The organism is Psychrobacter immobilis (genome assembly GCF_904846185.1).
Taxonomy (GTDB): Bacteria; Pseudomonadota; Gammaproteobacteria; order Pseudomonadales; family Moraxellaceae; genus Psychrobacter; species Psychrobacter immobilis_B.
This window is the reverse complement of record NZ_CAJGZQ010000002.1, coordinates 115,344-173,014: the sequence shown is the minus strand read 5'-3', so window position 1 is coordinate 173,014 and position 57,671 is coordinate 115,344. Positions and strand designations below refer to the sequence as shown.

General features: G+C 43.7%; 54 protein-coding genes and 3 tRNA genes (1 of these 57 only partly in view). 33 read left to right on the top strand and 24 right to left on the bottom strand.

What is annotated here, in order from left to right; translation table 11 throughout:
* The 12 genes from narH to modA all read left to right on the top strand — a co-directional run.
* On the top strand, nt 1-1,185 hold the 3' portion of the coding sequence (gene narH, locus JMW94_RS01710) for a nitrate reductase subunit beta (protein WP_055125087.1). The gene continues 354 nt to the left of window position 1, outside the view; only the last 1,185 of its 1,539 coding nucleotides appear in the window; its start codon lies beyond the left edge, outside the window; its stop codon occupies nt 1,183-1,185.
* Between the two features lie 70 nt (nt 1,186-1,255).
* Nucleotides 1,256-2,053, top strand: coding sequence for a nitrate reductase molybdenum cofactor assembly chaperone (gene narJ / locus JMW94_RS01705; RefSeq protein WP_201600356.1), 798 nt, complete (start codon nt 1,256-1,258; stop codon nt 2,051-2,053).
* A gap of 14 nt (nt 2,054-2,067) precedes the next feature.
* Nucleotides 2,068-2,793 carry a respiratory nitrate reductase subunit gamma gene (narI, locus tag JMW94_RS01700; RefSeq protein WP_045447153.1) on the top strand — a complete coding sequence of 242 codons (726 nt, stop codon included), beginning with the start codon at nt 2,068-2,070 and terminating at the stop codon, nt 2,791-2,793.
* A 296-nt stretch (nt 2,794-3,089) separates the two neighbouring features.
* Complete coding sequence (locus tag JMW94_RS01695) at nt 3,090-3,989, top strand: peptidylprolyl isomerase (protein WP_413786177.1); 900 nt, start codon at nt 3,090-3,092, stop codon at nt 3,987-3,989.
* A 144-nt stretch (nt 3,990-4,133) separates the two neighbouring features.
* The gene (glp, locus tag JMW94_RS01690) at nt 4,134-5,429 is read left to right on the top strand and encodes a gephyrin-like molybdotransferase Glp (RefSeq protein ID WP_201600197.1); all 1,296 of its coding nucleotides are present in this window, start codon (nt 4,134-4,136) and stop codon (nt 5,427-5,429) included.
* 312 nt (nt 5,430-5,741) lie between these two features.
* Entirely contained in the window at nt 5,742-6,857 is a 1,116-nt protein-coding gene (gene moaA, locus JMW94_RS01685) for a GTP 3',8-cyclase MoaA (RefSeq protein WP_201600194.1), read from the top strand.
* A gap of 66 nt (nt 6,858-6,923) precedes the next feature.
* The gene (gene moaB, locus JMW94_RS01680; RefSeq protein WP_201600191.1) at nt 6,924-7,454 is read left to right on the top strand and encodes a molybdenum cofactor biosynthesis protein B; all 531 of its coding nucleotides are present in this window, start codon (nt 6,924-6,926) and stop codon (nt 7,452-7,454) included.
* A 3-nt stretch (nt 7,455-7,457) separates the two neighbouring features.
* Complete coding sequence (locus JMW94_RS01675; RefSeq protein ID WP_060491601.1) at nt 7,458-8,216, top strand: molybdenum cofactor guanylyltransferase; 759 nt, start codon at nt 7,458-7,460, stop codon at nt 8,214-8,216.
* A gap of 58 nt (nt 8,217-8,274) precedes the next feature.
* Nucleotides 8,275-8,808, top strand: a complete 534-nt coding sequence (moaC, locus tag JMW94_RS01670) for a cyclic pyranopterin monophosphate synthase MoaC (RefSeq protein ID WP_087945632.1) — start codon at nt 8,275-8,277, stop codon at nt 8,806-8,808.
* Between the two features lie 63 nt (nt 8,809-8,871).
* Complete coding sequence (locus JMW94_RS01665) at nt 8,872-9,162, top strand: MoaD/ThiS family protein (RefSeq protein WP_201600188.1); 291 nt, start codon at nt 8,872-8,874, stop codon at nt 9,160-9,162.
* Nucleotides 9,163-9,221: 59 nt separating this feature from the next.
* The gene (locus JMW94_RS01660) at nt 9,222-9,713 is read left to right on the top strand and encodes a molybdenum cofactor biosynthesis protein MoaE (protein ID WP_201600185.1); all 492 of its coding nucleotides are present in this window, start codon (nt 9,222-9,224) and stop codon (nt 9,711-9,713) included.
* A 94-nt stretch (nt 9,714-9,807) separates the two neighbouring features.
* Entirely contained in the window at nt 9,808-10,653 is an 846-nt protein-coding gene (gene modA / locus JMW94_RS01655; protein WP_201600182.1) for a molybdate ABC transporter substrate-binding protein, read from the top strand.
* A 24-nt stretch (nt 10,654-10,677) separates the two neighbouring features.
* Here modA and JMW94_RS01650 read toward each other — a convergent pair whose 3' ends face one another.
* Complete coding sequence (locus JMW94_RS01650) at nt 10,678-11,157, bottom strand: hemerythrin domain-containing protein (RefSeq protein ID WP_201600179.1); 480 nt, start codon at nt 11,155-11,157, stop codon at nt 10,678-10,680.
* A gap of 63 nt (nt 11,158-11,220) precedes the next feature.
* Here JMW94_RS01650 and JMW94_RS01645 point away from each other — a divergent pair, with 63 nt between their 5' ends.
* The 7 genes from JMW94_RS01645 to JMW94_RS01615 all read left to right on the top strand — a co-directional run bounded on the left by JMW94_RS01645 (nt 11,221) and on the right by JMW94_RS01615 (nt 17,849).
* A complete protein-coding gene (locus JMW94_RS01645; protein ID WP_201600176.1) occupies nt 11,221-11,661 on the top strand; it encodes a CopD family protein in 441 nt (146 codons plus the stop codon).
* Between the two features lie 131 nt (nt 11,662-11,792).
* Nucleotides 11,793-13,493, top strand: a complete 1,701-nt coding sequence (locus JMW94_RS01640; protein WP_201600173.1) for a phosphoethanolamine transferase — start codon at nt 11,793-11,795, stop codon at nt 13,491-13,493.
* Between the two features lie 52 nt (nt 13,494-13,545).
* Nucleotides 13,546-14,232, top strand: a complete 687-nt coding sequence (locus JMW94_RS01635; RefSeq protein ID WP_045447165.1) for a response regulator transcription factor — start codon at nt 13,546-13,548, stop codon at nt 14,230-14,232.
* A gap of 72 nt (nt 14,233-14,304) precedes the next feature.
* Complete coding sequence (locus JMW94_RS01630; RefSeq protein ID WP_201600170.1) at nt 14,305-15,651, top strand: sensor histidine kinase; 1,347 nt, start codon at nt 14,305-14,307, stop codon at nt 15,649-15,651.
* Between the two features lie 141 nt (nt 15,652-15,792).
* On the top strand, nt 15,793-16,266 hold the full coding sequence (locus JMW94_RS01625; protein ID WP_201600167.1) for a diacylglycerol kinase: 474 nt from the start codon (nt 15,793-15,795) through the stop codon (nt 16,264-16,266).
* A gap of 41 nt (nt 16,267-16,307) precedes the next feature.
* The gene (locus JMW94_RS01620) at nt 16,308-17,054 is read left to right on the top strand and encodes a PAP2 family lipid A phosphatase (RefSeq protein WP_413786174.1); all 747 of its coding nucleotides are present in this window, start codon (nt 16,308-16,310) and stop codon (nt 17,052-17,054) included.
* Between the two features lie 174 nt (nt 17,055-17,228).
* On the top strand, nt 17,229-17,849 hold the full coding sequence (locus JMW94_RS01615) for a YceI family protein (RefSeq protein WP_201600164.1): 621 nt from the start codon (nt 17,229-17,231) through the stop codon (nt 17,847-17,849).
* 91 nt (nt 17,850-17,940) lie between these two features.
* Here JMW94_RS01615 and JMW94_RS01610 read toward each other — a convergent pair whose 3' ends face one another.
* From JMW94_RS01610 to JMW94_RS01545, 14 genes are all read right to left on the bottom strand, one after another.
* Nucleotides 17,941-18,354, bottom strand: a complete 414-nt coding sequence (locus JMW94_RS01610) for a PaaI family thioesterase (protein ID WP_045447171.1) — start codon at nt 18,352-18,354, stop codon at nt 17,941-17,943.
* 29 nt (nt 18,355-18,383) lie between these two features.
* Complete coding sequence (locus JMW94_RS01605) at nt 18,384-18,926, bottom strand: DUF3124 domain-containing protein (RefSeq protein ID WP_201600161.1); 543 nt, start codon at nt 18,924-18,926, stop codon at nt 18,384-18,386.
* A gap of 43 nt (nt 18,927-18,969) precedes the next feature.
* On the bottom strand, nt 18,970-19,671 hold the full coding sequence (locus JMW94_RS01600) for a potassium channel family protein (RefSeq protein ID WP_201600154.1): 702 nt from the start codon (nt 19,669-19,671) through the stop codon (nt 18,970-18,972).
* Between the two features lie 57 nt (nt 19,672-19,728).
* Complete coding sequence (locus JMW94_RS01595) at nt 19,729-21,489, bottom strand: TrkH family potassium uptake protein (RefSeq protein ID WP_201600152.1); 1,761 nt, start codon at nt 21,487-21,489, stop codon at nt 19,729-19,731.
* A 390-nt stretch (nt 21,490-21,879) separates the two neighbouring features.
* Nucleotides 21,880-22,821: a DMT family transporter gene (locus JMW94_RS01590; protein WP_201600149.1), complete on the bottom strand. Its 942-nt coding sequence runs from the start codon at nt 22,819-22,821 to the stop codon at nt 21,880-21,882.
* Nucleotides 22,814-24,010 carry a flavin monoamine oxidase family protein gene (locus tag JMW94_RS01585; RefSeq protein WP_201600140.1) on the bottom strand — a complete coding sequence of 399 codons (1,197 nt, stop codon included), beginning with the start codon at nt 24,008-24,010 and terminating at the stop codon, nt 22,814-22,816. Before JMW94_RS01585 ends, JMW94_RS01590 begins: the two co-directional genes overlap by 8 nt.
* 50 nt (nt 24,011-24,060) lie before the next feature.
* Nucleotides 24,061-24,483 (bottom strand): hypothetical protein, encoded by a 423-nt coding sequence (locus JMW94_RS01580; protein WP_055125108.1) that lies wholly within the window; start codon nt 24,481-24,483, stop codon nt 24,061-24,063.
* Nucleotides 24,484-24,683: 200 nt separating this feature from the next.
* On the bottom strand, nt 24,684-25,172 hold the full coding sequence (locus JMW94_RS01575; protein ID WP_201600123.1) for a hypothetical protein: 489 nt from the start codon (nt 25,170-25,172) through the stop codon (nt 24,684-24,686).
* 160 nt (nt 25,173-25,332) lie between these two features.
* Complete coding sequence (locus JMW94_RS01570) at nt 25,333-25,824, bottom strand: M48 family metallopeptidase (protein WP_045455132.1); 492 nt, start codon at nt 25,822-25,824, stop codon at nt 25,333-25,335.
* Between the two features lie 190 nt (nt 25,825-26,014).
* A complete protein-coding gene (gene betT / locus JMW94_RS01565; protein WP_201600120.1) occupies nt 26,015-28,060 on the bottom strand; it encodes a choline BCCT transporter BetT in 2,046 nt (681 codons plus the stop codon).
* Nucleotides 28,061-28,317: 257 nt separating this feature from the next.
* Nucleotides 28,318-30,018, bottom strand: coding sequence for a choline dehydrogenase (betA, locus tag JMW94_RS01560; RefSeq protein ID WP_201600117.1), 1,701 nt, complete (start codon nt 30,016-30,018; stop codon nt 28,318-28,320).
* A 117-nt stretch (nt 30,019-30,135) separates the two neighbouring features.
* The gene (gene betB / locus JMW94_RS01555) at nt 30,136-31,611 is read right to left on the bottom strand and encodes a betaine-aldehyde dehydrogenase (RefSeq protein ID WP_265088297.1); all 1,476 of its coding nucleotides are present in this window, start codon (nt 31,609-31,611) and stop codon (nt 30,136-30,138) included.
* A gap of 213 nt (nt 31,612-31,824) precedes the next feature.
* Entirely contained in the window at nt 31,825-32,397 is a 573-nt protein-coding gene (locus tag JMW94_RS01550) for a TetR/AcrR family transcriptional regulator (protein WP_109589373.1), read from the bottom strand.
* 1 nt (nt 32,398) lies between these two features.
* Complete coding sequence (locus JMW94_RS01545) at nt 32,399-32,743, bottom strand: DMT family transporter (RefSeq protein ID WP_201600102.1); 345 nt, start codon at nt 32,741-32,743, stop codon at nt 32,399-32,401.
* 498 nt (nt 32,744-33,241) lie between these two features.
* Between JMW94_RS01545 and JMW94_RS01540 the strand changes: the two genes are divergently transcribed.
* The 3 genes from JMW94_RS01540 (at nt 33,242) to JMW94_RS01530 (ending at nt 34,998) form a co-directional block, all read left to right on the top strand.
* A tRNA-Asn gene (locus tag JMW94_RS01540) sits at nt 33,242-33,317 on the top strand.
* A 374-nt stretch (nt 33,318-33,691) separates the two neighbouring features.
* Nucleotides 33,692-34,033: a hypothetical protein gene (locus JMW94_RS01535; protein WP_045447190.1), complete on the top strand. Its 342-nt coding sequence runs from the start codon at nt 33,692-33,694 to the stop codon at nt 34,031-34,033.
* A 230-nt stretch (nt 34,034-34,263) separates the two neighbouring features.
* On the top strand, nt 34,264-34,998 hold the full coding sequence (locus JMW94_RS01530) for a hypothetical protein (protein WP_201600099.1): 735 nt from the start codon (nt 34,264-34,266) through the stop codon (nt 34,996-34,998).
* A gap of 91 nt (nt 34,999-35,089) precedes the next feature.
* Here the strand turns inward: JMW94_RS01530 and JMW94_RS01525 are convergent.
* From JMW94_RS01525 to JMW94_RS01510, 4 genes are all read right to left on the bottom strand, one after another.
* A tRNA-Ser gene (locus tag JMW94_RS01525) sits at nt 35,090-35,180 on the bottom strand.
* Between the two features lie 83 nt (nt 35,181-35,263).
* A tRNA-Ser gene (locus JMW94_RS01520) sits at nt 35,264-35,354 on the bottom strand.
* Nucleotides 35,355-35,516: 162 nt separating this feature from the next.
* Entirely contained in the window at nt 35,517-36,707 is a 1,191-nt protein-coding gene (locus tag JMW94_RS01515) for a type I glyceraldehyde-3-phosphate dehydrogenase (RefSeq protein ID WP_201600096.1), read from the bottom strand.
* A gap of 176 nt (nt 36,708-36,883) precedes the next feature.
* Entirely contained in the window at nt 36,884-38,809 is a 1,926-nt protein-coding gene (locus JMW94_RS01510; protein WP_201600094.1) for an AAA family ATPase, read from the bottom strand.
* A gap of 290 nt (nt 38,810-39,099) precedes the next feature.
* Between JMW94_RS01510 and JMW94_RS01505 the strand changes: the two genes are divergently transcribed.
* The 10 genes from JMW94_RS01505 to JMW94_RS01460 all read left to right on the top strand — a co-directional run bounded on the left by JMW94_RS01505 (nt 39,100) and on the right by JMW94_RS01460 (nt 51,508).
* Nucleotides 39,100-40,626 carry an aldehyde dehydrogenase family protein gene (locus JMW94_RS01505; RefSeq protein ID WP_201600092.1) on the top strand — a complete coding sequence of 509 codons (1,527 nt, stop codon included), beginning with the start codon at nt 39,100-39,102 and terminating at the stop codon, nt 40,624-40,626.
* Between the two features lie 97 nt (nt 40,627-40,723).
* Nucleotides 40,724-41,752: an alcohol dehydrogenase AdhP gene (gene adhP / locus JMW94_RS01500; protein ID WP_201600090.1), complete on the top strand. Its 1,029-nt coding sequence runs from the start codon at nt 40,724-40,726 to the stop codon at nt 41,750-41,752.
* A gap of 206 nt (nt 41,753-41,958) precedes the next feature.
* Nucleotides 41,959-42,285, top strand: a complete 327-nt coding sequence (locus JMW94_RS01495) for a DUF779 domain-containing protein (protein ID WP_060491624.1) — start codon at nt 41,959-41,961, stop codon at nt 42,283-42,285.
* Between the two features lie 196 nt (nt 42,286-42,481).
* Nucleotides 42,482-44,113, top strand: coding sequence for a GMC family oxidoreductase (locus JMW94_RS01490; RefSeq protein ID WP_201600075.1), 1,632 nt, complete (start codon nt 42,482-42,484; stop codon nt 44,111-44,113).
* Between the two features lie 470 nt (nt 44,114-44,583).
* Nucleotides 44,584-46,224 carry an ABC transporter substrate-binding protein gene (locus tag JMW94_RS01485; protein ID WP_201600072.1) on the top strand — a complete coding sequence of 547 codons (1,641 nt, stop codon included), beginning with the start codon at nt 44,584-44,586 and terminating at the stop codon, nt 46,222-46,224.
* A 195-nt stretch (nt 46,225-46,419) separates the two neighbouring features.
* Entirely contained in the window at nt 46,420-47,436 is a 1,017-nt protein-coding gene (locus JMW94_RS01480) for an ABC transporter permease (protein WP_201600069.1), read from the top strand.
* Nucleotides 47,437-47,577: 141 nt separating this feature from the next.
* Nucleotides 47,578-48,492, top strand: a complete 915-nt coding sequence (locus JMW94_RS01475; protein ID WP_087814459.1) for an ABC transporter permease — start codon at nt 47,578-47,580, stop codon at nt 48,490-48,492.
* A gap of 1 nt (nt 48,493) precedes the next feature.
* Complete coding sequence (locus JMW94_RS01470; protein ID WP_265088295.1) at nt 48,494-49,576, top strand: ABC transporter ATP-binding protein; 1,083 nt, start codon at nt 48,494-48,496, stop codon at nt 49,574-49,576.
* Nucleotides 49,573-50,544 carry a peptide ABC transporter ATP-binding protein gene (locus tag JMW94_RS01465; RefSeq protein ID WP_201600067.1) on the top strand — a complete coding sequence of 324 codons (972 nt, stop codon included), beginning with the start codon at nt 49,573-49,575 and terminating at the stop codon, nt 50,542-50,544. Before JMW94_RS01470 ends, JMW94_RS01465 begins: the two co-directional genes overlap by 4 nt.
* Nucleotides 50,537-51,508, top strand: a complete 972-nt coding sequence (locus JMW94_RS01460) for a DUF4424 family protein (protein ID WP_201600064.1) — start codon at nt 50,537-50,539, stop codon at nt 51,506-51,508. Before JMW94_RS01465 ends, JMW94_RS01460 begins: the two co-directional genes overlap by 8 nt.
* 100 nt (nt 51,509-51,608) lie before the next feature.
* Here the strand turns inward: JMW94_RS01460 and JMW94_RS01455 are convergent, their stop codons facing one another.
* Both JMW94_RS01455 and JMW94_RS01450 read right to left on the bottom strand, forming a co-directional pair.
* The gene (locus tag JMW94_RS01455; protein ID WP_045453341.1) at nt 51,609-51,836 is read right to left on the bottom strand and encodes a DUF2798 domain-containing protein; all 228 of its coding nucleotides are present in this window, start codon (nt 51,834-51,836) and stop codon (nt 51,609-51,611) included.
* A 45-nt stretch (nt 51,837-51,881) separates the two neighbouring features.
* On the bottom strand, nt 51,882-52,301 hold the full coding sequence (locus JMW94_RS01450; protein ID WP_201600062.1) for a nuclear transport factor 2 family protein: 420 nt from the start codon (nt 52,299-52,301) through the stop codon (nt 51,882-51,884).
* Between the two features lie 143 nt (nt 52,302-52,444).
* Between JMW94_RS01450 and JMW94_RS01445 the strand changes: the two genes are divergently transcribed.
* Nucleotides 52,445-53,383, top strand: a complete 939-nt coding sequence (locus tag JMW94_RS01445) for a LysR family transcriptional regulator (protein WP_201600059.1) — start codon at nt 52,445-52,447, stop codon at nt 53,381-53,383.
* A 56-nt stretch (nt 53,384-53,439) separates the two neighbouring features.
* Here JMW94_RS01445 and JMW94_RS01440 read toward each other — a convergent pair whose 3' ends face one another.
* The 3 genes from JMW94_RS01440 to tkt form a co-directional block, all read right to left on the bottom strand.
* A complete protein-coding gene (locus JMW94_RS01440; RefSeq protein ID WP_201600057.1) occupies nt 53,440-54,552 on the bottom strand; it encodes a nuclease-related domain-containing protein in 1,113 nt (370 codons plus the stop codon).
* Nucleotides 54,553-54,627: 75 nt separating this feature from the next.
* Complete coding sequence (locus JMW94_RS01435) at nt 54,628-55,284, bottom strand: LysE family translocator (protein ID WP_055125127.1); 657 nt, start codon at nt 55,282-55,284, stop codon at nt 54,628-54,630.
* A gap of 133 nt (nt 55,285-55,417) precedes the next feature.
* Nucleotides 55,418-57,415, bottom strand: coding sequence for a transketolase (gene tkt / locus JMW94_RS01430; protein ID WP_201600055.1), 1,998 nt, complete (start codon nt 57,413-57,415; stop codon nt 55,418-55,420).
* Between the last annotated feature and the right edge of the window lie 256 nt (nt 57,416-57,671).

Below are 57,671 nucleotides of genomic sequence, written 5' to 3'. Positions count from 1 at the left end.
CATCAACCTATCGCCCGCCCGCGCTCAGCCATCACTGGCAAGCGTATGCAAAAGATTGAATGGGGTCCTAACTGGGAAGAAATCCTCGGCTCAGAGTTTGAAAAACGTCGCAAAGATAAGAACTTTGACAACATTCAAGCGGAAATTTATGGCGAGTACGAAAACACCTTTATGATGTATTTGCCACGTCTGTGCGAGCATTGCTTGAACCCAACTTGCGTCGCATCATGCCCAAGTGGCGCGATTTATAAGCGTGAAGAAGACGGCATTGTCTTGATTGACCAAGAAAAATGTCGCGGCTGGCGCATGTGTATCTCAGGCTGCCCGTATAAAAAGATTTACTACAACTGGAAGTCGGGGAAATCTGAAAAATGCATCTTCTGTTATCCCCGTATTGAAGCCGGCTTGCCGACCGTTTGTTCAGAAACCTGTGTTGGTCGTATCCGCTACTTGGGTGTACTGCTTTATGACGCGGACAAAATCGCTGAAGCAGCAAGCACACCTAACGAGCAAGACCTTTACCAAGCACAGTTAGACGTATTTTTAGATCCAAATGACCCTGCTGTTATCGCCCAAGCATTAAAAGACGGTGTACCGCAATCGGTCATTGATTCAGCCCAGCGCTCACCAGTTTATAAGCTAGCGATGGATTGGAAGCTTGCGCTACCACTACATCCTGAATACCGCACGCTGCCGATGGTTTGGTATGTACCGCCATTATCACCGATTCAAAATGCTGCTGAAGCAGGCAAAGTCGGTATGGATGGTCTCATTCCAGATGTCGACAGTTTACGTATTCCTTTGCGCTATTTAGCAAACATGCTTACCGCAGGCGATGAAGAGCCAGTTCGTCTAGCATTGAAGCGCCTACTTGCTATGCGTAGCTACAAGCGTATGCAATTGGTTGAAAAACAAGAAGTCCAAAGTATTTTGGATGATGTTGGTTTGACCAAGCTGCAAGTGGAAGAGATGTACCGCTACTTGGCTATTGCTAACTACGAAGATCGCTTTGTGATTCCAACGGCGCATCGTGAAGAAGCATTGAGTGATGCATTCGCTGAGCGTAATGGTTGCGGATTCACCTTTGGCGAAGGCTGTTCAGGACATTCGGACAATAGCATGTTTGGACAACGCAAAACCAATCGCCGCGATTTCATCGATACTGTCCAAAAGTGGGAGTCATAAGATGCAAACTACTCAACTCAATAACAGCACTTCAGTGCATGAGCCAATTAATTCAGCGATTGAGTCGCCGATGATTGGCGCTTCAGACTTAAAGCTACTCAAGGTACTCAGCCTACTTATCGACTATCCAAGTAATGAGCTGTTTTTAGGCGATACGCTTGCTGATTGCACAGAGATTGTTGCCAGATCAACGCTGATTAGCCCAGAAGTACGGATGCAAATCATCGACTTGATCGAAGATTTAATCGATACCGGCTCTCTTGAGGCGCAAGCGCGTTATGACGGTTTGTTTGAGCGCGGTCGTTCTTTATCACTATGGTTGTTTGAGCATGTACATGGCGAATCGCGCGACCGTGGTCAAGCGATGGTCGATTTGATGGGTCAATATCAAGAAGCGGGCTTTGAGATTAGCGTCAAAGAGCTGCCTGATTATCTGCCTTTATATCTCGAATTTTTAGCGTATCAAGCAACCATTATTGAAGACGACATTCAAATTCGTATGGATATCGCTGATGTGAGCCATATCCTCGCTTTGCTTGCCGCCAGATTAGAGGGTCGCGGTAGCTTGTATAAAGGCTGCTTCAATGCGCTATTGCAAATCGCTGGTAAACCGCTCGATATCGTTGAAGAGTATCAAGAAAAAATCAGCAAAGAGAAGCGTGATGACAGCTTTGAGGCATTAGACAAAGAATGGGAAGAAGAAGTGGTGACGTTTTTAGATGCGCAACAAGAAGAGCGTTGCCCGTCACAAACAAGTACCCAAAATCTTGCAGCAAAAGCTGGTATAAAAAATGCCTCTGCTGCTAATGCAGTCGATGCTCCAGTGCACTGGGTAGATTTTAAAACCAACCAGCCGGTTAAATCATAATAAGGAGAAAGGACATGAATATCGCAGATCCTAGTGTGCAGTCTTTAGCCAACCTAAACTGGCTACAAATTTTCCTTTTTGGCGTTTATCCGTATGTGGCATTGACCATCGCTATTATTGGTACTTGGGTACGTTTTGATTTATCTCAGTATTCATGGAAGACAGGCTCGACGCAAATGCTCAGAAGCAAAAACATGCGCCTTGCCAGCAACTTATTCCACGTCGGTATCATTGTGGTGCTCCTCGGTCATTTATTTGGCATGTTGACACCGCATTTTCTTTATGACAGATTTATCAGCGCCGGACATAAGCAGATATTAGCGGTGGTCGTTGGGGGTATCGCAGGGGTGTTTTGTTGGTTCGGTTTGGTCATGCTCATGTGGCGACGCTTTACCGATGACCGTATCTCAAACACCTCATCGTTCTCAGACAAACTGGTACTGGTGCTGTTATTTATCCAGCTGAACTTAGGTCTGCTGTCCATCTTTACGTCAGTGAAGCATTTAGATGGCTATACCATGATGAATTTGGCAGGCTGGGCACAGGACATCACAATTTTAAGACCTTTGCAGGCAGCGGCGCGCATTGAGCAAACTGACTTAATTTATCAGCTGCATATGGCGCTCGGCATCACCCTGATTGCGATATTTCCGTTTACACGGCTTATTCATATCATTAGCGCGCCAATTTGGTATTTCGGCCGTCGCTATCAAATTGTCAGACAAAAGAACTCTCAGTAAGGCTGTAGAGCAGTATCTAAATGGAATGGCATTTTTAACCCTATCCTCACCTAGATACTGCTCTTTACCCTACCTTTAACGATGAATCAACACGCCCTATATTTTAGAATTTCTATTACCAGAATCCTTAGTGGAGCAAAGCCATGACTGTCAGTACCTACAATCCAGCCAACCATGCGACCAACCAAAACGCTCATGTGCACAGTGGTAATCATCACAGCCATGGTAATGATAATCACAGTCACAGTCATGCCGATCACACTCCTACTGGTCACGGTGATGATATTCTTAGAGTAATGCCAACCTTGTCTGATTTGCAAAAACCGCATTCTGACCAAGAGTTCATCGAAAAAGCGATGGCGGAAGAGCGCAGCAACCATAAAAACCTGATTGCCTCTAGCCGTGATGAGCTGCCTTCAGTGACAGTCAATGGGGTGATGATAGATAGAACCAATATCGCCCAAGAGCTGCAATATCATCCAGCAGAAAACAAAGAAGACGCCGTCTTTTTAGCGACGCAAGCGCTGGTTGTGCGCGAATTACTGAGATTGGCGGTTTTAGATGAGCCAAGCCTTGGTGAAGCGGCGTGGGAAAACGACGAAGAGCAAGCCATTTCTACTTTAATAGACAAAAACGTTCAAGCAACGATGCCAGATATGGCAACCTGTGAGCGCTATTATAAGCAGAATATGACTGACTTTAAGACTGATCCCATCATGACTGTACGCCATATTTTATTGGCATGCCCGCCTGAAGATGGTGATGAGCGCTTAAAGCTTAAAAAGACCGCTTACGAGTTTATCGAACAAATCAAAAATAACGCCAATCCTGATGCAGAATTTATTCTGTTAGCACGCCAGCATTCGGCTTGCCCTTCAAAAGAGCAAGGTGGCGAACTGGGTGTGATTAGCAAAGGTCAAACCGTACCAGAATTTGAAGGTGTATTGTTTAAGCTAGATAAAGGACTTGCGCCAAGCCCTATCGAAAGCCGTTACGGTTTTCACATCGTTGAGGTGCTCAATAAAGAACCTGGCATACAGATGACTTATGAGCAAGTCAGTCCTGCAATCCATAATAAACTGAGCCAACAAGCCTTTCACCAATCATTATGCGACTACTTGTTTACCTTAGCGCATGAAGCTGATATCCAAGGTATCGAGATGACACTTGAGCAAGAGAATATCTTCCGCGGCTAAGCAGTCCGCTGTCGGTCACTTAATTCTTATGTTATAAAGTAGCTGCTATGGTATAAAGGTTCTTGTGATACAACACCCTTTTTATGCTATGTGTCGTTCAATATCAATAACACAGTTCAATATTAATAAAATGAGTAGACGTTTATGATTACGGTTGCAGGACTTATCTCTGAAATACAGCAGCGCATAGAAACTTACAATACTAACGATTATCCGCTACACAAAAGAGTGGTCGAAAGCTACGATTTATTAGACAGCCGTCATCATATATTGGCAGAAGATATTGTCTCGCCTTTTGCCATACCAAGACAAAATCTATCGGCGATGGATGGTTATGCGATCGCTAAAGACAGCCTACTCTCAGCAGACAGCACGATTGATATCGTGGGTGAATCACAAGCGGGCAGTCCTTATAGTGGCGACATTTCAGCAGGACAAGGGGTGCGTATCTTTACCGGTGCGGTCGTTCCTGATAGCTGTGATACGGTCATCATGCAAGAAAATACCAACTTTGCCGCCATAAAAGACCGCATTGATAAATCGCAGCTTTATACTATTACCCTCAGTCAAGACGCTAAGCATGATGACAATATCCGTAAACAAGGCGAAGAAATTGAAGTTGGCGAAGCGGTTCTATTAAAGGGTAAACGCCTAAATCCTGCTGATATTAGCTTATTGGCTAATTTGGGCTTTGGTCAAGTGACGGTATATCAGCCTTTAACCGTTGGTGTACTCGCAACAGGTGATGAGCTAGTTGCCATTGGCAATGAGCTGACCAGTTTGGCGCAAATCTATAACTCGAACACGCCTACCCTAAAAAGCTTACTCGCTGATTTACCCATTACTATTCGTGATTATGGCATTATCCCAGATGATTTAGATAAAACCATCGCCGCCGTAACCCAAGCCATACAAGAGTGCGACGTCCTTATCTCCACGGCTGGGGTATCGGTTGGCGACTATGATTTTTTAACCACGGTTATTGAGCAGCTTGGGCAGATTAACCACTATAAAGTCGCGATGAAACCCGGTAAGCCATTTGTCTTTGGCGAGCTGACTAAAAATCTTGCCAAGCCAGTGCTATATTTTGGCTTGCCCGGCAATCCGCTATCGACCATCGTTGGTAGTCTACAATTTGTGATCCCAGCCTTGTGGCAAATGGTAGGCGCTGCGCCACAAGAGCGACCTATGCAGTTAAGTCTCACTGCAACGCTTAAAAATGATATCAAAAAATCAGCGGGACGGATGGATTTTCAAAGAGGCATATTGTCCCAAAACGAACTTGGCGATTTTCAAGTTGAAAGCTTTACCAAGCAACAATCGCACCGTATCAAACAACTGAGCCACGCCAATTGCTTCATTGTACTAGCACAAGATTCTGGCAATATAGCCGCTGGTAAAACCGTAAAAGTGCAGCCTTTCCCTTGGTTGCATCGCTAAATAATTGAATCATTAATAACGGTATAGCTAAAAAGCTGCATGGCTAATCAATGGTATAAAGCGTTACACAGTTAATCATTCTTTATACTGTTGATTAGCCATGAATCATGAGAAACTGCTTGGGGCGTATGTTGATTTTAAAAATCATAACTAAGTAGCATCTACTACTTTAGTGGTAGTTTTTGGGTCACTTACGGTGAATGGTTATTTGCGTGTAAACTGTCATAATCGTGTTTAAATAGAACTTCCCACTCACAACCTGAGGCAACGCCTAAAAGTACACACCATACTTAATATTAATGGTAATCATCTATGAACCATCTTGCCCCTACCCTAGGTAATGCGCAATTGTATTCGCCTGCCGCTGCACCCGTTATTTTTGATGGTGACTCATCATCGAACGTTGCATCGAAAACTGCTATCACGACGACGTATTCTCCGGTCACGCTCTCTCAACCATTAACCGATGGTTTCGCACGACGTCTCACCTATTTGCGTCTATCGATTACTGATTTCTGTAATTTCCGCTGTGAATATTGCCTGCCAGATGGATATCAAGGCAAACCACCACAAAACGAGCTTAGCGTCACTGAAATTGCCACGTTAATCCGCGGATTTGCCCAAGTTGGTACTAAAAAAGTCAGGATTACGGGCGGTGAACCCTCTATACGCCGTGATGTGGTAGACATTATTAAAACCATCAAAAACACCGAAGGCATTGAAACGGTTGCCATGACCAGTAATGGGTATAAGCTTGGTAAGCACTTAGCTAACTGGCAAGCCGCTGGACTGAATCAGCTTAATATCAGTATGGACAGCTTTGATGCCGCGACCTTCCATAAAATGACTGGCTTTGATATGTTGCCGCAGCTGTTGGCGGACATGGATACTTTGCTTGCGACCACAGATATTAAGCTAAAAATAAACAGTATTTTAATGGCTGAAACCGCCTTTGAAAATCTAATGAATGCCATTGAATACATCAAAAACAGAGCGGTCACTTATCGCTTTATTGAATTTATGCAGACCAGTGATAATAGCGATTTATTTTTTGCGCAGCATGCACAGTCCGATATTATTACCAATTACTTATTAAAAAATGGCTGGCAAACTCACATACGTGGCAGCAACGATGGACCAGCGATAGAATACAGCCATCCAGATTATCAAGGGCGTATCGGTATGATTGCCCCTTACGCTGCTCATTTTTGTGATAGCTGCAATCGCTTACGGGTTAGCAGTCAAGGCAAAGTACATTTATGCCTATTTGACCAAGGTAATTACGATATTCGTCAGCATCTAGCACAGGATGATGTCGCAGGACTTGTTAATACCCTCCATAGCTTTATGCCAATCAAACCTGAACATCATCATCTTCACGAATCAAACAGCGGCATGATGAATAATTTGTCGATGATTGGTGGATAAAATCAATAATGTATCAATAATAAAAACTTTTATTTCCATAACAAGCGTATTTATTAAGGAATATCCATGAGTAAGCTGCAAGCACCCTTTACCCCGCTTAATATCGCCATCTTAACGGTTTCTGACAGTCGTACTCTTGCAGAAGATACTTCAGGGCAGTATTTGGTTGACCAACTGACCACAGCAGGACACCAACTTGCCGATCGTCAGCTGATTATTGATGATATTTATAAAATCAGAGCCGTCATCAGCGGTTGGATTGCCGACCCTAATGTACACGCTATTATCACCACGGGCGGTACTGGCTTTTATATTCGCGACAGTATGCCAGAAGCAGTCGGCGTATTATTTGATAAGTCGGTTGATGGTTTTGGTGAGATGTTCCGCTTAATCTCAAAAGACGATATCGGCATGTCTACCATCCAATCTCGCGCTGTGGCTGGTATGGCAAATGGCACGGGTATTTTTTGCCTACCCGGTTCATCAGGTGCTTGCCGCACTGCGTGGGAAGGTATCTTACAAGAGCAGCTCGATAGCCGCACACGCCCCTGTAATTTTGTGCCACACTTAATGCGCACCAATCCAGGTCACGATTGATTCATGGTCGATGTTGCAGATAGATTAATCGAAGTAGATAAATGCAATCTCTTAGCAGGTATCGTTATTTTGGCGGGCGGCGCATCCAAACGTATGGGATCGCCAAAAGCTGAGTTGATACTCCCGACAGGTGAGCGTTTACTTGATTATCATGTCAGACAAGCGCTTGAATTGAGTGCTGCGATGATAAGCAATATACCTATTATGATTGCGGATAATGGACGCGGCTTTAGCATCAATCCAGATTTGCTTAAGAATTCGCCATCGCCAGTCTTTCATATTACTGATTATCTATCTGCTAACGATCTTTCTAACAATATTCTGTCAAGCAATGATGATAAGCCGATTGAAACAGGCGGCGCGTTGGTAGCGATTGAGTCAGCACTGCAATCTGTAACAAGCTCAATAGAATTAACGACAGACACAAGCCCACATATATCTTGGTTAACGGTTATCAGCTGTGACAGCTTAATTCCTGTCACAGATTTATGGCAAAAACTGCAACCTTATATGACGAACAATTCTGATAAAACTGTTATTTGCCTAACAGATGACAGTAATTTATATCCATTGTTAGGTTTATATCGTTTAAGTATTGAACCTAATTTGAAGGATTATATTGACGATGGACAGCGGCAAGTGATGAAGTTTATTCAGCCAATTGTGCAGCCCGTCCCTTTCGCAAAAAACTGGCAGTATCTAACCAATTTTAATACGCCTAAAGATTTTGAGCATGCCTGTTTAGCTTTAAACGACTTATAAAAAGGTTTATTGAGAGAAACTAGCTTTCAGAAAAACTGACCATTTAAGAGAAATGAAAATGAATAGCAACAGTCAAAAAAACAGTAAGCAAGCAACCAAGCAACCAAGCAACCAATCTGGCTTATCCCATTTAGACAGCGACGGTGATATCACCATGGTCGATGTGAGTGGCAAAACGGCTAGCACTAGAGAAGCACATGCAAGCGGACAAGTAGTTTTTCCCGCAGACATTTATACGCAAATCAAAGCCGCCGACGGTATGACCAAAAAAGGTAGCATCACTCAGACTGCTCATATTGCCGGTATCATGGCAGCCAAACGCACCCACGACTTGATTCCACTTTGCCATCCTTTGCCCTTAGATAAAATCAGCTTAAGCTTTGCATACGATGATGCAAACCATAGCATTACTGTGACTGCCACGGTTAAAGTTACTCATAAAACTGGGGTAGAAATGGAAGCATTAACCGCCGTCAGTGTCGCTTGCTTGACCATTTACGATATGACCAAAGCTATCTCGCATGACATTGTGATTGATAATATTCATTTAATGAAAAAAACGGGCGGTAAGTCCGACTATCAACATGCGTAAAATGAATACAATTAATATGAAAGCTAGCAAGCGAATAAGCCGCTAAAAATCAGGACTATTTCTATGAACAATTTATTAGAGAATGATGCAAATATAGATGTCGATACTACAATGAATATTAATATTTTATATTTTGCCAGCTTAGCCGATGAAGCTAACTGTCATGAAGAAAAAATCACGGTGTCACAGTCGACTTCATTGACCGAGCTGTATGAACAGCTGAGCCAAAAGCATCGCTTTAGTCGTCCGCAGTCGGAGCTACGCGTGGCGGTCAATGACTATTTTGCCAAATGGACAGATGAGATTTATGAGGGCGATAGTGTGGTTTTTATCACCCCAGTGGCTGGTGGTTAAAACTATTTACCTATCATTTGTATCACTAAGAATCTTAAAAACAATAAGAGAAAATGGTTATGACAGACAATGTACACGGTCAATCGATGAGCATTAAACGTACCATTGATGAGGCGTACCTCATCGCTGAACGTGATGGTTTTGCGCTGTTAGATACCGATATTGATGAAAGTCGGCTTAAAAGTACCCTTGATGATGACAGCTGCGGCGCGTTTGTCTGCTTTGAAGGGCGGGTACGCAATCATAATAATGCCAGTAGCGTCAATCGTTTGACTTATTATGGTTATGAAGACCTTGCCATCAATCAAGGTCGCGCCATTATTGAAGAAGCCAAAAAGCGCTTTGAGATTACCCATGCCATTGCCATCCATCGTATCGGTGCATTAGAAATTGGTGATGTCGCTATTTGGGTTGGCGTCGTCTCAGCGCATCGCTATCCTGCCTTTGATGCTTGTCGCTGGATATTGGATACTATTAAAGCCGACATTCCAGTTTGGAAGCAAGAATATTACCAAGACGATTCATCTAAGTGGCTTAGTAATAATGGGTAATAATGCGCTTCAAATGACTACTCAAAGCGATAGCTAACCTTTAGCAATAACAGTGAGCGACACTGGCAAGCAATAATAAGAAGGTTTTATAATAATGATTAAACTAATAACCATATCATCAGCTTGCTTAGCGTTAACGCTAACCGCTTGTAGCAAAGAGCAAACCGCTGAGCTTGTTCAATCGGACGCCGACAACGCCACTGAGCAGAGTCAAACACTGCGCATCGCAGCGGCTGCCAACTTATCAGATGTATTGCCTGAAATTATTGCTGCTTATCAAGCGGATAAAACTCCGCCTGCACAAGCGATTGACGTGACTTACGCCTCTTCAGGTAAGTTATATGCGCAGATTACCTCTGGCGCACCTTATGATATATTTTTATCCGCCAATCAAGAATTTCCTGCCAAGCTTGCCAAAGAAAAACTAGATAACGCAAAATCTGCTGACGAAGCAACCCACGAGCCCTTTACTTATACCCAAGGTCAGCTGGCACTTTATAGTGTTAACAAATCGTTTAAAGGACTAAACTCTACTACTTTAAATGCATTATTGATGTCGGAGTCTGATAGCAAAATCACCATTGCCAATCCAGAACTCGCTCCTTATGGCAAGTCGGCACAAGCGTACCTGCAATCACAAAATATCTTTGACACGCTCACTGAGCAAAGTCGCATTATTCAAGCTGAAAATATCGGGCAAGCGTTTCAATATGCGCACACTGGTAATGTCGATTATGGCTTTGTCGCTCAATCACAACTGACAGCGATTAAAGCCACGCCTGAGCAGTTCTATACGTTAGCACCAGACGCTTATCCCCCTATTTTGCAAGACGGGTTGGTGATTAGGGAGACTACTACCGCGACCGATTTTTCAAACTATCTGCGCTCACCTACTGGGCAACAGTATTTTTCTGACGCAGGTTATCTTGCTATAGAGTAAGACAACTTTGATAAAAAATGCGCTCTAGCGGTTCTCATCGGAGCGTTTAATACTGTCTGGACTGGCATCATAAATAGCCTCTAATTCTTCTGTTGTCAGATAGCGCTCAACGATAGGAAACAATTCTCGTTCTTCAAAACGAATATGATCGTATAGCAAGGTGGCGAGTTTTTTGACTTGTCCAACGGTGACGTGATTGCTTTGAGAGTGCGGCAAACCTTGAACCTCTGCCATGAGTGCATGCAGGGACTTGTGCTGCGCATCAAGTGTATTCAGTACCGATGCCACCTCAGGTTTGGAGCTGCGATGAGGCTGTAAGGCATGAGCCATTAGATTGTCTTCAATCTGAAAATGCTGTTGCATCTCGTTAATATAAGACGTGATATTTAGCCAATGTTCGGCAATTGCGTTAGGTTCATCAGCACACTCTTTAGCATGGCGAGATAGATTTAGACCTAGATGATGTTGACGAGATAATGGTTGTAATTGTGCGGCGCGTTTCATGATTAAGTACCTCAGTTAATCGACATAAAGCCCTATGTCAGTGGCATTTAAGGATTGTTATCTATGCTTAACTATATACTCATACTACACTTGTTAGGCGCTACTGTCTGGACAGGTGGCCATCTGATTTTGACCTTGGTGGTATTACCAAAAGCGCTATCATCCCGAAATATTGATGGTCTGATGCAATTTGAGCAGCTATTTGAGAGGGTTGGGATGCCAGCTTTGGTGCTGCAAATAATCACTGGACTTTGGATGGTCTACCAGCTATTACCCAACATTGCTGCATGGTTTAAACTTGATAATGATTTTAGTATTCTTATTAGTCTCAAATTACTATTATTGCTAATGACTGTTTTGGTTGCCCTGCACGCTCGTTTTTATCGAATACCCAGATTGTCTATTCACACCCTGAAAGGATTTTCAATCAATATCATATTGGTCACTTTGTTTTCTGTCGCCTTTGTTGTCGTTGGCACGCTCTTTCGCACAGGTTTAAATTAGGACGTGTCATCGTTTAGGTTATTGATATGTCCTAATATCTTATTGAATTCAACTACCTTAACATCTTCTTAACAGTGTACTTGTTACTGTAAGGCATTACACTCCTTACCATCCTGTTGAGAAGTACTTGTATGTCAATATCTCAAGCCGCCAAAATCAATGCGCCCAAAGCTAATAGAAAAAGCCGCTCCCTAAGCAAGCTCTATGATCGTGAGATCAATCTCAATCATTTGATCATAGTCGTGGCTCTGTATTTAGTAGCGACGGCGAATATTGGCTTTTTTGAGCAGGTACTCAGCGTTTATCCATTGAGCACAAACACGGGCTTTATTTTTTCCATCACAGGCTTATTGTTTGGGCTGATATGGTTGGTGTTGTCACTGCTGTGTCATCGCTCAACGGCAAAAGTAGTGCTCATCATAATGGTGCTGATTGCAGCCATCTGTGGTTACTTTACCGACGCCTACGGGACGATATTTAATCGTGATATGCTCATTAACGGCTTACAAACCGATCAAGCAGAAGCCATGGGATTAATGGCACCCAGTCTATTTATTCGCCTGTTTTTACTAGGTATAGTGCCTGCTTTCATGATTGGTAACATTCGTCTAAAGCGATTGTCTTGGCAACAAGCAACCCTTCAAAAATCAGTCACCCTATTACTATCTATCGTATTGATAGCGGTGTGTCTGGTGCCATTTGGTGACCAATACGCCAGCTTTTTTCGCCAGCACAAAATAGTCCGTAGTTATGTCAATCCTATTACTCCTGTTTATTCTGTCATCAAACTGGGTACTGATTATATCGCTGAGCGCCGTCGTCCCGATACGCTAATCCCTCATGCCACAGATGCAAAACGCAGCATTATTGTTAACACTAGCAACCGCGCTGTAAAACCTAAGTTGATGGTATTTGTAGTAGGAGAAACCGTTCGTGCTGACCATATTGGCTTAAACGGTTATGCGCGCAACACCACGCCTTTGCTTTCAAAACAATCAGACATCTACAGCTTTAAAGACGCCTCGTCATGCGGCACATCCACCGCCTATTCAGTACCCTGCATGTTTAGCTACGCCAATAGAAAAAATTATGACCCTGATAGCGCTAGCTATAATGAAAACGTGCTCGATACACTACACAAGCAAGGCGTCAAGGTCGTTTGGCGAGACAATAACTCTAGCGCCAAAGGGGTGGCTGACCGCGTAACTTTTGAGGATTATAAAACAGCCGCGCTCAATCCAGACTGTGATATTGAGTGTCGAGACATAGGTATGCTTGATGGTTTTGATAAACTGGTTAAGTCAGGCAGCTCACAGAAAGAGACATCTAAAGACACACTTATTTTGCTGCATCAAATGGGCAATCATGGACCCGCCTATTTTAAGCGTTACCCTAAAGATTTTGCAGAATATCAGCCCGTCTGTATGACCAATGAGCTATCAAAATGCGACAACCAATCGGTTATCAATGGTTATGACAATGCCATTCGTTATACAGATTATTTTTTAAATAGCGTGATCGAAACCTTAAAACCTTATGAGCAAGATTATGAGGTGGTGATGGTATATATTAGTGATCATGGAGAAAGTTTGGGCGAAAACAATATTTACTTGCATGGTCTGCCATACGCTATTGCGCCAAATGCACAAAAACACGTGCCAGTGATTATTTGGTCACCGAATGGCAACGGCATTGATAGCAGCACTATGGCTAAGAGTAGCCTAGCTAACATGATTGATCAGCCTGTATCACATGATTTTATTACGCCAACCTTGCTTCAGTTTTTTGGTATCACCACTGACGAAACCAAAGCAGCACCCACCTTTTTTTAAGTGGCTAATTGAATTCTTTATCATCGCTCCGCCTTTTTAGGTAATAATACTCATGTACAAGATACTCATCATTGAAGACAATCCCGATATCGTCGCCAATATTTATGCTTTTTTTGAGCCGAAAGGCTTTGAGCTAGACAATGCCCATAATGGCATTAGTGGCTTAACGCTCGCATCAAATAATCGATATGACGTCATCTTGTTAGATGTCATGCTGCCGGGTATGGATGGCACTAAACTGTGCAAAAAGCTCAGGGAAGAGCTGCATGACAAAACGCCAGTATTGATGCTGACAGCTCGCGATACGATTTTAGATAAAGTGGCAGGATTCGATAGTGGCGCTGACGATTATCTGGTTAAGCCTTTCTCATTGGTGGAATTAGAATCTCGTATTAAGGCTCTCATACGCCGACATAAAGACGATCATTTTGAGCATGGTTTAACCGTTGGCACATTGTCTTTAAATCATAGTGAGCATACGATTACACGTGAAGGTAAGTCGCTAAAACTCACACCCACAGGCTTCAAAATACTACATACCTTGATGAGTGCGGCGCCGCGCGTGGTTAGCAAAACCGAGCTGGAAGAAAAGGTGTGGGGCGAAGACATACCAAGCAGTGATGCACTGCGCACTCACATGCATGGGGTCCGTGCGCAGGTAGATAAGCCGTTCGATAAAATCATGATAGTCACGTTGCCCGGTGTCGGTTACCAGATTATCGATCCAGATAAAGCCTAAAAAATCATCGTCTGATGTCCTTATTTGACTCTCACTGTCTTTCATATCGTCTTTCACAACGAAGTAAATACCATGTTTAATATCGACTCCATCGCCAATAAGTTTCGACTCTCCTACTTGTTATTTGCCCTATTACTGTGTGCCACTTTCGTCAGTATTTTCATGTATGCCGAAGTCAGAATGGAGCAACAGCTGGTCAAAGCTCGCTTATTGCAACAGTTAGAGCTTAGCCAAGAAAAAGAAGGCGATCAGCCTATTTATAGCGCTGAACCGGGTATTAAAATTTATCGCTTCGATAACGCACCGAGCAATCTACAAAAACTGGCCACCCAAACCGTACAAGAGATGCCCGTCACTGTCACCACTGAAAATGGTCAATCGACAACAGAGTTACATTTCTTTAATTATAAAAAAGACAAAGAAAACTACATTTTAACCTACTTAGAAAACACTGAAATGGTGATGGGGAATTACCCTGTTCTGGCCATATTTGAGCATTTAGAAGACATATTTGCCAACGCCCTAAAAGTAGCGGTCATTTTGAGCTTATTGATTGCAGTGATATTTTCATCGCTGTCCTCCAAGCAAATCATTAAACCTTTATTAGACTTAAAGCAAGCCGTAGAAACAGATCATCGCAACTTGACGGAATTGACGCATCTGCCCTCCGAGGTTGGCGTGTTAGCACGCGCAGTCGATGAAAAAAACCACAAACTTGAGCAGTACCTCAAACGCGAGCAGCTATTTACTGGTGATGTCAGTCACGAGCTGCGCACGCCTTTGACGATTATCATGGGGGCATCAGAAGTATTGTCCTCACAACTAGAAAACGACCCTCACTTGAGCGCATTTGCCACTCGTATCAGTACGACCGCCAAAGAAACCTCGGAGATTATCAGCGCCTTATTATTGCTGTCTCGTGCTCCTGAAAAACTGGATGCACCAGCAACGTCTATCAATGACATCGCGTTAAATGAAGTACAGCGCTTAAATTACTTGCTTCGCCATAAGTCAGTCACTTGTAACATAGTCGCAGAACAGCTGTATGTCGCACACGTACGACCTGAACTACTAAAAATGGCACTGGGTAATTTGATAAAAAATGCGTTTCAGTACACCGATGAGGGTGAGGTCATCATCACTATCGATGCTGAAAAAATCACCGTCACTGATACTGGTCTAGGTATTCCTGAGGTGATGATGCCGCTGCTATACGAGAGATTTGAACGTCTAGAGCAGCAGTATAAAGATATCTCATTGGATACAGAATCGTCATCGGCAGCTGACGCCCATTATCCAGTAGAAGGCACAGGCTTAGGGCTCAGTATCGTACAGCGCATCATGACACATATGGGCTGGCAGCTTACCCATCAAGTCAATCCGTTAGGTGGCAGTACCTTTATCATCAATTATCATTAGAGAAGATCTCTATTTTAAAAAAGCTTAACATTTTCTTAATGCCTGCCCGCTTATACTTAGGGCATGTTGAACATTCGACCATGGTTAAATAATTAAAATTTATCGCATACCTTGATATTAATAGACTGTGAAGCATTTGATATGAATAAAGCAAATCCTATTAATCTTGAAAACCAGTCGACGAGTCGTGGGGGTTTAAGCTCAATAGCAGGTAAAAAACAACTGCTACCCCATAGCTATGCCAGTGAGGTCAAGGGTAAAACAGGATTTTATCGCATTATAAAAGCCGCTGGTTACTCTCTGGATGGCTTCAAAGCAGCTTACAAATTTGAGGCGGCTTTTCGACAAGTATTTTGGCTCAATCTCATATTATTCATGGCGATTATATTGTGCCCTTTCACTGTCAGCGTCAAAATGCTGCTGGTCGTCGCTTCTTTCTTATCGTTAATTGTCGAACTCATTAATACTGGAATCGAAGCCAGTGTCGATCACACATCGACCGCCAAGCATCCACTGGCAAAGATAGCCAAAGATGTTGGCTCTGCGGCACAATTTTTGGCATTAATGCTGCTATTTATCTTGTGGATGATGGCATTATTGAGTGTTGTATTTTGAAGACATATTCAGCCAATGGAGTCTGGCTTAAACTCCTATGCTTGACCATCATAGCCACACTGTTGTTTGAGCACAGCCAATTAGACATTCATATTAGTGAGCTTTTTTACACTAATGGACACTGGCTACTAGAAAAAGGCACACAACCTTTTGCCTTTATTTTTTATGATTTGCCTAAATTGCTACTCATCTTGCTTGGCATTTATCTCATAGCCGTTCTAATTCTGAGACATAAACAGGATTCAGATATCAATCTGGCAATAAAAAATGCTAAGTACAATAAAAGGCTCACGCCTTTATCCACGCGTGAAATAAGTTATCTACTGCTTGTTTTAATTGCCGTTCCCAGTATGATTGCGCCACTCAAAGGTGTGACTCATGTCAGTTGCCCCAATCATTTAATACTGTTTGGTGGCGACTTGCCTTATCTAAATATTTGGCAAAATATAGTCGCTAACACGTCTGCCAAGTGCTTCCCAGCAGCTCATGCCAGTGCCGGATTTTCTCTATATGGCTTGGCATTTTTACCCACTCTACATCAGTATCGCTATAGAATATTTGAAATAGTCACGGTCATAGGATGGACGATGGGACTGTATAAGATGCTATTTGGTGATCACTTTTTTAGTCATACATTAGTATCGATGCTACTGTCATTGACCATAACCTGCGCGCTTGCAACGCTATTTTTTAAATACCCAGTAGCGAATAAAGCCAACAGTATCAATGCTAATGGCAAAAAACCTGATGCGGCAAGCTTTCAAAAATCGTCGAAAACCCAATCTTAGCTGTTGAATAATAGCCAAATTAATAATGATATTGTCATAAAAATAAAGCTACTAAGCATTTGATAAATAATGTATAAATAGTTATTGCTGCCTAACTTAACATTGAGTAACAGCATGGATTGCGCTCATCGACGACGTTCTTTATTTATCAATAGCCCGCAAAGGAATGTAGCTATGAGCATCCTATCTTTTATTCTACAAAAATCACCTATCTACCCTTTACTGACATTGACACTGCCATTATTAATAATAAGCGCTGCACATAGCAGCCATGCCGCCAGTTATACCATCAATCCTGCTGGCACCCATGTGCGCTTTGCCATTGAACGCTTCCAATCCCCTGCCACTGCGGGCGGCTTTTATAATGTCCAAGGTCAACTGCAATATGACTCAAGTTTAAAAACTGGCAATATCTCCTTGGTCATTCCGATCAGCTCTCTAAATACGGGAAATAAAGCATTTAACCAGACTTTGATAGGCCCTAGCTTCTTTGATATGCAGCGCTTTCCGTTGGCACGTTTTGATTCTAACAAATGGTATCTTAGCCAAGGCAAATCACGCCCAATGGTCACAAAAGTAGACGGTCATCTAACACTGCATGGCAAAACCCACCCTATTAGCTTAACAGCGACTAAGTTTGACTGTTATCTACATCCCACGCTCAAAAAAGATATTTGTGGTGGGGATTTTACGGCGATGATTGATCGCACCAAATGGAATATCGATAAATATGCGTGGTTTGGCGTTACTAAAAACCTTCACTTAAACATTCAGGTTGAGGCAACCAAACAGTAGCAGTCCATATCAGCGTGAATTTTATGACATTAATTTTTATAGAACTGCTTTTTTAGAGCCTATCCTCATTTTAAAAATGGGCTAAAAATAGCTAAACGTGCTGAGGCGGTACGGAATAGGTGCCAACTACGTGAGCCACCATGTCGCGAGAGCCTTCAGAATAAAGCGCAACCTCGCCAACGATTAGCGTGCGACCTACTTTCATCAATGTACACTCAGCGATAATACGTGCTTCTGCTGAGGGTTTGCGCAGGAAGTTAATGGTCAAACTCGTCGTCACCGTTAATGGCACAATACCTATTTTACCAAGTATCGCCACATAGAGAGCCACATCAGCGATGCTCATCAATACTGGTCCAGAGACCGTACCACCGGGACGCAATTCATTGATACCAATATCGTGTGATAAGGTCGAGCGATTGTCACCGACTGCCTCGATGACACATTTAGTTTGTGGAAATTCCAACGCCATAAAGGCGACAATTTCTTCTTTGGTTGCAGACATATCCCTTCCTTGGATTTTATTATCCTTAATCAATGCACCACTGGCGTACCTTCTGTACTAAATGCAAAGCCTTTATTGCTAAAATTACCGATCATCACCGCCTCAATGACGGGCTTGACCGTCTCGTCTATCCCTTCGACTTCAATGATAAAGTTGGCGCCCGATCCGCCTTTATCCTCTTCTTTTTCGACGATATAATTGAGCGTGGCCATTGCTGGAAGCTCAATCGGTTTGTTTAAATAGGATTTTATAAAGGTTCCATCAGTGCCATAGTAGTCAATTTTATTGATATACAGTGATTTTTTTAGCGTGGTATTGCGTACACTCAAAGTCGCTGATAGCAAGACTTTACGATTGTCGCTATCGGTATAAATGTCAGAATAAATGGGCACATAAAAGGTTTGTTTATAGGCAAACTGGCTACGATCAACCGCTGTTGTCATCTCCAGCTCTTGAATGGGGTCTTGATGTTTTTCTGAATACAACACGTTCGGGTCTTGCGGCGTCTGGTCACAGCCTGACAACAATGCCATCGTCGCAAGCAACAAGACGGATATAGTGCGCTTACTCATAAGTTTCCCCTTTGCCTTTTCATGTCACGGCTGTTGCAAATGTTTATTTGATTTTTACACCGACACTACGCAGAAACTCGTTGATATGCTTGTTAGCACCGTAGATGACCAATACGTCTTTATCTTGCAATACTTGCTCAGGCGCCGCCAAACCTTTAATACTAGGCTTACTTTGCGTACGACCAAAGCTGTCTTCATAATACTCATAGCGCAGGGTACTAAGCAATCGAATATTGAACTTTTGCTCAAATTGCAAGTCATCAACAGTCTGACCAATCAACGACTTGGGAATGCTAATCTCTACCATACTGAAATGATCACTCAGCTCAAACGAGTCGACGAAATAACGTAGCGACAGCCGTTTGGCCCAGCGATTGGCCGCCTCTTTTTCAGGGTGAATAAGGTCGTCCACACCGATAGCTTGCAACACTTTTTCGTGCAGTGGATTGATACTGCGACTGATCAAACGTTTTGCTTTTAGGGTTTTAAATAATGCCGTCGCCATGACGTTTGCGCCTTGGTCTTCACCGATTGCAACAATAACGATATCGGTGTCGACAATCGGTAAACCATTGACGGTATATTCATCCGTGGCATCCATACAGATGGTATGAGAGATGACTTCCTTATATGCCTCAACCTTTTGCATGCTACTGTCAATGGCAATCACTTCGTGCCCCTGACGGGTCAACGCCATGCCTAGCGATGAGCCAAAGTTCCCTAACCCTACGATGATATATTTCATAACCTTATTAACCTTTTTCAGTATTTTTTAATGATGAAATGGCTTATTTACGACCATTTAATTGATCGTGATTTCTTCAGTTGGATAGCGATAATTGCGCTGGCGTCTATTTTTAAGTAGGGCAATAAAGATGGTCAACATGCTGACGCGCCCAACAAACATAATGACTGACACCACCATTTTGCTAAAATCTGATAACTCTGTCGTCAAATTCAAACTTAATCCCACCGTGCTGTAAGCTGAAAAACACTCAAAAACCACCTTGATTAAATCAAGCTCTGGTTGATCATAGCTGATGAGCGTTACCCCCATACCGATGACCAACAAAGACAGCCACATAATAGAAAATGCACGGCGAATCGAGATGTCGGCAATCTGGCGCTTAAATACCTCAACATTGGTCTGACCACGTGCCAAACTCAAAGTGTTTAACAGGGCAATCGCAAACGTACTGGTTTTGATACCACCGCCCGTCGAGTTTGGCGAGGCACCAATCCACATCAAAAATATCGTCAACATAATCGTGGGAAACGCGAGTTCCCCCATGTCGATGGTATTAAATCCTGCGGTTCGCGGCGTGGCAGCAGTAAACAGCCCTGTGACAAGCTTACCGAAAAAACTGCGATGGTCTGCCAGCACATTGTTATATTCAAATATCATCACACCGATGAGACCTACCAACAATAAAGCGCCCGTCGTAATCAAGGTTATGCGGCTATTAATATTGAGCAACCATGGTCGATAAATATAACGCTGATCATGGCGATATATCAGGCGCTCGGCACGATCACGTAAATAACGCAGCACATTGACCACAATGACAAAACCCATGCCGCCAAAGATAAAAGTAGTGGCGATAATAAGTTGTAATGGGTAATTAAAACGTAGCGAGTCATCATACATGCCAGCGCTAAATGTAGAAAATCCAGCATTACAGAACGCAGAAATCGCATGGAAAACAGAGAAGAATAATTGCTCAGACCAATCCATATCTGGTATGTCATAAATACTGATATAAATGAGTGCCGCAGCCACTGCCTCAACGGCAAATGTCACATATAGGATGGACTTGAGGGTCGATACCACATCACCCATGCCACGCATGTAAGACATCTCACTGATGCTCGCCTGCGTCTCATAACTGACACCGCCCTTAAAGAAATAACTAAAATACGTCACAAAAGTCAAAATACCCAAGCCGCCGATCTGTATCAGCCCCATGATAATGACTTGCCCAAAAGTTGTGAAATAAGTCGCCGTATCTACCACGATGAGACCAGTCACACAGACAGCACTGGTCGCGGTAAAGAGCGCATCAATGAAAGACAGCGGCTGCGTCGTTGCATTGGGCATCATCAGTAGCAATGCACCGACCAATACCAATGACAGGAAGCTTAAGATAAAAAACTGCGCAGGGTTTAAAAAGGTACGATTGAGATTAAAATCGTGGTCAGATATTTCACGAATAAAGGTCACAAAGACAGCAATTTTGATGGCAACGAAGCCATCAACAGCGACCGACATCCCAGAGCGCACCAAATCAGTGAAATGCGCTACCAGTAAGATGATAATCGCAATACTGGTCAGTAAGTCAAAGACGGCGACTTTATTTAGGGTCAGCGGCTTTTTGCTATAGAGGTAACGCCCTGCTGTCACAACAAAGCCTAAAAAAATAATCGCCAGATAAAAAATATGGAAAACCTGTTGTAGCCACATCGGCAGCGTGAAACCACTGTCTAATAAAGCAATGGCTACGCCGATAATACTAATGACAATCGTGACATTATTTAACAATCGATAACGCTTGGCTGCATGCATCGCCCTAATCCATGATAGGAATAACCACGATATTTATACTCCTTTTTTGTGTTACTCACAAAAACTGATTTGAGATAATCGTAACCAATTATGATGCTCTGTTGAACACTCATACCTAGCCATGCTGATTGCTAAAATGGCTGTAGATAAATTATAGATTGGCAGTGACGGTAATATTTACGTTCTAACGAGGTTTTGTGAGGTTGGATTAGATAAAAAAATGAGTATTGTGAGGGTTGCATAGTGGCATTTTTAAATAGTAGCATTTCTATATAGTGACATTTTTCCATGGCTACACTTTTGGATAGTTGCAGTGCAAACATATGCTCTAGTAGGGTCATTAGTCTATAGGTTAGCGTATTTATGAGCGCTATATCATGACGGTCATCTTTACATACTTTCTGTCGATGTGGTCGCCATTTTCACCCCGCCCCATGTTACCAAACCAACGCCTAGTGCGATCAATGAAGCACCCAAAAACAACCCTTCTGGCGGCATCTCACCCTGCAAAAAAATAGCCACCGGCACACCGACAACTGCACCGACCGAGCCTAATAAGCTTAATAAAACAGGACCGCCGGTTTTTTGTAGTAAAAACAACAATAAGAATTGACCCGCAAATACGGCGGCTTGTATGCCAATCAAACCTAGCGGCACCCAGTCTAGCGGCATTTTGACTGAAAAATTAGGCAATACACTAAATGACAGCAGCAATAGCGACGCCGCGATTAACATACCTGGCGCGAGTGCACTAGGTGATGCCTTATCAGGCCAGCGTAAAGTACGATATATATTACCGATAGCCAGTAGCACTGGCCCACAAAGCGCGATCAAAATCCAAAAAGTACTGGCGTCTGGCGTCGAAAACTTACGCGCTGCCAATACTCCTGCGCCAAGAAGCGCCGCGGCCACACCCAAAGCGCGGACGATATTAAATCGCTCCATCCGCAGTGCCAATGCGCCAAGATAAGTCAGCAATGGTGGAAGCGAGATAATGAGCGCGACGAAACCTGCACCCACATGTGGAATAGCCGAAAATAGTAGTAAATTAGAACCTGCAACGCTGATGAGCGCCGCCACAAAATAGTATTCAAAGCTACGCGCATTTAAGGGAGGTAATTCGTGCCGTATTAATGCAACGATCAATAAAATAGCAGCAGCGCCCGTGATGGACCAAAAGAGAAATGACAGTGGTGTAATACCTATCTCACCAGCATATTTTGCCAAATTGGTAGAAATACCAATCAGACCTCCTCCGCCTAACAAGCAAGCAAAAGGGATGAGCCATGTGCTGGTGTTGCGAGAAGCTTGCTGCTCTAAAGACTCACTCATCAACTATCCTATTGGATGGTAACTCTGATGACGATAGCTCATCAGACAAACCTAAATCTAAACCTTGTACTGCCTTATTTGCTGCGTCGATAGCACCAGCAATATAACCAGGAAACGCCTCTGACCATTCGCTTGCGCTACCCGTTAGGCATTCTTGCCATACCCCTGTATTCGGCTTAGCGGTAGGTGCTACGGCATGTTGACCTGCGCCACTGGCATCAGCAGGCGTCGCGGTCAATGAATCTTGCGCCCAGTCTTTCAGATACTCAGCCGTTGGCGTCTCTGCCTGTGCGCCAAATAAACGTACCAACTGCGCGCGGCAATGGGCTTTTAGCTCTGACTCCGGGACGCTTTGACGGACGTGAGCAGGAACCCCAAAAAAGCCAAACAATGCACCTTTGCCCTCTACCAAGGACGCATCATGAATCTCAGTAAGTGGCCCTACTGCACTTCTCGCTGAACCCGATAGTCCTTGATTGCGCCAAAATGGCGAATCATAAACCGCCACATATTTGGCATGTGGCGCCATCCATGTCGCGGTCTCTTGCCACTCTGTTATCAACGCCTGTGGTAAAGCAGGTTCAAACTTGATGTTACTCGCCGCCAAACGAGGTGGTAGCGCAAGGAGCACATGTTGCGCTTGATAAGTAGTTATTTGACCAGCTGTCATCTGTTCAGAGCTGCATTCGCTCTCTATGTCGATATAGTGATCAGTCTTGATTACACACTTTACGATTTGCCCCGTGATAATGCGCGTAGGATTTAAGCGCGCATACAGAGCATCAATGAGCGCTGCCATACCACCGACGAGGCGCATAGACGGTGGCGAGCTTTGATAGCCTTGGGTACGGATAGGCAGCTCATTGGCAGCACGTTCAATCATCATGTCGCCGTCTTCGAATTGCGCAAAACGTGGTAAACCTAATGCCTCGATAAGACTACTCAACTGCGGCTGATACTCTGGCCAAAACCACGATGGCCCTAAATCAAAGCCATCGTTTGATTTTTCATTATCGACACTTTGTCTACTAGCATTCTGATCTACTGATGATTTCGCAACAGCGATGCGCCCGCCCAATCTATCACGCGCCTCAAGCAATATATAATCGATACCTTGTTGCTCTAACAAAAACGCTGCATATAAGCCACTCAAGCCACCACCGATAATTGCAATAGGTAGGTTTTGCATAACAAATCATTCCTGCTTAGTTGAAGATTTTTCAGTACTCAGTATCGAAGTTACTCAGCCAACAACTTGGTAAGCAGCTCGTCTATCTCAACCTTAAATTCTTTATCTTCAATCTTATTAGCCGTAATTTTGGCATTTTGTAGACTTTGAATAGCCGCTTCTTTGTTACCTGTCTCAAGCTGTAACACTGCCATAGAAAAAGCAATCGACGACAAATGATCTTTTGAATTAATCGCAGTCGCTTTGGCTAAGGCCTTGTCATAAATAACTAAGGCTTCGTCTAAATCTTCGGTAAAGTCAGCCAATGTTTCCCACTGTTCTGGATGGTCTTTATCGGTATTTTCATTATCGTTACAAATGGCTTCTAATTCAGCATAAAACCCATCAAATGCTGCTTGATTACCTATACGATCAGCTTCCAATAACTCTTCAGCTAAGGTATAAATTGCTTTATAAATTTTGGTATTAATCATTGCTCATAACCTTTTATGAATTAGGATCTATGGTACTTGTTTTTCAGCCAATAGTACTTGGCGAATATTACTTGGTAAACAGTGCTTAGCTGGGATTATAACGCAATTCCACTAGCCAAAATGACTGACACAAAAAAAGGATGCGATAGTCGATATCACACCCTTTTTATTCCTCAAACTACTAATTATTTTTTATCTGCCTAAAAGCTCATTATCTTAGTGGTTTGATCGACCATTAACGTCCCGATGTCAGCAGGATCAGCAGCACTCACGCCGTCAATCAGTGCCGACTGGTCAATACCCTTACCCGGTAGATAAAGCGCACAAACCTCAACCTTGGTATTGGTATTCTTCATGACCATTTGCATCAAACCCTGTGGGCTCATATTTTTAGGCGGTTGTGCTGTGGTCACACTTTTGGGTGCGTCACGGAGCGCCATATCACCGGCTGGACCGCAGAGCAATACTCGAGTATTGGCACCTTGCTGCGCGGATTGCATAGTTAGCACCATCGACATCAGCTGCACTTGAGCATCCTCTGATGTTACATTAATCAACACCGATGGCGTCGGTTTTTTATTCTCTGGAATGACTTCACTCTTTTGTGACATGGCATTGGTCGCTGTACAGCCAACCATCAGTGAGGCGGCGCTTATAGCAAGTGCAGTAGCAACTATCCGTTTCATCATCTTCTCCATTTATCAACAACCATTAAAATCATACACTAAAATATATTAATAAAAAGTATAATATTATTTATGATAAGAAAGTTATGATAAGAAAATTATGATAAGAAATACAATCTGTGGCGTGTCCTCATTTTGAGAAGAAAAGAATACAGCACTGCGATCACCTCAGTTCGCGCCAGTGCAACCACAATCGCGTATCAAGCTCAAACTGATGATACTCAGGCTCCATATGACAGCATAATTGATAAAAAGCTTTGTTGTGTTCATGCTCTTTAAAATGCGCCAATTCATGCACGACAATCATGCGCAAAAACTCAGGCGGCGCTTCTTGAAATAAGCTGGCCACGGTGATGCTGTTGTGGGATTTTAGCTTACTGCCCTGTATGCGAGACTGGGTGGTATGAATACCTAGCGCATGTTTGAGGACCGTTAATTTACTGCTATAGCTGACATTCGATAACTGTCCCACTTTGCGCATATATTGGTTTTTTATCTCATTGATATACTGATAAAGCGCCTTATCACTTTTTATTTGGTGCTGAGTGGGATACTTTTTTTCTAGATATGCGCCCAATGTACCATCGCTAATCAGCAATGCCGCTTGGGTTTGAACTTGCTCAGAATAATGAGCGATGTACTTTAATGTGGTCACAAACTTATCCTTTGCTAATATTTCGAAACTGATAATCCGAAACGTATCTTTATATATTTTACCCTATATCTACTGATTTTATTTTTCATAAAACAACCCCATAAGCTGCATTCAACTTATGGGGTTGTTTGTTACGATGTTTTTACTTAAGTGTTTTTACTTCAATATTCAGGACGTGTTGATAAATCAATTAACGCTCTAAATGTAGATACTGCAAATGGCGCTCGTACTGATTTAAGATATCGACCAACACTTGCTCTTTGGAGTAACCAACCAAGTCATACTCTTGTGAGCCTTCACTTAAGAACACTTCCGCACGGTAATAGTACTCTGCATTCTTAGTTGAGGTGCTCAATGTAAAGTTAGGACGCTCAGCTTTGATTAGATTAACTTCATACACAAAGTCATCTTCATCGCCATGACCGACACGCAGTTTTACGCCATCTATCTGACCCTCATCTTGACCCTTACCAGCATCTATACTTTCACTGATATTATCAAGATTACGAATATCTAGAGAAGTGTTAAGACCGCCTGCTTTCAGCTCTTTTTCAACCTCGGTCATCGCTGGCATGACAGTATTTTGCAAGAACCTTTCAACTTGTGCATGTCCAGGGAAGCTGACAATACGTTGCAGACGCGCTTTCCAGCTCTTACCGCTATCGAGCACGTTTGCAGTGCCAAGGGTGCTGGCTTTACGTTTATTACCCTCTTCTTTTAGCGACTTCCACATCGACATCATGTAAAGGACTAAAATAAGCGAGAACGGCAAACCGGCAATCACAGAAACTGACTGTAATGATGCAAAGCCACCTGCGAACAGCAAGCCTAGAGTAATCAAACCCGTTGCCGCCGCCCAAAACAAACGCAGCCATACAGGAGCGTCAGTATCATTGGTCATGCCTCTTGAGCTTAGGTTCGCGAGTACCAAAGCGCCTGAGTCAGCTGAGGTCACAAAGAATACAAGCCCGATAACTACACCAGCGAATGACAAAATATCACTGTAAGGGAAGTACTCAAACAAGGCAAACATACCCATCGCTGCATCATTAACAGCGATTTCGCCAAGCTCTGTTGCCCCATTGGCGACCAAATCTATCGCTGAATTACCAAAGATAGAGAACCATGCAAAGATGAAACCAAGTGGTATAAACATCACACCAAACACAAACTCACGCAAGGTACGGCCACGGCTAATACGCGCAATAAACAAACCGACAAATGGTGCCCAAGCAACCCACCATGCCCAGAAAAATATCGTCCATCCTGATTTCCAATCGGCACCAGCAGTACCGTCATAAGCATAGACATCGAATGTTTTGAAAACGATGGTTTGGAAGTATTGACCGATACTTTGGGTAAAGGTGTTGAGCAAATAAATCGTATTACCCAGCACTAATATGGCAATCAATAGCAAAATTGACGCCAGCATATTAAATTCAGATAGACGGCGCACCCCTCTTTCTACGCCCGTCATGGCAGAGATAGCCGCAGCAGCGACCACGCCCAAGATAATCAGGCTCTGCACCATTTTGCTAGACTCGATACCGAAAACATGCGTTAAGCCTGCATTGGCCTGCAATACCCCAATACCTAAGCTGGTCGCAATACCCATCAGCGTACAGACGACGCCAAAGGTATCAATACCATCACCCAGCCAGCCCTTGATTAAACGCTCGCCAAAGATAGGGGTTAGCGGTGAACGTAGTGCCAATGGCATGTTTTTACGATAAGCAAAGTACGCCAATGCCATACCAATTAGTGCATAAATGCCCCAACCATGTAGACCCCAATGCAAAAAGGTCTGCGAAAGTGCCTCACGCATGGCCGCCTCACTGCCAGGCTCAAGCCCTGTATGCGGCGTCAAATAATGCATCAACGGCTCAGACGCACCAAAGAACAATAAATCAATACCGATACCAGCAGAGAACAGCATTGCCGCCCATGCTAAAAAGGGAAACTGGGCTTTTTCGTGGTCTTGCCCAAGCTTGATATCGCCATATTTAGAGAAGCCAACAAACAAGGCAAAAATACTATAAGCGGCTACCACCAGCATGTAGTACCAGCCAAAACTCTCTGATACCCATGCCATGCCAGCGCTTAATAATGTCTCGCTATAATCTGGAAACATGATCGTCCAGATAATTAATAAAATAGAAATAATAGCTGAACCTAAAAAAACCGTCTTGTTTAGAGTCAGGGGTTTCGTCGCATCTTTTGATGGCGAGCTGTACATAAAAGACCTCAATAGGTAAATTAAACAGGGTCTGATATTGATTTGTCCGTCATAACTTGATGACTGTATGACGCACAAAGCAGTACCAATAAATAAAAATTGCTATGTAAATAAAAATTTAAATGACAATCAAAGGCAGCCACAACAGTATTAAAAATACTTAATACGTTAGCGCTGATGAAAAAGACCTTTGCGTGGAAAGGTCTTTTTCATGAGATTCTCTTATATGATTATTGAATAAATAGTTCATCAGTCGCTTAGACAGCAGAGCCATATGCGCGCATCGGCTCAGTTCTAAGCGGTGCACCATTGGCAACGTAATAATCTACGGTCGAGCGTGGTAGCTGCTTGCCACGCATCTTATCGACGATTTTTTCTGCCAGCATAATGGTGGTAGCGTTTAGATTACCACTGATGATATTTGGCATAATCGACGCATCAACGACGCGCAAGCCATCGATGCCGTGTACGAGTCCTTCGCCATTGACGACCGAATCATTACCTTCACCCATCGCACAAGTACACGACGGATGATAAGCTGTTTCGCTATGATTACGAACATATTCGTCTAGCTGCGCATCGGTCACCAAATCATCGGTTGGCGCAATCGAGCGACCACGATAAGGGTCGAGCGCTGGCTGATGCATAATCTCACGAGTGATGCGCATTGCCGCACGGAACTCGTGCCAGTCTTGGTCGTGAGACATATAGTTAAACAAAATGCTCGGATGCGCGCTTGGGTCTTTTGAGGTCAGCTTGACGCGACCACGACTTGGCGAGCGCAATGAGCCTACGTGCGCTTGGAAACTGTGCGACTTCACGGCACTACGACCATCGTAGCGCACTGCTAATGGCAAGAAGTGGTACTGGATATTAGGATGGGTAAACTTCTCATCGGTACGAATAAAACCGCCACCTTCGAACTGATTTGACGCGCCAAGTCCTGTGCCATTGAACAACCACTCGGCACCGATGGCAGGCTTATTCCACCATTTATTGGCAGGCGCAATCGACACTGGCAACTTACATTCGTACTGCATATACAGCTCTAAATGGTCTTGTAGATTATTACCAACACCCGGTAAATCTAAAATCTCATTGACACCCAAATCTTTGAGCCATTGACCAGGACCAATACCAGAGCGCTGCAATAATTGCGGCGACGCAATCGCACCTGATGAAACAATCACTTCACGAGACGCGTAAAAATTCTTGGTTTGACCTTGATGGGCGACTTTAACGCCGACAGCACGTTTGCCATCGAACAAAATCACGTCAGTCAATGCACACGTCAAAATGGTGATATTGCTACGCGGTTTGGCGCGGTCAAGATAACCGCGAGCTGTTGATGCGCGGCGACCATTAGGCGTCACAAAGCGATCCATCGGCCCAAAGCCTTCTTGTTGATAGCCGTTTAAATCATCCGTGCTTGGATAGCCTGCTTGCACGCCTGCTTCGATCATCGCTTGGAACAGCGGATTGACTCCTGGCTTTGAAGTGGTCATCTCGACGGGACCACCGACGCCATGATAGTCGTTCTCGCCAGCGTCGCGATTTTCTAACTTTTTGAAATACGGCAAGCAGTCCAAATAGGTCCAATCTTCTAAACCTTTGATTTGAGACCAATCGTCAAAATCCAAGGCATTACCACGGATATAACACATCCCATTAATCAGAGACGAGCCACCTAACCCTTTACCGCGACCACAATCCATGACGCGGTTATTCATATAAGGCTCAGGATCGGTTTTGTAGCCCCAGTTATAGGTCGTTCCTTGCAACGGCATAGCGAGCGCTGCTGGCATCTGCGTACGAAAGTCTAAGCGATGGTCTGGACGACCTGCTTCTAACAGCAACACCTTAATGTTGGCATCTTCGGTCAAGCGGGTGGCCAGCACATTGCCTGCTGAGCCTGCGCCGACGATGATGTAGTCATATTCAGGTGTGGTTGATGTCATAAAACGCTCCATAATATTAAAAAATCCATCATTTCATATCAGTAAGGCGGTGCCAAAAGGACAAATTAGTCCTAATAATTCAGCCTTACCGTTTTAAAAATTTCACAGCAAAAGTGATTAAAATACCGATTCAAACTTACCAAGCTCTACTTGGATAGACTTGGTCTGCATATAATGCTCAAGGGCTTCAATGCCGTTTTCGCGGCCGATACCTGAGTGCTTATAACCGCCCACTGGCATTTGTGCAGCCGACTCGCCCCACGTATTTAACCAGCAAATACCCGCTTCAATTTGAGCGATGACTCGATGCGCTCGGGTCAAGTCAGCAGTCACGACCCCAGCTGCCAAACCATACTCGGTATCATTGGCACGGCGAATCACTTCTTCTTCAGTCTCATAAGTCAATATTGACATCACTGGACCAAAGATTTCTTCGCGCACGATAGTCATTTCGTCGCTACAATCGGTAAATACAGTTGGTGCGACAAAGGCGCCATTTGCAAGCCCTTCAGTCGTAACACGGTCGCCGCCTGTTAGCAGTCGTGCACCACTCGCTTTACCTTGCTCGATATAGCCAAGTACTCTTTCCATATGCGGGAAGCTGACCAATGGACCCATATTAATATTTTCGTCCATCGGATCGCCAAGCTTAATACGCTCGACACGCAATAATATGGCTTCTTCAAACTTGGCTTGTAAGGCTTTAGGGATAAACACGCGCGTGCCATTGGTACAGACTTGACCACTGCTATAGAAATTCGCCATCATCGCAATATCAGCGGCGGTATCGATGTCCGCATCATCAAATACAATCAAGGGCGACTTACCGCCAAGCTCCAAGGTTACGTCTTTGAGCGACGAAGATGCGGCACTTGCCATCACTTTTTTACCAGTGGGTACGCCGCCCGTAAATGAGACTTTAGCGATATCAGGATGCTGAGTTAACGCTTCGCCGACTTTATAATCCCCTTGCACGACGTTGAACACGCCATCTGGTAAGCCTGCTTCTGTCAATATTTCCGCTAACTTTAATGCAGTCAATGGCGTGACTTCAGAAGGTTTAAAAATCATCGCATTCCCAGCGGCTAATGCTGGTGCTGCTTTCCACATCGCGATTTGAATAGGATAGTTCCACGCGCCGATACCTGCGACAACACCAAGTGGCTCGCGGCGAGTATAGACAAAGCTAGTATCACGCAATGGAATCTGACGACCTTCTATCATCGACGCAAGCCCTGCATAATACTCAACGACATCAGCACCAGTCACGATATCGACATATTTGGTTTCAGAGAGTGCTTTGCCCGTGTCTTTGGTTTCAAGTAACGCGAGTACATCGTTGCGCTCACGTAATAGTGCAACCGCCTTTAGCAAAATACGACTGCGCTCAACCGCGGTCATCGCCGCCCAAACTTTTTGACCTTCTTGTGCCGCTTTTACCGCTTCATTAATCTGTTCACTGGTCGTTTGCTGAACGGTAGTTAACACTTCACCCGTGGCTGGATTGATGTCTTCAAAGGTGGTTAATGAGTCATCGACAGCCAAATAACAGCCATTAATATAAGCGGTTTGAACCTTCTGTAAATCAATGATGTCTGTTAAGTTGTTTAGGTCTGTTTTGGAATCTGTCATGAGTTCTTTCTCCTTTAGACAACTGGCAAAAGCTCTATAAAAAAGTTAATACCGAATAATGTCGTTATGGGTTAAATGTTTAAAATAAATTTATATAGCCTATTGCTACAAGCCTGTCTTTCAATGCTTTTTTAATAAAAAAGCTTATTTGATCAATCATTTAAGAACAGTGTTTTATTCATTCTCAGGTTGCGTCATTTTTATCAAACGCTTATGAATAGAGGTTTTATCTGAGATACTAATCCCCGAAAAATCAGAGAGCCAAATACCATCAGCCACCAGACGCACCATACATAATGTTTCGGTATTGTCGGTTGCTTGATGTTTCTTTAATTGTGCATTTGCCCACTTGGCCCACAACTCACGTAACTCGCTATCGCCTAGCATCAATGCATATAAGGTTGCTTGACTATCGAGCTCTTCCTGCCCTTTTTCGCCTAAGCTAATCGTGGCATTGATATAGGCACGAGTAAAAGAACCATAACGCACAGGGTCTTCTGCCATGGCTTGATTGACTTCTGCCTCAAATTTTGCCATCGCATCATGAAACACTTCAAGAATGAGTGCATTTTTAGTGGTGAAATGATGCATCACGCCACCCTTGGTTACCCCGACGGCATCCGCGACCGCCTGAAAGGTCACTTTTGATAAGCCCTGCTCTAATGTGATTCGCGCTGCCTGATCTAGTAGCGCACGACGGACAACTTCGGGCTGTTTTTTACGTTTGTAAGCGTTTTCCATTTCCATATCAGTGCACCACAGAATTAGAGAATAAGTTCATCACCACGACACCGCCCACAATCATAGCGATACTAACCACAGCTGCTGTATCAAGACTTTGCTTAAAAAAAATCAAGCCAACGAGCGATGTCAGCACAATCCCCAACCCGCCCCATAGTGCATAAGCAATACCAAGCGGTATGGTTTTGATGGTTTGTGTTAATAAGTAAAACGAGATGGCATAAAGCACACCCATAATCAGGGTCGGCACCAAACGCGTAAACTGCTCTGACTTGACTAAAAAGGTCGTGCCAACCACTTCGCAAATAATGGCGATGGCTAGATAACCGTAGGCAATAGTGGTGGGACTCATAATTAGGTTACCTGTCTCAGATTGATCACATATTAATAATGTATATACATTAAAGAAACCATACGGTCGGTATTCTATAGAAATATTCTAGCAATGTGAAGAGCTGTTTATGACTTTTTTGTTTCGAGGGAGATACAGATTGTTTTACTATTCAAAAAGATAGCCGACTTGTCTAATCAAATTAGCGCTAGATTTTATATTCAACTTACATAAATAAGGGTTTTGACCACTTTTAGCTCATTCTTTAGCCCATTTAGAGATTTATCGATTGAATTGAAGACACGCCCTATTCAACAAATAATATTTTAGCGGTCAAAATTTGCCAAAACAGCCCGCTTTATAAGGGATTACTGGTTATTTTTGACAGTTAACAACAATATTTATAATTAATGGCATAATAAGGTTGACAGCCTATAACAACTTGGCTAAAATACGCCCCACATAACGCAAACAAGACAAGCAATAGCGCTTATCTAACTTATCGTTATACCAACTTATTCTCCAATAGCTCAGTTGGTAGAGCAACGGACTGTTAATCCGTGTGTCCCTGGTTCGAGCCCAGGTTGGAGAGCCATATACTAAAAACCTTCATCATTATTTGATGAAGGTTTTTTTATGGTTGACGTTTTCAATTAAGAAGATAGTCGCAATCTTAGGGCGTGTCCTCATTTTAAAAATGGTGACAAAAATGAGATAAATTGCCGTCAAACAAGGACAGTAGCACAAATAATATCGAGATATTAATAAGCTATTTGACGATGTTTGGCAAAATTTAGCCATTTTTAGCCCATTTAGAGGTTAATCGATTGAATTGAGGACACGTCCTAGTACGATTGGCATGGCTACGGTGTTCTTTTAGGCGTTTTTGTTGTATGGTAAGGATAGTTTTGATTGGGTTAATTTTTGTCTGAGTGCTTCACTCTTACTCACTAAAAATAATGGTTTATTATGATACCTGTACGTGTGAAAAATAAGTTTTCTGATCATCCGCAAAAAATCATGCGCCCGATCAGTATTCGTTTGTCTGAAGAGATGATTTCGCTATTAGAAGCCACTTCAAAAGAGTTGGGGTTTAAACGCATCCAAGGGCTTATTCGTTTATATATTCGCCAAGGGCTTGACCGCGATCATCAAGACTACACCCTAGCCCATGACGAGGTGTTCATCGAAAGCCTGCGTAAACGCGGAGTCAGCCAGCGTATTATTGATGAGGCCATTGTTGTGACCCACAATAATAATATTACTCACTCACTATCTGAGCTGCAAGAAAATGACCAGACTCATGACTAACCATTCAAACAGTCGTTAGGTGTTACTGCTGTTAATAAAAAAAGACTGAGTTTGCTTAACAGCACTCAGTCTTTTTTTGTGGGCGTAACAAAAATATGCCTATTTTACTTGCGATACAGCATTTAGCGATAATTAAACACAACCTCTCATCAAACGAGGTATATTAAGAAAACGCTCATTATTTTGTTGTCATTCTTTATTATCCATAAAGATTTTTAAGGAGGTGTACGATGGCGAGTTTACATCAACGCTTGAATAAAGCTTTGTTATTGACGATTGCCTTAGCGATACTACCAATCGTTTCTGGTTGCTCACAGCCAACCGCGGATCCAACCAAAAAAACCATACCGACCAACTCAGATCAGTGGCAGAAAAAACTCGGCACCACTTTTGAGCAGTTACCTCAATCTGAGCAGCAATTACTCAGCCGCTACATGTTGCGAATGAAACTCAGCGGTGCCTATGAGTCGGGGGCGATGCCGCGTACCACTATCAAGCAAGCCCTTGTGCAACAGCGTGAATACGAACGACTACATCCAAACAATCCAACAGGTAAAAAAAGCCCCATCGTCAGCAGTCAGCCAGCTTATAGTGCCAATGCGCAGAACTACCCTGTCGCTCTACTACCAGTCAAAACCAGCGATAGTGACAGCTTAAATCAAGTAAAACTGCAGTTTATGCTCTCTAATCACGGCAAGTTCGCCATTCAAAGCTTTAAGGGCACACTGACCATGCAAGATGCTAACTTGGCGCAGGGCAAAAGCTTTAACGTACCACTAACACAGTTTGACCCGCCTATTAAACCAGAGCAGTCTGGCAAGATCATTATCGAGAGCAGTATTGAAGACATCAACGTTATGCGTGCCATTAAAAACACCAAAGACTTGACCATCATGATCAGTAAAGGCACATTGATATTGGAGAATGGGCAGGAAATTAAGTTTGATGAGTCGCTAATGAAATAAAAAAGATCTGCAGAGTATTTATAAAATTATAGGATAAATATCCAGCATAAAAAAAGCCCCAATCATCATTGATTAGGGCTTTTTTCGAATTTGGAGGAGACGGAGAGATTCGAACTCTCGAAGGGCTACAAACCCTTGTCGGTTTTCAAGACCGGTGCATTCAACCACTCTGCCACGTCTCCATTTGTGCATTATTATAACGATATAAAATAAAAATGCAACAAAAAAAGCCGCAATCATTAATAATGATTGCGGCTTTCGAATTTGGAGGAGACGGAGAGATTCGAACTCTCGAAGGGCTACAAACCCTTGTCGGTTTTCAAGACCGGTGCATTCAACCACTCTGCCACGTCTCCATTTGTGCGTTATTATAGCGATATAACATAAGAATGCAAGCAATTAATTGAACGAATTTAAATTATTTTGATGCTATCGTTGATTCAGTTTAAAAAAGAGTCAAGGCAACTGCATGCAGAGGTATATATGATACTTGCAGCGAGGTTAGCGCGGTCACTTTTTTATAGAGAATTGACGATAGCTTTTTTATGAGAAGCCAGATGTAGACACATATCTAGTAGTCTATTGGCGTAACCCCATTCGTTGTCATACCATGCAAAAACCTTGTACTGGCTACCCACTTGCATGAGCTGCTGACCATCAATGATCAAAGACTCGGTCTGATGGATAAAATCACTGGATACCAGTGGCTCATCCGTATAAGCCATGATGTCACGCAAATGTGCCTGACTGGCAGATTTGAGTGCCTCGCGGACTGCCTCGACAGACACATCGGGCGTATCAAAAACAAAGGTCACATCAATCGCTGCGACATCAATGGTAGGCACTCGTATGGAATGCCCATTTATCTTGCCTATCATCGACGGCAGCACACGCTCTGTCGCTGCGATACTGCTAGACGTGGTCGGGATGATGTTATAACCAGACGCTCGTGCGCGTCTTGGGTCACGGTGCGCTTGATCGAGCACTGTCTGATCAGCGGTGACAGCATGAATCTCCGTCATCATCGCTGACTTTACCCCAAATGCGGTATCAAGCGTCGCAATCAAGGGAACTAAGGCCTGCGTGGTACAAGAAACGCTCGATATAATCGGCAGCTCACGTGTTAGCTCATCAGTATTAACGCCCATAACGATACAAGCATCGACATCATCGAATGGTGCAGCACCGATAATCACCTGCTGCGCGCCAGCCTCTATGTGCAGTTGTGCTTGCTCATAAGAGCGAAAATGTCCAGTACACTCTAGCACCACATCGACATCCAGCGTCTGCCAAGGCAACTGCACAGGGTTAGATTCTGAGAATAAATTGATACAGTAGGTATAATTGTTTTTTGTCAGACAAAGCTGTGTGGCGCTATTATTGTTACCGTCATCGCTCGCTTCATCGTTGCTACTCGTCACAATATCAGCACTGACCCCAAGGCGACTTAGGCGACCATGCGTGCTGTCAAACTTTAATAAATGCAGCAAAATATCCGCTGGGGCTAAATCATTGATTGCCACGACATGGATCGCACGGCCTAATACCTCGAAGCGCTCTAACAATGCCCGCAAAACGTTGCGCCCTATACGTCCAAAACCATTGATAGCAACCCTCAGTGGCTGTGTGTGCTCACTAGATGCCTGAAACGCCGCTGCTGCTACTGGGTCAGACGTTAATTGATAAGTGGCGCTCGAAAAATCAGGCATAAAAAGATATCGCTATAAAGGGATAAAAAAATTGAGCACTACAAAGTCAGCGCTACAATGAAATAAAACCAACAAGTTGTTAATCGGCTCTAAGGATTGTTATATAAAAGCTAAATGGCTTTGGTGAATGCTTTAACCCTGAATTGTCATAATCAGTATCAAGACACCATTGGGCATTAAGGCGTTATAAAAATCAGTGCCAAACGAATGGCATTGTAATCAATACTTTGCTTAAGATGATCGAATATTGGACGCAATTTAATACTGCCATCATCATTGAAATCATTTGGATTATTGGCGACTTTAATCGCGACGTAGGCATTGCCAACCGCCGTCATCACCTCATCCTCTGGCCGCAAATGATCACAAGCCAAGCTTGGATCTTGAGATTTTAGTTCAGCAATATGACGCATAATCGTTGATTGTGAAAGCTGACGGGCTTGCGAGATTTCTGCAATCGTCAAGCTCTCTTCTAGCAACACTCTGGTCGCAAGCAAGGTACTGTCCGACTTATCAGAAACTTGATTGCCCAGTTTCTGTTTTTTGTCTATTTGCGCTTGTTGTTGCTCACGGCGCTTTTTTTGCAAAGTGGCATAAGCATCAATCACTGATTTACTCAGCGTACCGCCCGATTTTAAAATAAATTTTTCATGTGCCTGCGTCATGCTCTCTTCATCAAGCATCGCATAATTGGCATCGGCTTCTTCTGACAGCACCAAAAACCGTTTGTCCGCGCCGCGTGCTAGCGGATCAAGCTGCAAACTCATGTCGTTCATACCCAGCAACTGCAGACCTGCCAGCGATTTTAATCGTGACAATGCCACATATCCTTGCCCCAGCTCAAAGGTGCGCGATAAGTCAATCTCTGCGGCATCGAGGGTCATGCCTTGTGACTTATGAATGGTAATCGCCCATGCTAGACAAAGCGGTACTTGCTCATAGCTTGCCAGCACATCTCCTGTCTCATCTTCGATAATCCATTCTTCAGGCTCAGCGACAACTTCACGCCCTGAATTGAGCCGAACCACGGGCATTTTTTGCGTCGTTGGCTTTTTGGCTTTGGGTTTCTCTTTTATGGCTTTTTTACCTTTGCCTTTTACAGTCTTATTCGTCTCACTTTCAGTATTTTCATCACCATCTTCGATTAAATCATCACTGCTGTCTTTGCTATCATCGATTTTAACAGCGGCAAAACCAATCAATTCACCCATCGTACCGTTGGACACGCCAAGTTCAGTATTGTTTTTGATAAACATTACCTTGGCACCGACTTTTAGTACCAAATCATCTTGGGTACGTACCGTTTTTTTAAGCGTCTCAACCAATTTACTGTCGCCCGTAGACGTTGCGGTAAAGCGCATCATCTCGCCCTCTAACGCGGCAAGCTCTTTATCATTGATGCTATTAACGTTGAGATTGTGGGTATAAAGACGGGTACGTTTGATATCGACATTTTGGTCAAAAGTCGCCTCCAGCGCGGCAATCGATTCAAAAGTGACTTCCTGACGACGAATTTGGTTGAGAATATCGTCCAAATCAAGCCCGCCATTTGCCGCTTCACTAACCTGCCTGTGTTGCTCAGACAGATAGCAAATATGGAACTTAGCATCAAGCCACGCTTCCGACATAAAGGCAAATTTTTCACGGTTGGTCTCGCCTTTACTACCAATCGGTGGCAACTGAAAAAAGTCGCCCGCAACGACGACCTGAATACCACCAAAGGCTTTGTCATTTTTGCGGATATGCTTGAGTACTTGGCTAACCAAATTGAGCTGCTTAGCATGCAACATCGATATCTCATCAATGACCAATACCGCGGTGTCTTTTAGTCGGTCTGCCAAAAACTGCTTGCGTGATAACGTAGTCAAGTCGCGGTCGCTTAACTCATCTTTGATACCGATGCCGGACCAGCTATGAATCGTTGTGCCATTCATGTGTGTGGCAGCAATACCGGTACTCGCAGTGACGGCGACAGGCACACGGCGCGCACGCAGGTAGTCGATATATTGATTGAGCGTATAAGTCTTACCTGAACCTGCTGAGCCAGTCAAAAAGACATTTTGACCCGTTTTTAAGATATCAAGAGCAGAAGATTGACGCATATATCTAAACCAATTAAGTTAATAGTAATAAGAAAAACAGCTTAAGAGCAAATAATAAGAGAAAAAGCTGCCAACAATTATAGCAGCTACATCCGTTTCGCGGACGACTTTAACCCTGATAAACCACATAACTTAAAGTTATACGATACGAAGTATATCATTATAAAAAGTCATTATCGCTCATCGCTAAAGCTCAGTACGATAGGGTCATAGCTTGGTCAGGATGGCCAAATATTTATGCTTAAATCGTTTGTTCTTAACTAGCCATAATACACAACAAGGAGTCGTTAATGTTATACGCCTATCCCAATACTGAAAATAGTCCTGTTCAATTCCGCAAAAAATATGACAACTTCATCAATGGTGAGTGGGTCGCGCCAATCGATGGTGAGTACTTTGACAACTCAAGTCCAATCGACGGTAAAACTTTCTGCCAGATCGCACGCTCAAAAGAAGCAGATGTCGAAGCGGCGCTAGATGCCGCTCATGCCGCAAAAGACGCATGGGGCAAAACCAGTGTCACTGATCGCTCTAATATGTTGCTCAAACTTGCTGACGGTATCGAAGCCAACTTAGAGGCCATCGCGATTGCTGAGTCTTATGAGAATGGCAAACCAGTACGTGAGACCCTCGCCGCTGATATTCCAATCGCCATCGACCATTTGCGTTATTTTGCGGGCGTTATCCGCGCACAAGAAGGCGGCATTAGTCAAATTGATGAAGATACCGTTGCCTATCATTTCCATGAGCCTCTAGGCGTCGTAGGTCAAATCATTCCTTGGAACTTCCCTATTTTAATGGCGATTTGGAAAATTGCCCCAGCCCTTGCTGCGGGTAACTGTATCGTCCTCAAGCCTGCCGAGCAAACCCCTGCGTCTGTTTTATACATGCTTGACGTCATAGGCGCGGCGGATATTTTACCAAAAGGCGTACTAAACGTCATTAACGGCTTTGGTGTAGAAGCCGGTAAGCCAATCGCCTCCAACCCACGTATCGATAAAGTATCCTTTACTGGTGAGACCACCACTGGTCGCTTAATTATGCAATACGCCAGTGAAAATATCATTCCAGTCACGCTAGAGCTGGGCGGCAAAAGCCCAAATATCTTCTTTGCTGACATTATGGATGAAGACGATGACTTCTTAGATAAAGCGGTTGAAGGCTTAGTGATGTTTGCACTCAACCAAGGTGAAGTCTGTACTTGCCCATCACGCGCCCTCGTACACGAAAGCATCTATGATGAGTTTATGAAACGCTGTATCGCCCGCGTGAAAGCCATCAAAATGGGCAACCCGCTCGATACTGAGACTATGATTGGCGCGCAAGCCAGCTCAGATCAGTTAGAAAAAATCCTATCTTATCTTGATATTGGTAAAAAAGAAGGCGCAAAAGTCCTTGTAGGCGGTGAACTTGCTAAACATGATGGCGATATGGCAAACGGTTATTATGTGCAGCCAACGATCTTTGAAGGCACTAATGATATGCGCGTGTTCCAAGAAGAAATCTTTGGCCCTGTGCTTGCCGTCACCACTTTTAAAGATGATGAAGAAGCGATGGCGCTCGCCAATGATACTTTATATGGTCTTGGTGCTGGCGTCTGGACGCGTAACGGCACTCGCGCATATCGTTTCGGTCGTGGCATTAAAGCTGGTCGCGTTTGGACCAACTGTTATCACCTTTATCCTGCGCATTCAGCCTTTGGCGGTTACAAGCAATCTGGTATTGGCCGCGAAAACCATCTGATGATGCTTGATCATTATCAACAAACCAAAAACATGCTGGTCTCTTATAGTCCTAAAGCGATGGGCTTCTTTTAATTCTGTTTTTCAAAGCACTTTATGGCAAAACTGTAAAGTGCGACCTCGATGCTCGCCGAGCATCTTAATGTAAAGAACGATGACAAGGAGTTACAACGTGAGTAATAAAATGAAAGCGGCCGTGCTGCATGAATTCGGACAACCCTTAGAAATTGAAGAAGTAGATATTCCAACCGCAGGTGCTGGTCAAATCGTTGTAAAAATGCAGGCATCAGGTGTCTGTCATACCGATTTGCATGCCATTGAGGGCGATTGGCCAGTGAAACCTAGCCCACCGTTTATCCCAGGTCACGAAGGCGTTGGTCTTATCACCGCCGTTGGTGAAAATGTCCACCATGTCAAAGAAGGCGACCGAGTCGGTATTCCTTGGCTCTACTCTGCTTGTGGACACTGTACCCATTGCTTAGGTGGTTGGGAAACTTTATGCGAAAGCCAACAAAACTCTGGTTACTCTGTAAACGGCAGCTTTGCAGAATATGTACTAGCAGATGCCAACTATGTCGGTATCATCCCTGAAAGCGTTGACTCTATTGAAATTGCACCAGTGTTATGTGCAGGTGTCACGGTCTATAAAGGTCTCAAAATGACCGATACCAAGCCAGGCGATTGGGTTGTCATTTCAGGCATCGGTGGACTGGGACATATGGCAGTTCAGTATGCCATTGCGATGGGATTGAACGTTGCTGCTGTGGATATTGATGATGAAAAACTGGCATTCGCTAAAAAACTGGGTGCCAAAGTCACTGTCAATGCGAAAAATACTGACCCTGCTGAATATCTACAAAAAGAAATCGGCGGTGCTCACGGTGCGCTCGTGACAGCAGTATCTTCAAAAGCCTTTGATCAAGCATTAGGCATGTTACGACGCGGTGGTACTTTGGTCTGTAATGGTCTACCAACGGGCGAATTCCCAGTATCCATTTTTGATACTGTTTTAAACGGTATTACCATTCGTGGCTCAATCGTTGGTACGCGTCTCGACTTGCAAGAGTCGCTAGACATGGCAGCAGCAGGCAAAGTAAAAGCCACCGTTGCCGCTGAGCCACTAGAAAATATCAATAATATCTTTGATCGTATGCGTGATGGCAAAATCGAAGGTCGCATTGTCATTGACTATAGTCTGTAGCAACAATTATGTAGCCACATGTTTTATGACATTTTGAGACTCGTAACACCGTCTCAATGACTGGCTAGAGTAATCATCAGTAAAGGGTCGTATCGTTTTCAACCACATATGATAAATCATGTGAGTGAATATGATGCGACCCTTTATTTTCTACTCAGTATGATTATGAAGGACATCCGTTCGGGTCTAACGATAAGGAAATCATTATGAACGTCACAGCGACAGAGTCCTGCAAAGCATTAATCGACTTACTAAAATCTAAGCACGGTGAGCTGATGTTTCATCAATCAGGCGGCTGCTGCGATGGCAGTTCACCCATGTGTTATCCATTGGGCGAATTTAAAGTAGGCGGACAAGACGTACTCATCGGTGAGCTGGTTGGCTGTCCATTTTATATGGGTAAAGCTCAGCATAAGCTCTGGCAACATACCGATCTAACAATAGATGTGGTCGATGGACGCGGAGCCAGTTTTTCGCTTGAAATACCAGAAGGTAAGCGCTTTATCGTACGTTCAGAGATATGTGCTGTATAAGTTTAAATAGCATCCACCAGCGTTTTAACGACCTAGTATTGTTTTGCCATGCCATATGTTGATCGATAAACACCCCTTAGTCATTTTTATTTTATTATTCAAGCAAAATAATAGATACTGTAATGCGTACCCTATTTCAATAAACGCGCTTTAACGAGCACGTTTTACTCAGCATGGATGCTAGAAGGAATGTAAAATGGAATTTGATAAAAAATTTGATTACGTCATCGTTGGTGGTGGTTCAGCTGGCTGCGTACTTGCTAGCCGATTAACAGAAAACTCAGACATTAGTGTCTGCTTATTAGAATATGGCGGTGAAGGCAAAGACCTTGCTGTCCGTGTCCCTGCCGGACTGATTTTGATGGTGCCAGGCAAGCCGCTGAAACTGAATAATTGGTGCTTTCATACCACGCCGCAGATGCACTTGAACAATCGCCGCGGCTTTCAACCACGCGGGCAATGCTTAGGTGGCTCATCTGCGATTAATGCCATGATTTATACGCGTGGTAGTGCGCTCGATTATGAACGTTGGGTTGAGCAAGGCTGCGAAGGCTGGGGATTTGATGATGTACTGCCCTACTTTATCAAAGCAGAAAACAATATCCATGGGGGTGATAAGCTGCATGGTGATAGCGGACCACTGCATGTCAGCGACTTACTGAGTCCGCGTGATATCTCCAAAGCATTCGTAGAAGCCGCCATCACCAATGGTTTAGATCATAATCAAGATTTTAATGGCCAAAAGCAAGACGGTACAGGGCTATATCAAGTCACCCACTTTCATGGCGAAAAACAAGGTCAACGCTGCTCTGCGGCAGCGGCTTATCTACATCCAGTACAAAACCGATCAAATCTGACCGTCATCACCCACGCCCAAGCCAACCGCGTCATCTTCGAAGACAAACAAGCCGTTGGTGTCGCTTATGAAAAAGATGGCGTCGAGCATGCGGTTATGGCGCGTCATGAAGTGATATTATCTGGGGGCACTTTTGGCTCACCCAAAGTCCTGATGTTGTCAGGCATTGGACCTGCTGAGCATCTACAATCGCATGGCATAGACGTCGTGGTAGATGCGCCCGATGTTGGTGGTAATCTACAAGATCACTTAGATGTCGTTTTTGATTACGAGGTCAATACCACTGACGTCATCGGTATTGGTATGGCGACAATTTCGACATTGACCAAAAGTATTCGGCAGTGGAGAAAGGATGGTACAGGCCTCTTGTCTACCAACTATGCTGAAGCGGGCGCGTTCTTTAGTGTCGGTGATGATCCAAAAGAGTGGCCAAATACCCAACTGCACTTTGTCATATCCCGCGTGATTGAGCACGGTCGTGATCTTAGACGTGGCTTTGCGGTCTCTTGTCACAGTTGCTACCTACGCCCTGAAAGCCGCGGTACGGTCAGACTGGACTCCGCCGACCCCTCAGACGCGGTATTGATTGATCCAAACTACCTCTCGCACCCAAAAGATGTGGAATATATGATTGCAGGCGCGGAGCGTACGCGCGCCATCATGCAAGAATCCCCCATTGCCAAATATATTACTGAAGACTACCCTGCCCCCTATATCGAAAAAGACGGTATGCTCGGCTATATCCGCAACAAGTCAGATACCATTTATCATCCTGTCGGCACTTGCCGTATGGGCTCAGACAGCAATTCAGTCGTCGATTTGCAATTAAAAGTACGCGGCGTAAATGGCTTAAGGGTCATCGATGCCTCAATCATGCCGACTTTAATCAGCGGTAACACCAATGCGCCAACGATTATGATTGCTGAAAAACTCGCAGACCTTATCAAAGCAAATCACGGTCATATCGAATGATATCACGCCATAAAACATGGGAAGATATGCGTCTTATAATTAGTATTTTTATTTAAGAAACTTATTTACTAAAACTTTATATTCAATAAAATGAAAATAAGCAGATTGTATCAAAGTTCAACCCATATTTTTTCGTGGTTATTTTTATCAGCATTTCTAAAATAAGGAGAGACTCTAACAAATTCGGCAATAAAGATAGTAAAACAGGACGTTTTCTATCAAATTAGCTTACGGATGTCTTGCATTACCACTGTTGAACAGAGTATATTTAAACCACTTATTTATATCGGTATTTTTTGCAAATCTGAATAATGGTTAATACAACCTAAAATATTTTTTATTTTGCATATTAGAAACACGATATAAACAATTGCTTTAAAGGGAATTAAAAGCACGCTCATTATATTTATAGTTCAAAAACGATCTTATAAATATATTGGCGACTATTTATCATTACATAGGATGTAATAATGCAAAAATCACTCTTCAAACTGACGATGTTGGCGACAGTTATTCTAGGCATCAGTGCCTGTAGCGGCGACAACAAAACCACCGATGAATCTGCTGCCAGCTCAGATGCTAAAGCAGCCAAAACCTTACTTTATTGCTCAGAAGGTAGTCCGGCTGGATTCGATCCAGCACAATACACTGCAGGTACCGATTTTGATGCGAGCGCCTTTCCCATCTACAACGGCTTAGTGGAATTCAAAAGAGATGGTACTGAGATTCAGCCAGCCTTAGCCGAAAGCTGGGATATTAGTGAAGACGGCAAGACTTATACCTTTAACCTACGTAAAGGGGTTAAATATGGTAAGACCGATTACTTTACCCCAACCCGTGATTTTAACGCAGATGACATTGTCTTTACTCTAGAGCGTATCACCAATCCAGAGTTTGAATTTAATAAAGCCTATCCTGCTGAGTTCCCTTATTCGGTCGGTATGGGGCTACCTGATATTATCTCCAATATCGAAAAGGTTGATGACAATACCGTCAAAATCACCCTAAGCGAAACCAATGCGCCATTTTTACAGAACCTAGCGATGCCATTCGCTTATATCGATTCTGCTGAGTATGCAGAAAAGTTAATGGCTTCTGGTAATGCTGCTGATATCAACACCAAACCCGTTGGTACAGGACCTTTCGTCTTTACTTCTTATCAAAAAGACGCGCAAATTCGTTATACCAAAAATCCAGACTACTGGAACAAAGATGATATTCATATCGATAATCTAGTCTTTGTCATCACCAAAGATTCAGCAGTGCGTGCGCAAAAAGTGCAAGCAGGTGAATGTCATGTGTCCGCTTATCCAAAACCTGCCGAAATTGACTCTGTCAAAAAATCTGGTAAGGCCACCGTTCTCGATCAACCCGGCTTTAACGTCGGCTATGTCGGCTATAACGTTGAAAAACCAAAGCTTAGCGACCTTAAAGTTCGCCAAGCATTAGATATGGCCATCAATAAAGATGCCATTATCAATGCGGTTTATCAAAGCGAAGGATTAAAAGCCACCAATCCTATGCCGCCCACACAATGGGGTTACGACAAATCTATCAAAGATGCGCCTTATGATGTGGAAAAAGCCAAGTCCCTTATCAAAGAAGCAGGCGCGGACAAACTTGCCATTAATCTATGGTATATGCCCGTGCAACGCCCATACAATCCTAATGCCAAACTCATGGCTGAAATGCTACAAGCAGATTGGGCGAAAATTGGTGTCGATACCAAGCTTGTGACCTATGAATGGGGCGAGTATCTAAACCGCGCTGCTAAAGGTGAGCCTGATGTCATTCTAGCGGGCTGGACTGGTGACAATGGGGATCCTGATAACTGGCTTGGTACGTTGCTATCTTGTGATGCGGTCGGTGGCAATAACTACTCACGCTGGTGTAATAAAGACTTTGACACTTTGGTGACTAACGCCCGTCAGATTACCAATCAAGATGAGCGCGTCAGCGATTATGTACAAGCTCAGCAGATATTCAAAGAGCAATTGCCTTGGACGACGATGGCACATTCGGTGGTCACGGTATTCACCGCACCAAACGTCGTCGATTATAAAATTAGTCCGCTTGGCTCAATACGCTTCGATGGTGTAAAGGTTGAATAACCTGAGCTGATGACGTCCGGTAAGACATGCATAATTGTTTAATTTATATTCGGCTGGGTCAGACACTCTGCTCCAGCCGTATTTATATGAGTTAAGCGCCTTATTAAGCATTTTGTCACCGACTCTCTCATCTCTGCCAACATTCTACTCATCGATCTCAAACGATTGAACCACAACTATTGAATTGAGCAGCCCATGCTACTTTATATTTTGCGGCGCATTGCCATTCTAATTCCTGTCTATCTTGGCTTAACGCTATCGACATTCACCCTAATTCGGCTCGTCCCTGGAGATGCCGTCGAGATTATGATGGGTGAGCGTATGGTCGATCCAGAGCTACATGCTCGAGCGTTAGAAAGACTTGGCTTAGACAAACCCCTCATTGTCCAATATTGGGATTACTTAACTGGAATATTGACCGGTGATTTTGGTCAATCCTTTCGTACTCGTACTCCGGTATTACAAGACTTCTTTGCTCATTTTGTACCAACCTTAGAGCTGGCTTTATGTGCCATTGTCATTGCCAGTATTGTCGGTGTGAGCTTAGGTATCTTTGCCGCGCTACGACGTGGTACATGGATTGACTACACTTTAATGTCAGGAGCGCTGGCTGGCTACTCTATGCCCATCTATTTATTGGGGCCTATCCTGACTGGTATATTCGCCCATTATCTCGGCCTGTTGCCCGTCGCTGGTGTCATATCTGTCGCGCAGTTTTTAGACGTCAAACCTTTATATGGATCATGGTTATTGGGCTCTTTAACATCAGGAGAACCTGGCGCGTTTTGGGACGTGGTAAAACACTTTATCCTACCGTCTATTGCCTTATCGACCATACCACTCGCGATGATTGCACGCATGACACGCTCGGCGATGCTAGAGGTGTTAGATGAGGACTACGTGCGTACAGCGCGCGCCAAAGGCCTATCGCCGCGCCGTGTGATATTGGTACACGTCATGCGTAATGCCTTAATCACTGTGGTGACTGTGATTGGTTTACAGATGGCGACCTTGCTCGCGGGGGCTATTATCACTGAGACTATCTTTAGTTGGCCAGGTGTTGGTAATTGGCTGCTCGATGGGTTTTTCACTCGTGATTATCCTATTGTGCAAAACGGTATTTTATTGGTCGCCACCGCCCTGATTTTAGTTAGTTTATTTATTGATATTTTGTATGGTCTTATCAATCCGCGTATTCGACATACTTCTTAATTTAACATTGATAAATACTCATATTATAAATAGTGGTTATTGGTGTTTGTATGGTCTTGAGTGAGTTTTAGCACATTTTAAATGCTTGCTAAAAACGAGACTGACATACTTTCAACGCGCTAGCCACTATAGGAACTGCTCATGAAGCCTTCTGTTCTTCCCTCTGATGTCAATCTTATGGCCGCCACACCGCCGTCATCTTGGCAGCTATTTTTATCGACGTTTTGCCGAAATAAAGGCGCGGTGCTTGGTTTTATTGTACTAGCATTGATGGTCATTATTGCCATCCTTGCGCCTGCCATTGCGCCCCATGACCCTTACGAGTTATTTACTGGTCAAGAGCAGTTGCCGCCTGCCTTTCTGGATGGCGGCAATACCATGTTTTGGCTAGGCACGGATGATGCTGGACGAGACACCTTGTCTCGGGTGATGTATGGCGCGCGTTATTCTCTATTTATCGGTCTGAGCGCGACGACTCTTGCCATGTTAGTCGGTGTTTCATTGGGACTTAGTGCTGCATTTTGGCCCAAGGTTTGGGGCAAAGCGGTCATGCTGGTCAATGATATTTTGATGTCTTATCCGAGCTTACTATTGGCGATCATTATCGCCGCCATCCTAGGTCCTTCTATGACCAATACGATTATTACGATCGCCTTGGTCTGTACGCCACCTTTTATTCGGCTGACGCGCGCAACTGCGATGGTAGAGCTACAGCGTGAGTATTTTATCGCTTCACAAGTGATGGGCGCTGGTGTGCTTAGATTGTTATTTATCACTATTTTGCCCAACTGTATGGCACCGCTCATCGTGCAGGCGACGATGATTTTTTCCTCAGCTATTTTGGAAGCAGGCGCAATTGGTTTCTTAGGCTTTGGTGTACAGCCACCCGATGCAGAATGGGGCGCGATGCTCGGTACAGCACGTCAGTATATTCAAAGTAATGTTTGGCTCGCTATTTGGCCCGGTGTCGCCATTTTCTTAGCCGCATTGTCGATTAACTTGACTGGTGATGGCCTGCGCGATGCGCTAGATCCCAAATTAAAGCAGGTGACCTAAGATGACTGAAGCATTAATTAAAACGCCTACCACTCACACTTCTATGAATGACGCATCAAAAAAAGAATCACCATTGTTGCTAGATATTGAAAATCTTTCAGTGACTTTCGGGCAAGGTGTGCGCGCTTTTCGTGCAGTCGATGATGTGTCGTTAAAGATTACACAAGGCGAAGTCATCGCAGTCGTGGGTGAATCTGGCTCGGGTAAGTCGGTCACTATGATGGCACTGATGGGGCTACTACCACCCTCTGCAACTGTCCGTTCCAAGCGCGTTATGTTCGATGATAAAGATATGCTCAGTATGTCAGCCAAAGAAAAACGCGGCATCATTGGCAAAGATATCTCAATGATCTTTCAAAATGCCATGTCTTGCTTAAATCCAAGCTTTACGGTTGAGATGCAACTGGGCGAAGTCTTACGCAAGCATCTTGGTTTGAGTGGTTCAGCCGTACAGACACGTATCTTAGAGCTGTTAGAGCTGGTCGAGATGCCCGATGCCAAAAATCGACTCAAGGTTTATCCACATCAGTTATCAGGCGGTATGAGTCAGCGGGTCATGATTGCGATGGCAATTGCTTGTGAGCCAAAGCTTCTGATCGCAGATGAGCCAACCACTGCACTGGATGTCACGGTACAAGCGCAAATCATGGACTTGCTAAGCCGATTGCAACGCGAAAAACAAATGGCGATGATACTGATTACCCACGACTTGGGTTTGGTCGCGCAAAACTCGCGTGATGTCGCAGTCATGTATGCCGGACAAGTGGTCGAAACCAGTACCGTGCCGGATATTTTCCAAAAGCCTGCTCACCCTTATACCGAGGCATTGCTACAAGCAATCCCAGAGCTAGCTATCGGTCAAGATAGATTGAACAGTTTACCCGGAGTCGTGCCTAGCCAATACGATCGCCCAAGCGGTTGCTTATTGTCTCCTCGCTGCCCGTACAAAGAATCGGCTTGTGAAGTGCCACCGCCCATATTGGATACGCCCAATGGCAAGGTGCGCTGTATTCATCCAGAGTTGCCGAGCTTGCCTTCTAATTCATCTACCTCTCACGCTGCTACCTTGGAGTCACAAGTATGAGTAATAAAGTGGTCCTGAAAGCAGACAATCTACATAAACACTACCCAGTATCGCAAGGGTTGGGTAAAGCAAAAGCTTACGTTAAAGCATTGAATGGTGTGTCGTTTGAGCTTGAGGCTGGCAAGACACTGGCCGTCGTCGGTGAATCAGGCTGCGGTAAATCTACTCTTGCCCGCCAGCTAACACTCATCGAAGAACCTACTCATGGCGAGCTATTTATCAATGATGAAGGCACTACCGGCTATAGCAGAAAAGCGCTAAAAGAGCTGCGTACCGAAATTCAAATGGTGTTTCAAAACCCTTATGGCAGCCTCAATCCACGCCATACTATCGGTTATCAGTTGACGGAACCATTAGATATTCATACCAAACTGTCCAAAGATGAAAAGCGTGACAAAATCAACGAGATGATGCGAAATGTCGGTCTGCGTCCCGAACACGCTGGCCGTTATCCGCATATGTTTTCTGGAGGTCAGCGCCAACGTATTGCCCTCGCCCGCGCCATGATGCTCAACCCTAAAATTGTCGTCGCTGATGAGCCAACTTCCGCGCTCGATGTATCGATTCAAGCGCAAGTCTTGAATCTGTTTATGGACTTGCAGGACGAGTATCGTACTGCTTACGTCTTTATCTCGCATAACTTGTCAGTCGTGCGTCATGTGGCTGATGATGTGATGGTGATGTATTTAGGTCAGGCTGTCGAACACGGTCCTAAAGAAGCGATTTATAATGCGCCAAAACACCCATATACCATCGCCCTATTGGCTGCGGCACCAACGGTAAATGGTCATAAGAACGATTTAACGCTACAAGGTGAGCTACCAAGCCCGCTCAATCCACCAAGTGGCTGCGCCCTGCACAAACGCTGCCCATATGCCAAGCAGCAATGTAGCGAGATAGAGCCGCAACTGCGCGAGTGGGACGGTCGATTGGTGGCTTGTTTACGTTTAGAAGAAATATATGGATAAGCGCCATCTGATGTTTAGCGGTACATTAGCTTACACTGTGCTGCTAGCAATGACTGCTGCCCAAGCAAACGACTCTACTGGCTACATAGGTACAGGCGGTGTTGAATATCTTAAAAATAAAAATATCAGCATGCACAGTGAAGACTTATATATCTCCAAAGATAAAATCCGCGTCAATTATGAGTTTAAAAACTTAAGCAATAAGGATATTACCGAAACCGTTTTATTTCCTATGCCCGCTGTTCCTAGTTTTACAGGCTCAGATTTTGCTGATACTAGCGAAACTTATAATAATTTTAAACTTTGGGTCAATGGCAAACCCATTGATCCAGAACTACATGTTCGCACTTTTATGTACCCAATAGTCTTCAAAGATGGCGATAGAACCTATGCAGACACCTCTATTGATACGACTGAAATATTTAAATCCTGTGGTCTTAACGAGGCTGATATGATGGGACCTTGGACGTATCAAGTTGACACTGAATATGTCAATCAACAGCTTTTAGATTGTAATAATAAGGCACTAGATAGATTCATCTATGATAGAGAAAGTCTTTATATACCTTGGGATTCGCAGGTTATCTATAGTTGGGAGCAAAAATTCAAAGCCAATGCGACGACCAAAATCAAGCATTCATATACACCGCTTGTAGGTGGCTCAGTTCATCTAGGTCAAGAAGGATTCCCAAATTTTTGCGTAGATGCTTCAACTCAAAGAGGATTTCACAAGAATGGTAGTCGCCCTTATCATGCCTTAAGCTATATCTTGACCACAGGTGCTAATTGGGCAAAACCTATCGCTAATTTCAAACTTACCGTAGAACGCGATCCTAATGAATTAGTGTCGTTTTGCTGGAAAGGAAAGGGTAAAGTCAAAAAGGTAAGCGCGACGACGTTTGAGATTAAAGAGACTAACTTTATGCCAACGCACGATTTTGATGTCGCTTTTATTATGAAGTAGCCGTTAGTTTGTAAGATACTCCTAGCTCACTGATAAAACTTGTTTCAACAGCAATCGTGGCAATAAATTTAAGCGTCCTGAGTAATAGTGTTCTAATGAATTATGAGTCTAGCAGACTTTTAGTCAATTTCTGCACCGGATTGGCTATTATCATGACGCAAACAAAGGCGACAGGCGCAGCCAGCATCCAAGCCTTAAACCAGTAATAAACAAACCTATCCACCATACCAAGGTTGATAAAGGTGATATAAATTGTCATCATCCCTGATAATAAGACTGCCATAATTGCAGTATTAACAATGCGGAACTTATAACTCTTTCGCTTCATCTGATTCATCATAGCCTCAAGCAGTTTCAACCTTTCATTTACCTTTTATCTTGAGATTTGCATAGCAGCTTCTAAAGCCGCCGTGTCCTCATGCATGCGGTATAGTTCAATCTCGCCAGCATCATTAAAACAGACAATCATTGACCACAGGCTATTAAATACTTTCCCCGTGTGTTTGACTGTGTGAGCAAGCTTGCCAAATCTGATCACATAATTATCAGCGACGATAGACTCCTCCATTATAAAATCGCCAAACTCGAACATTTTCGCAAGATTTTTAAAAAAATCAACACCTTCATCTTTGCCACTGTGCGTCCCATAAATAGGCACCTGACTGTCTGTATTCTCTCGAAAAACCACGAATTTAACGTTTTCATCACATCGCTGCATGGCTTGCTCATATTCACCCATAAAGATGTGTGCTATAAATTGATCGAGTGTTTGGGTGTTTGATGATGATTGCATACGTCTCTCAATATTTTATAAAGTAGATAACGAGTCTAATATAGTGGCGTAAAGATAAACAGATGATAGATAGGCAATCACTGTGCAAAAATACTCAATGAAGTTTGCTAAACTGAACACTCATACTAAACGGTAGTTTTGAGATGCAGTGGGATGATTTGGCTTACTTTGTTTGCTTGGTGGAAAAACAGACTCTGACTGCTTGCGCTGAAGAGCTGGGGGTACAACACAGTACGGTTGCGAGGCGAATTGATCATCTTGAGCAAACATTATCGGTAAATCTGTTTGATCGGCTAGGCAAACGCTATGCACTGACGCCAGAAGGGTCGACGCTCTACAGCCAAGCCATTGAGGTGAAAAAAGAGATAGCCGTATTTGAGAGAATGGCAATTGATCAGAACGCGATGCAGGGCAAAGTTGTTATATCGGCACCACCTGTCTGGGCAAATGAAGTGCTGATAACGGCTCTGACTGAGTTTCGCCAGCAGTTCCCAGATATATTAGTCGCGTTGAGCGGTGAAGTTGGCTTGAGCAATTTACATCACAGAGAAGCAGACATCGCTATAAGAACGCGTTGTCCCACACAGGAAGATCTGGTTGCTCGTATTATTGGGTCCACAAGATACGGTTTCTTTGCTAATAATGAATACCTCAAAAACACCCATTCTGATCGATGGCAATTAATAGAGTTTCAAGCTAATGCTAGAGTACTGATTTGGTCACAGGCTTTAGTGAAACAGCATGCCTATACGGTTGCATTTAACACTAATGATTTATATATGGCCTGTCATGCTGCTCGTAAAAAAATAGGTATCGCGTTACTGCCAGAGTTTTTGGCTCACCAATACTCAGAGCTAACGGCAGTTGATCCAATTAATCGAGTAGCGCTGACAGCTCGAACGCCACACATATTAGCGAAAAACCACGCTTCATCATTCACATCAGACAATCAGGATTCAATCTCAAATACCAGCATTCCACTCACTCAAGACTACCCTCTCTATCTTGTGATGCATCCAGATGTCAGACGCTCTGCACGAGTGAGAGCAGTTGCTGATTGGTTAATTGCCAGTTGTGCTTAGCTCAAGTAGTTGTATGTAATACGGCTTATATAGAGTATGGATTATATAGAATACCGCTAATCAACATTCACTACGCCCCAACATTTAGGAAATTGACTACAACCAAAAAAGTCTTTCCCTTGGTGCTGGCCTTTTTTTGCAACACGTTTTACCATTGCTGCCTGACATCTTGGACAGGCAGGTACTTGCTCTGTGATAGCTGTATGATTGATTTGCTCAACAGCTTTAAGATTGGTGCTATTAGACGTGATAGTCTCACATTCAGCCGTTTTAAAATCATTGCCCGATAACTCAGGCTCTACAACTTCAAACGGTGTAAGGAACGCTTTATTGTCCATATCATATGGTGTATTTGTCTGCTGAATATTCAGACTGTCAGTTAGTAACTCGCTAGATTCAATCTCAGTCTGACCCGACCATCGCAGCACTTCTCTACTTTTCAGCGTGGCTCGTTTAGCAGACTCTTTTACTATCAGCTCAGATATTGGTTTATTGACCATTTTAGCAACTGGTTTATCATTGGCGTTACCGCTAGGCTGCTTGTTTGTATTCTTGTTTGTATTCTTGTTTGTATTCTTGTTTGTATTCTTGCTTGGATTGCTATGCTTGTCTTTTAGATAGGCTTTATGCTCTCTATTGGTGCGCCAAGATTTGCTAAATCTGTTGCTATTAATCTGCTCAACGATAGACTTGACCTCGTCTTCAGTCAGTATCTCATCCTGCTTTTTCTTCACATAAGACACCATTCCACTCGTCAATACGTGCTCAGGTAACTCATCACGGGTCTTTAACTCACACTCACCGATGAAAGCAATCATCGAATGGAAATAGCTCAGCTCCAAGCCTAATAAATCTGCAAGCGTCTTAATGTGCAAGTAGTTTTGGCGCAATGGGTTCTGGAATTTGAATTTACTTCCATTCGGGAAAGCTTGTGTCCACTGCTTTTGCTTTTCGCTACCATATATCCAGCCCTTATAGTTTTTGGTTTCGATGACAAAGATGCCGTATATAGAGACGATAATATGGTCGATTTGGGTACTGCCGCCATTAGCTCGTGGCAAAGTAATACCGTTTAATCGGTTATAAACATCTTTTTCAAGCTTTAGCCACATGGCGACGTTGATGACGGTCTCGCCTAGAAAGCCTTTGAAAGTGGATTTGAGGGACATGGTTTTTTTCTTGAAAGCGGTTATGAAAAAATAAATAACGTTCAATATCAATATACTAATTACTTTTGATTAAAATTACCGATCTACAATTGCTGTTCTGACGATAGTTAAACCAATGACGCCAAGCAACGCCCCTGTAACTTTATCGATGTAATAAGCAACTTGGGTAAATTTAGCGCGTACTTTGCGAGTCGACAATAGAAATATGACAGCAGTGTCCCACGCGAATACCACAACAGTCATCCAAATACCTAAGCCCAATTTGAACACAAAACTTATTTCTGGTGTCAACACTACAGTGAATAAACTGAGATAAAAGAGTAGATTTTTAGGATTAAATATTCCAGACAAAAACCCTGCAGTAAATTCTTTTAAAAAAGTTGTCTTAGGTATATTTGAATGGGCTGATTGGGCTACCTGAAATTGGTCATACGCATCTTTTCGTGCGCGTAACGCCTGTATACCAAGATACATTAAAAACAACCCACCAATGATTTTTAGCGTAATCATAATAGGTGCAGAGGCGGCTAAAATTGAGCCAACGCCAATTAGACATAGACCAATGTACACAGCATTAGCAAAGGTGATACCGAGCGCAACCCCTATTGCGTCTTTACTGTCGTTCTTAATCGCACTCTTTACGATCAATACAAAATCCGGTCCAGGACTCAATAGTGCAAGAAAATGCGCCAAGCCGACCGTGATAAAAATACTCAACAAATCCCAGTTCATAATTAGTCCGTACTCTGTTTTTTTTAATTATGGACTAAATACCACTATGAATACACTGATTATTTAGCCAATAAAAAGAGCCACCAGATTTCTCCGGCAGCTCTTTTTTTAAATACTGACTAAGTTAGGTTTATTACACCAAACTATTTACTGCTTCAACCACAGCGTCAGTCGTAATACCAAACTCTTTGTATAACTGATCTGCAGGAGCAGATTCGCCATAGGTAGTCATGCCAATGACTTTGCCATCTAGACCAACGAACTTATACCAGTAATCCACATGCGCGGCTTCTACAGCTACGCGAGCGCGAATATTGGCAGGCAATACCGCTTCGCGATAGCTAGCATCTTGCTCAACGAAAATCTCAGCACATGGCATAGAAACTACACGAACGCCAACACCATTTGCGCTCAGCGTTTCATATGCTTCCATCGCTAGACCAACTTCTGAACCAGTCGCGATGATGATTGCTTTTAGCTCGCCCTGCTCTTTCGCCAATACATAACCACCTTTAGTGATGTTTGCGACTTGCTCAGCATCACGTGTTTGATGTGGCAAGCTTTGACGACTAAAGATCAATGCTGATGGGTTATTTTCAGACTTAATGGCCTCAACCCAAGCACTTGCAGATTCAGTCGCATCACAAGGACGCCATGTACGTAGATTTGGCGTGGTGCGTAGGCTAGTCAATTGCTCAACTGGCTGATGCGTTGGGCCATCTTCACCCAAACCGATAGAGTCATGCGTATAGACATGGATGACGCGCTGCTTCATCAATGCGCCCATGCGTACCGCGTTACGTGCGTATTCCATAAACATCAGGAAGGTGGCTACGTAAGGGATAAAGCCGCCATGCAATGCGATACCATTGGCAATCGCGGTCATACCGAACTCACGTACGCCATAATAGATATAGTTGCCGTCAGCGTCTTTTTCGATGCCTTTTGCGCCTTTGAATAGTGTTAGGTTTGAGCCAGCGAGATCCGCTGAACCACCTAGCAATTCTGGTAATAATGGCTGTAAGGTATTGATAGCATTTTGACTGGCTTTACGACTGGCGACATCGCCACCCGCTTCTTGCGTTTGCTGAATGTAGGCTTTTGCTTGGCTATCAAAGTCAGCAGGCAAGTCACCATTTAGACGGCGCAATAGCTCAGATGCCAGTTCAGGATAGACTTTCTTATAAGCGTCAAAGTCCGCATCCCAGTTTTTCTGCTGTACGTCGCCTTTCGCTTTGGCATCCCACGCTTCATAGATTTCATCAGCTAATTCAAATGGAGCATGCTTCCAAGACAACGCATCACGAGTCAAAGCGATTTCGTCATCGCCAAGCGGCGCACCATGACTGGCTGCTAGACCTTGTTTGTTCGGGCTACCAGCACCAATCGTGGTTTTGCAAATCAGAAGACTTGGTTTAGTAGTCTCTTTAAGCGCTTGTTCAGTTGCTTGAGTGATCGCATCGGCATCATGACCATCGACTTTGATAACTTGCCAGCCGTATGACTCAAAACGCGCTTGCGTATCATCAGTGAACCAGCCTTCGACATTACCATCGATTGAAATACCATTGTCATCATAGAAGAAGACTAACTTACCAAGACCTAACGTGCCAGCCAATGAGCAAACTTCATGACTGATACCTTCCATCAAGCAACCATCGCCTAAGAATGCATAGGTATTGTGGTCAACGATGTTGTGGCCATCACGATTGAACTGTGCGGCTAAGGTTTTTTCAGCGATAGCAAAACCAACAGCATTAGCAATACCTTGTCCTAGTGGACCAGTGGTCGTTTCGACACCAGGTGTATAGCCAAGCTCAGGGTGACCTGGGGTTTTCGAATGCAATTGACGGAAACCTTTCAGATCATCAACGCTGACATCATAACCAGATAAATGTAGCAATGAGTAAATAAGCATTGAGCCATGACCGTTCGATAAGACAAAGCGATCACGGTTGTGCCACTGTGGATCGGTTGGGTTGTGCTTCAAAAACTTGCGCCACAAAACTTCGGCAATATCGGCCATACCCATTGGCGCGCCTGGATGTCCAGAGTTGGCTTTTTGAACCGCATCAAACGACAGTACACGGATGGCATTGGCTAATTTACGTTCGCTAATTGGAGCTGGCATAGAGTGTCCTAGTATTGGGCTAAGAGGAGAGTTTACTCAAAGGAGTATAAGCATAAGGACGACAAATGCGTCCCTAAGTTATAGACTATAAAATCAAAGTGCAATATTAACATATTTGCTATAGGGCTAGCTAAGAATGCGGTGACAAGACCGTTTATATTTAGCAATGACTCACATCAGTTTTGTTAAACCATAAGCAGTGATAGGTTTTGATTTAAGTGATAAGTAACAAGCGGCGAGCGACCTAAACGGCAAG

Bases quoted from the DNA above. Each gene is read 5' to 3' on its own strand.
- narJ (WP_201600356.1), top strand. From the start codon at position 1,256: ATGATTGGCGCTTCAGACTTAAAGCTACTCAAGGTACTCAGCCTACTT.
- narI (WP_045447153.1), top strand. From the start codon at position 2,068: ATGAATATCGCAGATCCTAGTGTGCAGTCTTTAGCCAACCTAAACTGG.
- JMW94_RS01695 (WP_413786177.1), top strand. From the start codon at position 3,090: ATGCCAACCTTGTCTGATTTGCAAAAACCGCATTCTGACCAAGAGTTC.
- glp (WP_201600197.1), top strand. From the start codon at position 4,134: ATGATTACGGTTGCAGGACTTATCTCTGAAATACAGCAGCGCATAGAA.
- moaA (WP_201600194.1), top strand. From the start codon at position 5,742: ATGAACCATCTTGCCCCTACCCTAGGTAATGCGCAATTGTATTCGCCT.
- moaB (WP_201600191.1), top strand. From the start codon at position 6,924: ATGAGTAAGCTGCAAGCACCCTTTACCCCGCTTAATATCGCCATCTTA.
- JMW94_RS01675 (WP_060491601.1), top strand. From the start codon at position 7,458: ATGGTCGATGTTGCAGATAGATTAATCGAAGTAGATAAATGCAATCTC.
- moaC (WP_087945632.1), top strand. From the start codon at position 8,275: ATGAATAGCAACAGTCAAAAAAACAGTAAGCAAGCAACCAAGCAACCA.
- JMW94_RS01665 (WP_201600188.1), top strand. From the start codon at position 8,872: ATGAACAATTTATTAGAGAATGATGCAAATATAGATGTCGATACTACA.
- JMW94_RS01660 (WP_201600185.1), top strand. From the start codon at position 9,222: ATGACAGACAATGTACACGGTCAATCGATGAGCATTAAACGTACCATT.
- modA (WP_201600182.1), top strand. From the start codon at position 9,808: ATGATTAAACTAATAACCATATCATCAGCTTGCTTAGCGTTAACGCTA.
- JMW94_RS01650 (WP_201600179.1), bottom strand. From the start codon at position 11,157: ATGAAACGCGCCGCACAATTACAACCATTATCTCGTCAACATCATCTA.
- JMW94_RS01645 (WP_201600176.1), top strand. From the start codon at position 11,221: ATGCTTAACTATATACTCATACTACACTTGTTAGGCGCTACTGTCTGG.
- JMW94_RS01640 (WP_201600173.1), top strand. From the start codon at position 11,793: ATGTCAATATCTCAAGCCGCCAAAATCAATGCGCCCAAAGCTAATAGA.
- JMW94_RS01635 (WP_045447165.1), top strand. From the start codon at position 13,546: ATGTACAAGATACTCATCATTGAAGACAATCCCGATATCGTCGCCAAT.
- JMW94_RS01630 (WP_201600170.1), top strand. From the start codon at position 14,305: ATGTTTAATATCGACTCCATCGCCAATAAGTTTCGACTCTCCTACTTG.
- JMW94_RS01625 (WP_201600167.1), top strand. From the start codon at position 15,793: ATGAATAAAGCAAATCCTATTAATCTTGAAAACCAGTCGACGAGTCGT.
- JMW94_RS01615 (WP_201600164.1), top strand. From the start codon at position 17,229: ATGAGCATCCTATCTTTTATTCTACAAAAATCACCTATCTACCCTTTA.
- JMW94_RS01610 (WP_045447171.1), bottom strand. From the start codon at position 18,354: ATGTCTGCAACCAAAGAAGAAATTGTCGCCTTTATGGCGTTGGAATTT.
- JMW94_RS01605 (WP_201600161.1), bottom strand. From the start codon at position 18,926: ATGAGTAAGCGCACTATATCCGTCTTGTTGCTTGCGACGATGGCATTG.
- JMW94_RS01600 (WP_201600154.1), bottom strand. From the start codon at position 19,671: ATGAAATATATCATCGTAGGGTTAGGGAACTTTGGCTCATCGCTAGGC.
- JMW94_RS01595 (WP_201600152.1), bottom strand. From the start codon at position 21,489: ATGCATGCAGCCAAGCGTTATCGATTGTTAAATAATGTCACGATTGTC.
- JMW94_RS01590 (WP_201600149.1), bottom strand. From the start codon at position 22,821: ATGAGTGAGTCTTTAGAGCAGCAAGCTTCTCGCAACACCAGCACATGG.
- JMW94_RS01585 (WP_201600140.1), bottom strand. From the start codon at position 24,010: ATGCAAAACCTACCTATTGCAATTATCGGTGGTGGCTTGAGTGGCTTA.
- JMW94_RS01580 (WP_055125108.1), bottom strand. From the start codon at position 24,483: ATGATTAATACCAAAATTTATAAAGCAATTTATACCTTAGCTGAAGAG.
- JMW94_RS01575 (WP_201600123.1), bottom strand. From the start codon at position 25,172: ATGATGAAACGGATAGTTGCTACTGCACTTGCTATAAGCGCCGCCTCA.
- betT (WP_201600120.1), bottom strand. From the start codon at position 28,060: ATGTACAGCTCGCCATCAAAAGATGCGACGAAACCCCTGACTCTAAAC.
- betA (WP_201600117.1), bottom strand. From the start codon at position 30,018: ATGACATCAACCACACCTGAATATGACTACATCATCGTCGGCGCAGGC.
- JMW94_RS01550 (WP_109589373.1), bottom strand. From the start codon at position 32,397: ATGGAAATGGAAAACGCTTACAAACGTAAAAAACAGCCCGAAGTTGTC.
- JMW94_RS01545 (WP_201600102.1), bottom strand. From the start codon at position 32,743: ATGAGTCCCACCACTATTGCCTACGGTTATCTAGCCATCGCCATTATT.
- JMW94_RS01535 (WP_045447190.1), top strand. From the start codon at position 33,692: ATGATACCTGTACGTGTGAAAAATAAGTTTTCTGATCATCCGCAAAAA.
- JMW94_RS01530 (WP_201600099.1), top strand. From the start codon at position 34,264: ATGGCGAGTTTACATCAACGCTTGAATAAAGCTTTGTTATTGACGATT.
- JMW94_RS01515 (WP_201600096.1), bottom strand. From the start codon at position 36,707: ATGCCTGATTTTTCGAGCGCCACTTATCAATTAACGTCTGACCCAGTA.
- JMW94_RS01510 (WP_201600094.1), bottom strand. From the start codon at position 38,809: ATGCGTCAATCTTCTGCTCTTGATATCTTAAAAACGGGTCAAAATGTC.
- JMW94_RS01505 (WP_201600092.1), top strand. From the start codon at position 39,100: ATGTTATACGCCTATCCCAATACTGAAAATAGTCCTGTTCAATTCCGC.
- JMW94_RS01495 (WP_060491624.1), top strand. From the start codon at position 41,959: ATGAACGTCACAGCGACAGAGTCCTGCAAAGCATTAATCGACTTACTA.
- JMW94_RS01490 (WP_201600075.1), top strand. From the start codon at position 42,482: ATGGAATTTGATAAAAAATTTGATTACGTCATCGTTGGTGGTGGTTCA.
- JMW94_RS01485 (WP_201600072.1), top strand. From the start codon at position 44,584: ATGCAAAAATCACTCTTCAAACTGACGATGTTGGCGACAGTTATTCTA.
- JMW94_RS01480 (WP_201600069.1), top strand. From the start codon at position 46,420: ATGCTACTTTATATTTTGCGGCGCATTGCCATTCTAATTCCTGTCTAT.
- JMW94_RS01475 (WP_087814459.1), top strand. From the start codon at position 47,578: ATGAAGCCTTCTGTTCTTCCCTCTGATGTCAATCTTATGGCCGCCACA.
- JMW94_RS01470 (WP_265088295.1), top strand. From the start codon at position 48,494: ATGACTGAAGCATTAATTAAAACGCCTACCACTCACACTTCTATGAAT.
- JMW94_RS01465 (WP_201600067.1), top strand. From the start codon at position 49,573: ATGAGTAATAAAGTGGTCCTGAAAGCAGACAATCTACATAAACACTAC.
- JMW94_RS01460 (WP_201600064.1), top strand. From the start codon at position 50,537: ATGGATAAGCGCCATCTGATGTTTAGCGGTACATTAGCTTACACTGTG.
- JMW94_RS01455 (WP_045453341.1), bottom strand. From the start codon at position 51,836: ATGAAGCGAAAGAGTTATAAGTTCCGCATTGTTAATACTGCAATTATG.
- JMW94_RS01450 (WP_201600062.1), bottom strand. From the start codon at position 52,301: ATGCAATCATCATCAAACACCCAAACACTCGATCAATTTATAGCACAC.
- JMW94_RS01445 (WP_201600059.1), top strand. From the start codon at position 52,445: ATGCAGTGGGATGATTTGGCTTACTTTGTTTGCTTGGTGGAAAAACAG.
- JMW94_RS01440 (WP_201600057.1), bottom strand. From the start codon at position 54,552: ATGTCCCTCAAATCCACTTTCAAAGGCTTTCTAGGCGAGACCGTCATC.
- JMW94_RS01435 (WP_055125127.1), bottom strand. From the start codon at position 55,284: ATGAACTGGGATTTGTTGAGTATTTTTATCACGGTCGGCTTGGCGCAT.
- tkt (WP_201600055.1), bottom strand. From the start codon at position 57,415: ATGCCAGCTCCAATTAGCGAACGTAAATTAGCCAATGCCATCCGTGTA.